Raw genomic sequence first — 44,915 nt, forward strand, 5'->3', positions numbered from 1 at the left:
TGGTGGTTTCGAGACCTCAAAACCACCAACGCCCCGGGCTCTCAGCGGCTCAAGGGCTGAGCGGCACAGCGGCACAGCGGCACAGCGGCACAGCGGCACAGCGGCACAGCGGGACAGCGGGACAGTCGCGCCGGGGTGACCGCACGCCCGTGCGGCCGACCCCCGACCCCTGACCCCCGACCCCTGACCCCTACCCCTGGTGCAGGGGGATCGTCCCGCCGGGGATGGAGTCCAGCAACCGGCGGGTGTACTCCTGCCCCGGGTGGTCGAAGAGGTCGTCGGTCTCGCCGCGCTCCACGATCCTGCCGCTCTGCATCACCAGGGTCTCGTCGGCGATCTGCTTGACCACCGCCAGGTCATGGGTGATGAACAGGTAGGTCAGCCCCATGTCCCGCTGCAGCTGGTTCAGCAGGTCGAGCACCTGGGACTGCACCAGCACGTCGAGGGCGCTCACCGCCTCGTCGAGGATCAGCGCCTCCGGGCCCAGCGCCATGGCGCGGGCGATCGCGACACGCTGCCGCTGACCACCGGACAGTTCACCGGGGAACCGCGACATCATCGACTGCGGCATCGCCACCAGGTCCAGCAGTTCACGGACCCGGGTCTCCCGCTCCTTCTTCGTCCCGATGCCGTGGATCTTCAACGGCTCGGCGATGGTGTTGAACACCGAGTACATCGGGTCCACGGAGCCGTAGGGGTTCTGGAAGACCGGCTGGACGCGCCGGCGGAAGGCGAGTTCCCCCTTCTTGTCCAGGTTCGTGACGTCCGTCCCGTCGAAGGTGACGGTGCCCGAGGAGGGTTTCAGCAGGCCGAGCACCATCTGGGCGACGGTGGACTTGCCGGAACCCGATTCACCGACCAGGGCGAGGGTCCGGCCCCGGCGCAGGAAGAAGTTGATGTCGTCCGCGGCGGTGAAGTCGACCTTGCGCCAGGGCTTGTCACCGGGCACCTTGAAGACCTTCGTCAGGTTCTCCACGGTGATCAGCGGTGCCTCGTCGGCCGCGGCAGGCGACGAGGCCGATGACCCGGACGCGGCAGGCGACGCGCCCGTGGCGGCGACACCGGCCGGTTCCCGCACCTGCACCTCGTCGCGCCGTGCCCCGATGGACGGTGCGGCGGCGACGAGTTTGCGGGTGTAGGGGTGGTGCGGGTCCTGGAGGATCTCCAGTGCCGGGCCGGACTCCACGATGTGCCCCTGGCTCATCACCACGATGCGGTCGGCACGTTCGGCGGCCAGCCCCAGGTCGTGGGTGATCAGCAGGACGGCGGTGCCGAGTTCCTCGGTGAGGCTCTGCAGGTGGTCGAGGATCTGGCGTTGGACGGTCACGTCCAGCGCCGAGGTCGGCTCGTCGGCGATGAGCAGGTCGGGACGGGCCGCCAGCCCACAGGCGATCAGGGCGCGCTGGCGCATGCCGCCGGAGTACTGGTGCGGGTACTGGCTGATCCGGTGTTCTGCGTCGGGGAGCCCGGCTTCGCCGAGGAGCTCCACCGCCCGGGTGTGGGCGGCGGACCCGGTGGCGATCCCGTTGGCCTTCAGGGCCTCCTTGAGGTGGTGGCCGATGGTCCACACGGGGTTGAGGTTGCTCATCGGGTCCTGCGGGACGAGGCCGATGCTGTCGCCGCGCAGTTCGGTGAACCGCTTCGGCGAGGCGTGGGTGATGTCCTCGCCCTTGAACGTGATGGTGCCGTCGGTGACGTGGCCGCCGCCGGGCAGGAGCCCCATCACGCTCATGGCGGTGGTGGACTTCCCCGAGCCGGATTCGCCGACCACGGCGACGGTCTCGCCGGGCCAGATGTCCAGGTCCACCCCGAAGACGGTGGGGGAGGGGTTCTTCCGGGCGCCGAAGGCGATGTCGACGCCGCGCATCGACAGCAGTGGTTGGTCGCTCATCGGGTGCGCTCCTTCGGGTCGAGGGCGTCCTTGAGGGTGTCGCCCAGCAGGATGAATCCCAGCACGGTGATCGCCAGCGCGCCGGCCGGGTAGAACAGGATCTCCGGGGAGAGCCGCAGGACGTCCTGCGCGGCGGAGATGTCGTTGCCCCAGGACACGGTGTTCGGCGGCAGGCCGACGCCGAGGTACGACAGCGTCGCCTCGGCGACGATGTAGATGCCGAGGTTGGTGGTCATCATCACGATGATCGGGGCCAGACAGTTCGGCAGCACGTGGCGGACGAGGATGCCGCCGCGGCTCAGGCCGAGGGCACGGGAGGCCTGCACGTAGTCGTTGTTCTTGGCCTGGAGGACGGCGCCGCGGACCATGCGGGCCATCTGCGGCCAGCCGAACGCGGACAGCACCAGGACCACCGTCCACACGTTGCGCACGTCGAAGAGCTGCATCAGCACGATCGCGGCGAGCAGCAGCGGGACGGCGAAGAAGATGTCGGTCAGGCGCGACAGCAGGGCGTCGGCCCATCCGCCGAGGTAGCCGGCGAGCGAGCCGATGACGACGCCGAGCACGGCGACGACGAGGGTGGTCACCAGGCCGGTGACGACGGACGCCTGGGCACCGTAGATGGTGCGGGCGAAGACGTCGTAGCCCTGCTGGGTGAAGCCGAAGGGGTGGCCGTCGCGGGCGGGCTCGAGGGAGTCCTCCAGGGTCGCGGCGGTGGGGTCGGTCGAGGTGAACAGTCCGGGGAAGACGGTGACGAGCAGGACGGCGAGGATGATCAGCGCCGACAGCCAGAACATGGGGCGGCGGCGGAGGTTACGCCAGGCCGTCCCCCAGAACCCGGCGGGGGCATCCTCGGGGAGAAGCTGGTCGCGGGTCAGGACGTCCTCGGTGACGACGTCGGCGACCCAGCGCTGGTTACGGTCGTGTGTGTCAGGCATATCGGATCCTCGGGTCGAGCAGGGCGTAGAGCAGGTCGATGATGAGGTTGGCCACCACGAAGATCACCACGAGGATCGTGACGACACTGACCACGGTGGGGGCCTCACCGATACTGACGGACTGGAAGATCAGCCCGCCGACCCCGTTGATGTTGAAGATGCCCTCCGTGACGATCGCGCCACCCATGAGTGTCGCGAGGTCGGCGCCGAGGAAGGTGACGACCGGGACCAGCGAGTTGCGCAGCACGTGGTCGCGGACGACGACGCCGCGGGAGAGCCCGCGGGCCGAGGCGGTGCGGACGAAGTCGGCGCGCAGGTTCTGCGCGACCTCGGACCGGGTCAGCCGCAGGACGTAGGCGAAGGAGACCATGCCCAGCACGACGGCGGGCAACAGCAGCTTGCTGAAGGACCCGTCGGAGCCGACCGTCGGTGAGACGATCCCCCACTGGATGCCGAAGAGGAACTGGCCGACGAAGCCGATGACGAACGTCGGCACCGCGATGATGAACAGCGAGACGACGAGCAGGGTCGAGTCGAACCAGGAGCCCTTGCGCAGCCCGGCGATCAGACCGAAGATGATGCCCATCACGGCCTCGATCACCAGGGCCATCAGGGCCAGCCGGATGGTGATGGGGAAGGTCTCGGCGAGCACCTCGGTGACCGCGCGTCCGGAGAAGGTGGTGCCCATGTCACCGGTGAAGAACCCGCCGAGGAACAGCAGGTACTGGACGATGAAGGGCTTGTCCAGGTTGTAGTCCGCCCGGATCTGGTCGAGGACGGCCGGTTCGGCGGCCTTGTCGCCGGCCAGGGCGAGGACGGGGTCGCCCGGCATGAGGAAGACCAGGGCGTAGATGAGGAATGTCGCCCCGAAGAAGACGGGGATGAGCTGGAGGAGTCGTTTGCCGAGGTACCACCACACGGTCACTCACCGTCCTTCGTGATCTCGGTGTAGACCGGCATGCCCTGCCAGTTGGTCTCCACGCCGTGCAGGTCAGGGGCCCAGGCCGTGGTCGCGGCGTAGTACCACAGGGGGATCTGCGGCAGGTCCTCCATCAGGACGGCCTGGGCCCGGTCGTAGAACGGCTGGGCGGTGGTGGAGTCCGGGGCCTCGGACGCCTGGGCGAGTAGGTCGTCGAACTGCTCGTTGGAGTAGTCGCCGTCGTTCGAGCCGCCGCCGGTGCGGTAGTTCGACACCAGGAACGAGGAGATCGACGGGTAGTCGGCGTTCCAGCCGGAGCGGAACGCCGATCCGATGGTGCGGTTGACCACGGCGTCGCGCATCGCCTGGAAGGTGGGGTAGGCCTTGCCGGAGGCCTCGATGTCCAGCACCTGGCGGATGCTGTTGGTCGCGCCCTCGACCCACTGCTGGTGGCCGCCGTCGGCGTTGTAGGCGATCTGGAACGGGTCGCCGCTGTAGGGGCGGATCTCGTTGGCCTGCTCCCAGAGCTCGCGGGCCTTCTCCGGCTGGAAGGTCAGGACTTCCTTGCCGGGGACGTCGGCGATGCCGCCCTCGAGGGTCGGGGCACCGAAGTCCTCTGCGATCTTGCGGCCGCCGAAGTAGAGTTTGTCGATGATCAGCTCCCGGTCGATGGCCATGGATATCGCCGCGCGGCGCAGCCGGCCTTCCTCATCCGTCTGGAAACCGGGGAGGTTCTCGGGGATGGTGAAGTTCTGGATCGCCGCGTAGGGGGCGTCGTCGTTGCTGTCCGGGAAGTCGAGCCGGTAGGTGGGCATCGCCCGAGGGCCGACGTTCTCACGCATGTGGTCGAGTCCGCCGGACTGCAGGTCGGCGTAGGCGGTGGCGACGTCGGAGTAGTGCTTGAAGGCGATACCGGGGTTCTTCGCCTTGTTCTCGCCGGCGTACTCCGGGTTGACCTTTAGCTGAATCGATACATTGTGCTGCCAGGCGTCGTCGCCGTCGAGCATGTAGGGGCCGTTGCCGATCGGATGGTCACCGAAGGTGGCCATGTCGTCGAAGGCGACCTGCGGCAGTGGGGAGAACGCGGTGTAGCCCAGCTGGGTGGGGAAGGATGCGTCCGGTGCGGACAGGTCGATGGTGAACTCGCGGTCGTTGATCTCGGTGAGCCCGGACATCTCCGTGGCGGTGGCGTCCTCGCCCGAGACGTCCTCGTAACCCTCGATGGCGGAGAAGAAGTCGGCGGCGAGCTGGGCGTTGGCGGAGGTCGCGCCGTAGTTCCACGCGTCGATGAAGCTGGCGGAGGTGACCGGTTCGCCGTTGGTGAAGGTCCAGCCGTCCTTCAGGGTCACGTGGAAGCTGGAGGAGTCCCGGCTGGGTTCGATCTCCTCGGCCACGGCGTTGTAGGGCTCGCCCTCGGGGGTGTAGGCCACCAGTCCGGTGTAGATGGCGCGAAGGACCTCACCCCCGTTGATCTCGTTGGTGTTAGTGGTCAGCAGCGGATTCTGTGGTTCGCCGCCGAAGAACGTGATGTAGTCGGCCGGGATGTCGTCCCGGTCCGGTACGCACGCCGTCGTTGAGAGCACGAGGGCGATCCCGGTGAGGGCCGCCGCCAGTGCCCGACGTGGTCGGATTCTCATGGAAGGCACTTTCGTGAGGTGTACAGGAAACGTCGAAAACGCAAAGTTTAGTTGTCCTCCACAGTCTCTCACGGCGAAACGCGGAATCTGCTAAGTGGACTCAGTGGGCCCAGTGTGCTCAGCGTGCCCCAGCAGCCCCCAGCAGGCCCCAGCGGCCCCCAGCGCCCTCTGCCCGGGGGCGCGTGGAGATTGCCGGACGCGGGGGCTAGACTCTGCAGGCCATGCGACCCGACTTGTCCGACTACACCCATTTCTCCGCGGGAAAGGTCCGAGAGATCTACGAGATCGACGAGGACACCCTGCTCATGGTGGCCACTGACCGCATCTCCGCCTTCGACTTCGTGCTGGAGACCCCGATCCCGGACAAGGGGCGGGTGCTCACCGCGATGAGCGACTTCTTCTTCGGACGCATCGACTTCCCGAACCACCTGGCCGGCCCCGCCGACGACGAGCGCATCCCGGAGAAGTCCCTGGGCAGGGCGCAGGTCTGCCGCAAACTCGAGATGCTGCCCTTCGAGTGCGTGGTGCGTGGCTACCTCAGCGGTTCGGGGCTCGCCGAGTACCGGGAGAACGGTTCGGTGTGCGGCGTCCCGCTGCCGGACGGCCTGACCGAGGCGTCGAAGCTGCCGGAGCCGATCTTCACCCCCGCCACGAAGGCGGAGATCGGGGACCACGACGAGAACGTCTCCTTCGACGTCGTCGTCGACGGGCTGGGCCGACAGCGCGCCGAGGAGCTGCGGGACGCGTCGATCAGGATCTACACCCAGGCCGCGGAGATCGCCGCGGAGCACGGCATCATCCTGGCCGACACCAAGTTCGAGTTCGGGCTGGATTCCGACGGCAACCTGGTCCTCGGCGACGAGGTGCTCACCCCCGACTCCTCGCGTTACTGGCCGGCGGACTCCTACGAGGAGGGCCGGGTCCAGCCCAGCTTCGACAAGCAGTACGTCCGTAACTGGTTGACCGGGCCGAAGTCCGGGTGGGACAGGAACGCGGGGACCCCGCCGCCGGAGCTGCCGGGCCCGGTCGTCGAGGCCACCCGCGAGCGCTACGTCGACGCCTACGAGAGGATCTCGGGCCGCCGTTTCGCCGACTGGATCGGCACCTGCTCGGGGCGGTGACGGGGCACGCTACGATCGTGTCCCATGGATCTCAACCCGCCGGTAGCGAAGAAGAAGCCCGTCACCCGTAGTTTCCACGGGCGTGATGTCGTCGACGTCTACGAATGGCTGCGCGACAAGGACAGCCCCGAGGTCCACGCCCACCTCACCGCGGAGAACGCCTACACCGACGCGAGGACCGGGCACCTCAAGCCGTTGGAGGACGCGGTCTTCGACGAGGTGAAGTCGCGGATCCTGGAGACCGACCTGTCGGTCCCGGTGAGGTCCGGGCAGTGGTGGTACTTCTCCCGCACGGAGGAGGGAAAGAGCTACCCCACGATGTGCCGGATCCCCGTCGACCACGACGCTCCCTGGACCCCGCCGGAGATCGTGCCGGGGGAACCCGCCGACGGCGAGCAGGTCATGCTGGACTGCAATGCGCTGGCGGAGGGGGAGGAGTTCTTCAGCCTGGGCGCGGCCAGCCTCACTGTGGACGGCACGCTGCTGGCCTACTCCACCGACACCGTCGGCGACGAGCGCTTCACGCTGCGGATCAAGGACCTGTCCAGTGGTGAGCTGCTGGAGGACGTCCTGGAGGGCGTCGCCTACGGCGCGACGTGGGTCGGCGACGACCACCTCTTCTACCAGCGAGTGGACGACGCCTGGCGTCCCCACGAGATTTGGCGGCACCGCGTCGGCACGCCCGAGAGCGAGGACGTCTGCGTATTCCGTGAGGACGACGAGGCCTACTGGACCGGTGTGGGTGTCACCCGCTCGGAACGCTTCCTGCTGGTGTCGACCGCCTCGAAGACGACCTCGGAGACCTGGTACCTTGACGTGTCGGCGGAGACCGGCGACCCGGAGGGGGAGCTGACCTGCGTCCGTCCCCGGGAGAAGGACGTCCAGTACGACGTCGACCACGTGGTCGTCGGTGGGGTGGACGAGTGGCTGGTGGTCCGTGAGGAGCTCGAGGGCCTGCCTAACGGCGAGGTCGGGCACTGCCCGGTCGGCACGATCGACGGTTTCACGGACCCGTCCTACGAGGTGCTCGTCCCGCACCGCGACGACGTCCGGGTCGAGGGGGTGGACTGCTTCGCCGACCACCTCGTCCTCTCCACGCGGGAGAACGCCATCGAGCAGCTGGCGCTGATGGACCTCTCCGACCACTCCGGTGGGTGGGGACGGTTCGAGCCGATCCGCTTCGACGAGGAGCTCTACTCGGCCGGCACCGTGGGCAACTCGGAGTGGCAGTCGCCGGTGTTGCGCGTCAGCTACACCAGCTACGTCACCCCGGCGCAGGTGTGGGAGATCGACCTGCGCACCGGGGAGCGGGTGCTGCGGCGTGAACAGACCGTGCTCGGCGACTTCGACCGCTCGCGCTACACCGCTTCACGTCGCTGGGTCACCGCGTCCGACGGCGCCAGGATCCCGGTGTCCCTGGTCCACCGCACCGACGTCGACCCGTTGGAGGAGGGTGCCACGCACCCGGTCCTGCTGTACGGCTACGGCTCCTACGAGGCCTGCATGGACCCGTATTTCTCGGTGTTCCGGCTGTCGATGCTGGACCGCGGTGTGGTCTACGCCGTCGCCCACGTCCGGGGCGGCGGGGAGATGGGCCGTACCTGGTACGAGCAGGGCAAGACGCTGCAGAAGATGAACACCTTCACCGACTTCATCGCCGTTGCCGACGACCTCATTGCCGCGGGGATCACCTCGCCGGAGAAGATGGTCGCCGAGGGCGGGTCCGCCGGCGGACTGCTCATGGGTGCGGTGGCGAACATGGCGCCGGACCGGTTCGCCGGCATCGAGGCCGTGGTTCCCTTCGTCGACCCGCTGACCAGCATCCTGATGCCGGAACTGCCGCTGACGGTCACCGAGTGGGAGGAATGGGGCGACCCGTACCACGACCCCGCCGTATACGACTACATGGCGGGCTACGCCCCATACGAGAACGTGACGGCGCAGGCGTACCCGCCGATCCTGGCGATCAGCGGACTCAACGACACCCGGGTGCTCTACGTGGAGCCGACGAAGTGGATCGCGAAGCTGCGGGAAGTCGCCGGTGAGGTCTCGGCCGCGGAACGGGGCAGCGACTTCCTGTTGAAGACCGACATGACCTCCGGGCACGGGGGTGTGTCGGGCCGCTACGAGAAGTGGCGGCAGTCCGCCTTCGAGACCGCCTGGGAGCTGGACCGGATGGGCGCGACGGAGCTGCTGGACTCCCCTGGCAGAGGGTGACGGGTACCCCGCGGTCGGGACCGCCGGAGCGTGGCGGCGACTGCGCTGAGACCGGCGGTTCACGATGTCCGGGCCACCCGGTATGGTTGTGCCTGTTCCCCACCTACCGCTGACAGCTAAGGAAACAAGAGGAAACCCGTGGCACGTGTCGTAGTCAATGTCATGCCCAAGGCCGAGATCCTGGATCCCCAGGGACAAGCCGTCGTCCGTGCGCTCGGGCGCATCGGTGTCTCCGGCGTCGAGGATGTCCGTCAGGGCAAGCGGTTCGAGCTGGAGGTCGATGACTCCGTCTCCGCCGAGGACCTGGAGCGCGTCGCCGCGACGCTGCTCGCCAACACCGTGATCGAGGACTACGAGGTCGTGTCCGCGGAGATCGCCGGATCGGCCGGAGCCTCCGAGTGAGCGCCCGCATCGGGGTCATCACGTTCCCCGGGACGTTGGACGACGTCGACGCCGCCCGCGCCGTGCGCCTCGCCGGCGCCGAGGCCGTCGACCTGTGGCACGCGGACGCCGACCTGAAGGACGTCGACGCCGTCGTCGTCCCCGGCGGGTTCTCCTACGGCGACTACCTGCGTTCCGGGGCCATCGCCGCCCAGGCGCCGGTGGTGCGATCCGTGGTGGAGAGGGCCGCCGCCGGCATGCCGGTCCTCGGCATCTGCAACGGCTTCCAGATCCTCACCGAGTCGGGTCTGCTGCCCGGCGCCCTCACCCGCAACAAGGGGCTCCACTTCCACTGCACCGACGCGGTGCTGGAGGTCGTGAACGCCGACACCGCCTGGACCCGTTCGCTGGAGGCGGGGCAGCGGATCCTCGTCCCGTCGAAGCACGGTGAGGGCCGGTTCCAGGCCTCGGCCGACACCGTCGCCGAGTTGGAGGCGGAGGGCCGGGTCGTCTTCCGTTACACCGACAACTACAACGGGTCGGTCAACGACATCGCCGGGATCAGCTCGGCCGATGGTCGTGTCGTGGGGCTGATGCCGCACCCGGAGCACGCCGTGGAGACCCTGACCGGGCCGTCGCTGGATGGTCTGGAGATGTTCCTGTCCGCCGTCGGCACCGTGGCAGCCTGAGGAGATACGAGAAATGACTGACGAGAACTCCGTGACCGTCGTGAACGACACCGTCGCCCAGGCGGCGGCCACCCCGGAGCTGGACCAGCCGTGGGCCGAGCTCGGTCTGAAGGCCGACGAGTACCAGCGTATCCGCGACATCCTCGGCCGGCGTCCCACCGACGCCGAGCTGGCGATGTACTCGGTGATGTGGTCGGAGCACTGCTCCTACAAGTCCTCCAAGGTGCACCTGCGCTACTTCGGTGAGACCACCACCGACGAGATGAAGTCGAAGATGCTCGCCGGTATCGGGGAGAACGCCGGTGTCATCGACATCGGCGACGGCAACGCCGTGACCTTCAAGGTGGAGTCCCACAACCACCCGTCCTACGTGGAGCCGTACCAGGGTGCCGCGACCGGTGTCGGCGGCATCGTCCGCGACATCATGGCCATGGGCGCCCGTCCCGTCGCCGTGATGGACCAGCTGCGCTTCGGTGCGGCGGACGCCCCGGACACCCAGCGCGTCCTGCCCGGCGTGGTCGCCGGTATCGGCGGGTACGGCAACAGCCTCGGCCTGCCGAACCTCGGCGGAGAGACGGTCTTCGACGCCTCCTACGCCGGTAACCCGCTGGTCAACGCCCTGTGTGTCGGTACGCTCAAGAGCGACGACCTCAAGCTCGCCTTCGCCTCCGGCGTGGGCAACCGGGTGATCCTCTTCGGTTCACGCACCGGGCTGGACGGCATCGGCGGGGTCTCCGTCCTGGCCTCCGACACCTTCGAGGAAGGCGCCGAGCGCAAGCTCCCTGCCGTCCAGGTCGGCGACCCCTTCGCCGAGAAGGTGCTCATCGAGTGCTGCCTGGACCTGTACAACGCCGGCGTGGTCGTCGGTATCCAGGACCTCGGTGGGGCGGGCCTGTCCTGCGCCACCGCCGAACTCGCCGCCGCAGGTGACGGCGGTATGCACGTGAACCTGGACAAGGTGCACCTGCGTGCCGAGGGCATGACCGCCGCGGAGATCCTCTCCTCGGAGTCACAGGAACGCATGATGGCCGTGGTCACCCCCGAGAACGTCGAGGCGTTCATGGCCATCTGCGAGAAGTGGGAGGTCATCGCCTCCGACCTGGGTGAGGTCACCGACGGTGACCACCTGGTCATCGAGCACCGTGGCGAGATCGTGGTCGACGCCGACGCCGCCACCATGGCCGACGAGGGCCCGGTGTACGAGCGCCCCGTCGCCCGCCCGGAGGACCAGGACGCCCTGAACGCCGACCCGGCGCTCGCCCGCCCGGGCTCGGCCGACGAGATCCGTCAGACCGTGCTGGATCTGGCGGCGTCGCCGGCCCTGTGCTCGCGTGCCTTCATCACCGACCAGTACGACCGCTACGTCCGCGGCAACACCGTCCTGGCGAAGGACGCCGACGCGGGCGTGCTGCGTATCGACGAGGAGACCGGCCGCGGTATCGCCGTGTCCACCGACGCCTCCGGCCGGTACACCAGGCTCGACCCGAACACCGGTGCACGCCTGGCGCTCGCCGAGGCCTACCGCAATGTCTCGGTGACCGGCGCGACCCCGGTCGCGGTGTCGAACTGCCTGAACTTCGGGTCCCCGGAGGACGCCGGCGTCATGTGGCAGTTCCGTGAGGCCGTCCACGGTCTCGCCGACGGCTGCGCCGAGCTGGCGGTGCCGGTCACAGGCGGTAACGTGAGTTTCTACAACCAGACCGGTGCCGAGGCCATCCTGCCGACGCCGGTGATCGCCGTGCTCGGCACCATCGACGACGTCGCCACGCGGATCCCGACCCGACCCGGTGCCGGCGACCACGTGCTGCTGCTCGCGGGTGCGGAGACCGCCGACGAGCTCGGCGGGTCGATCTGGCAGCAGGTCGCCCACTCCACCCTGGCCGGCATGCCGCCGACGGTGGACCTGGGCGCCGAGCAGAAGCTCGGGGCGGCGCTCTCGCAGCTGCGGGGCACCGTCGCCTCCGCCCACGACCTCTCCGAAGGTGGCCTGTCGCAGGCGGTCGTGGAGTACGCGGTGCAGTCCGGCGCCTCGGTCTCCGTGGACCCGGTGGCGGGCCTGGCCGACGCCGCGACCACCGGGGACGCGGTCTCCGACGTGTTCACCGCACTGTTCTCCGAGACCGCGACGCGCGTGCTCGTCGCCGTCGACGCCGCGGACGTGGAGAAGGCGGAAGCCGTCTTCGCCGAGCACGGTGTGCCGGTGAACCGCATCGGTGAAAGCGCTTCGGCGCCGCAGGACGCGGCGATCGCCGTGACCACCACCGGCGCGGAGTTCACCCTGCCGGTCGCCGACGCGAAGCAGGCATGGGAAGGCACGCTGCCCTCCCTGTTCAGCCACGCGGTCGGGGCCAACTCCGTGGTGGAGTAGGCCCGTCACAGCGTCCCTGTCGACAGTAGAACGGCCCGCTGCGGGGTGTTTCCCCGCAGCGGGCCGTTTCCGCGTCCGACGTGCTGCGTCTGACCGCGGCAACCGGGCGATCAGTTCATCGGGTACTGGCTCTCGTCGCGCAGCGGCTCCACCAGGGGCATCGGCCGGTACTTGGTGCGCAGCTCGCGCAGCGTGGCGGCGTGCTGCGCCAGACGCTTGTCCTCCGGGGTGGTGGGGGTGAACTGCCGGGCGGCCAGCGGGTTTCCGTCGATGTCGGTGGCGATGTACGTCATCGACGCGTGGATGGCGACCGGCAGGTTACCTGTCCCCTCACGGGGGTCGCCGGCGCGCAGGTGCACCGACACCGACATACTGCGGACGTCCGTACGGATCACGCGGGCCTCGGCCTCGACCAGGTCGCCGATGTGGATCGGACGGTAGAAGCGGAAGCCACCGGCGTATACCGCCACGGTGCGCTCACCGGTCCACGCCGAGGTGCAGGCGGACGCCGCCTCGTCGATCCACTCCATGGCGGTACCGCCGTGGACGTTGCCGCCCCAGTTGACGTCGGTGGGCTTGGCCATGAAGCGGTGCGTCATCCGCGGGGCGGTGGTCGCCGCCGGGTCGGAGGAGTAGCTCTGCTTCAGCATCTCCTCCTCGATGGCCTTGCGCAGCTGCACGCGCGACAACGCCGCCTGCTGGACCCGGATACCCGCCTCGGTCTCCGGCTCGAAGTGGGGGACCGGCTTCGACTTCCGGTTCTCGTCCATGGCCACGAAGATCACCAGGCAGTCGCAGGCCCGGGTGAACACACCCTCGCGCGGGTCCGCCGAGAGCACCTCGTTGACGATGTGCATCGACGACCGTCCGGTGTACACGATGCGTGACCGCACCTCCACGACGTGCCCGGACGGGATCGGGCGCGTGAAGTGGATGTGGCCCACGTACGCCGTCACACAGTAGGACCCCGACCAGCCGACCGCGCAGGCGTAGGCGCCTTTGTCGATCCACTCCAGGACCCGGCCACCGTGGACACCACGGGCACCCTGCATGAGGACGTCGGTCGGAGCCGCCATGAAGCGCAGCGTCGTCTCCGGCTGCAGCTTCCGCCCCTGCTCGTCTGCCCCTGTTACTGCCACAATCTGCCTTTCGTTTCACCGGTGATGTCCCATATCCTACAGTCCGGGCCGGCGTCGTATCACCGAGGTCGTATCATCGGGGTCATGCCAGAGAGGTCGACGAAGACGACGGACCCCGCCGCGGTGCGCTCGGCGATGACCGCGGTGTGGCCGTGGGTGCGTGATCCCGACAACGAGCCGCGCCCGTCCCGTAGCGCCGTCGCCGCCGCCGTGCGGCTCACCGTCGCCCAGCTGGGGCAGGACGCCCCGGGGCACAGCGTGGAGGTCAGGGTGCCGCCGTTCGCGGCGGTGCAGTGCATCGAAGGGTCCGTGCACCGACGCGGGACGCCGCCGAACGTGGTGCAGTGTGACGCGCTGACCTGGCTACGGTTGGCCGGCGGGCTCATCGACCTGGACGGTGCCCTGGCCGCCGGTGCGGAGGTCTCCGGGGCGCACGCCGGGGACGTCAGCCACTGGCTTCCGGTGGTGGGCGGGATCTCGGTAGGGGAATAGGGCACGGTACCAGGTAGGCTGGATGCGGCTTAACGCAGCAGAATCCTGCACGACAATCACCGCGAGTGAAGGCATATTACATTGACTGACCTGACCGATCCCCGCGACAACTCCGGCGGCGCCAGCTACGCCGCCGCCGGCGTCGACATCGAGGCTGGCGACCGTGCCGTCGAGATGTTCGCCCCCCTGGCCAAGAAAGCCACCCGGCCCGAGGTCCGGGGCGGGCTCGGCGGTTTCGCCGGGCTCTTCGCCCTCGGCGAGTACGAGAAGCCCCTGCTGGCGTCGGGGTCCGACGGTGTCGGGACGAAGCTCGCGGTGGCCCAGGCCATGAACAAGCACGACACCATCGGCCGTGACCTGGTGGCCATGGTCGTCGACGACCTGGTGGTCTGCGGCGCCGAGCCGCTGTTCCTCCAGGACTACATCGCCATCGGCAAGGTCGTGCCCGAGCACGTCGCCGAGATCGTCTCGGGCATCGCCGCCGGCTGCATCGACGCCGGCTGCGCCCTGCTCGGCGGGGAGACCGCCGAGCACCCGGGGCTGATGGAGCCCGGTGAGTACGACGTCTCCGCGACCGCGGTCGGTGTCGTCGAGGAAGCGAAGCTGCTCGGGCCGGACCGGGTCCGTCACGGCGACGTCGTCATCGGCATGGCCAGCTCCGGGCTGCACTCCAACGGCTACAGCCTCGCCCGCCACGTCCTCCTGGAGAAGGCCGGTCTGGAACTCGACGGCTACGTCTCCGACTTCGGCCGTACCCTCGGCGAGGAACTGCTGGAACCCACCAAGATCTACGCCCTGGACTGCCTCGCGCTCGCCGCGGAGTGCGACGTCCACACCTACTCCCACGTGACCGGTGGCGGCCTGGCGGCGAACCTGGCCCGGGTCATCCCCGAGGGGCTCGTCGCCGAGCTCAACCGTGGGTCCTGGGAGCCGGCCCCGGTGTTCCGCACCATCGCCCAGCTGGGCAGGGTCGCGCAGGACGAGATGGAGAAGACCTTCAACATGGGCGTCGGCATGGTCGCCGTCGTCGGGGAGGACGACGCCGAGCGCGCCCTCGCCATGCTCACCGCCCGCCACATCGACGCCTGGAAGCTGGGGCATGTCCGGATGGCGGCCGAGGACGGCTCGGAGAACGAGTCGGACGCGCGCGCACAGCTCGTGGGGGAGTACCCGCGGACCTGACGCAGGTGCCGGCCGACGTCAGCGTCGGCCGTGGGGGACGGGGCGGTTTCCAGACCAGGAAACCGCCCCTTCGTCGTCGTGGGGGTACGCGAAAACCGGTGTCCGGGACCGTCCGCGTCGTCTGTTCACGACGTGGACGGCCCCGGCCACCGGTGTTCACTGGGGTGAGGGGACGGAGAAGGCGTCAGCGGCCTTCGTCCTCCTCGGCGCTCCAGTCTTCCCACTCCTCGTAGTCGTCTTCGGTGGAATGCCCACTCTCAGTGGACAGCTCACGCTGAAGACTCTCGAGATCCATGTCTGGAGAGCTGTACTTGAGCTGACGGGCAACCTTGGTTTGCTTTGCCTTGGCACGGCCGCGACCCATGGCCTGACCCCCTCGGGTTGTCAATGGAGCAGCCAGGGATTTGGGCTGCTCTCGCATCTTTCAGTGATTCCGTTCTGTCCCCACAATAGCGGGTGTGGGCGCAGTTGTCAGAACCAGGGGCGCGCGTGGTCGCGTGTCAGGTACGTAAGTGCAGGTGAATGCAGGTCAGACTTTTCCTCTCAACCTGTCGATGGCCGCGCGACCCGGCCGTACGGTGTTGTCGACGACGATGTCGTCCGGGTCCACGGCGGCATCCACACCGTCCACGGTCAGTGGCGGGGTCGCGTTGTCGCCGGACGTCCGGTCCGCCGCGAGTTTCTCGATGACCTGGCGCTTGACCAGGGCCAGGGCCAGCGGCCCTTCGTCGGCGTCCTGGACGGTCAACCCGATCCGTCCCACCGTCCGGCCACCGGCCTGCACCGCCGCGCCGACCTCCGGCAGGGACTGGCCGGACCCGTCCAGCTGCAGTACCACGAGATGGCGGGGAGGCCGACCCAGGTTGTGGACCCGCGAGACCGTCTCCTGGCCGCGGTAGCAGCCCTTGTTCAGGTGCACCGCCGCGGACGTCGGCCCGTCGTCGGCGCGGGCCAGCCGGGTGGCGCCCTGCATGTCCGGGTCGTCCGCACCGGTGCCGCCGATGAAGAAGGGTACCTCGTGCGGGATCACCCGGTCGTCGGTGTCGACGCCGAGCAGCGGGTGACGGTCACGGATCCGCAGGGCGTCCGCGGCCCACCCGCCGACCGGGCGTGCACCGGCGGCGACCAGGGCATCCCACGTGCCGGTCAGCGCGGCGGTGTCCACCCACAGGTCGGTCACCGGGTGCCCGCCGAGGGTTCGTGTGGCCCAGTAGCGGACCTCCGGCGCGGTGACGCCGTCCGGTACCCCGGTGCCGGCCGCCGACGCCGGGGAGGTGGCCGGGTTGACCACGCTGAGCAGCGACAGGTCCGGGGTGGATACCTCGACCTTCGCCCAGAAGACCATGCGTGCCAGGAAGTCCGCCAACGCCGCGGCGTCCGCGTCGCCTGGGGCGTCCAGGAGGAGGACGTCGTCGTCGACGGCGGAGATCCCGAAGGCGTGCTCGACGCGGCCCTGGATGTCCAGGATCAGGCCGCGGGTGGACGTCCCCACCTGTATCGCGTCGACTTTCTGGGAGATCAGGTCGTTCAGCCAGGTGGCCGCGCCCGGCCCCGACACCAGGATCGCGGTGTGGGACCAGCCGTCGATCACCCCGGTGTCCCCGTCGTCGACCTGTGACTGCTCGATGAGCGGCCGTCCGTAGTGCCTCGCCGTGGCTGCCAGGAGTTCCCGGTGCCCGTCGGAGGTCGAACCGTCTTCCGTGCTTGCCCCCGGTACGTGGTCGACCAGGGGACTGTGCGTCTGACTCACACCACCCACCCTAGTACCGATCGGGTCCGGTGTCAGGGGAGAGCCCCTAGACTGGTCGTCATGAGCGACCTGAACCCCAGCCTGAACCCCCGTGACATCGCCGTCGACGTGCATCCCGCCGGCGGCCCGGCCCCGGAGGTCATCGACTCCACGGTCCCGGTGATCCACATCGACGACCTGGCTGCACGACGCGGGGACGGCATCTTCGAGACGTTGATGGTGAGGGGTGGCCGGGTGCGTAACCTCGACCTGCACCGCGACCGTTTCGTGCGGGGGGCGTCCCTGCTGGACCTGCCCGCGCCCGACGTCGACCGGTGGCTGCAGGCCACCGACACCGCGCTCGCGCAGTGGGACGCCGTGGGCGGCGGCGAGGCCTCCCTGCGCTGGATGTACTCCCGGGGACGGGAGTCTACCGGGGAGGTGACCGGCTGGGTGACCGTGACCGCGGAGGCGCCGTCGGTGTTGCGGCAGCGCGAGCAGGGGGTGCGGGTGATGACGGCGCACAGGGGCTTCAGTCTCAGCATCTCCGACGACTCGCCCTGGGCGCTCGTGGGGGCGAAGACGCTGTCGTACGCGATGAACATGGCGGCGCTGCGTCACGCGGCGTCGCAGGGGTTGGACGACGTGATCTTCATCGGCGACGACGACCGCGTGCTCGAGGGGCCGACGTCCACCGTGGTGGCGGTGACGGGCAGGACGCTGTCCACACCCAGCCAGCAGGCCGGGGTGCTCCCGGGCACGACCCAGGCGGCGATGTTCGCCCTGGCCCGTAGCCGCGGGTGGGAGACCGTGCAGCGGCCGTTGACGGTGGCGGACCTGCGGGCCGCCGACGGGGTGTGGCTGGTGTCCTCGGTGCGCATCCACGCCCGGGTCACCGAGTTGGACGGGGTCACACTGCCCCGCCCCGACGTCGCCGCGGAGGTCGAGGCGTTGGCCGTGGAGGCCGCCACGGCGTGAGGGGCGGGCCCCGGGAAAGGGGGTGTCAGCCGATGACGCGGGTCAGCTCGGCGGACATCCACGGTGCCAGCTCGGTGGCGGCACCGTCGGCGGCGTTCTCGACGCGCTCGTCGACCCAGCCGAGGTTGTTGTTCGGCATCAGGCCGTAGATCCGCTTCCCGGGGCCGAAGGCGCGGGGGCCGGTCTCGGAGGCCAGGGTCGAGGCGCTCTCCAGTTCCCACGCACGCTCATTGCGGGGGCGGCCGTACATCACCTCGACCACGCCGGTGCTGTGCACGGTGAGGAACTCGATGTCGTCGTTGTCGCTGATGCGCAGGAAGCCGGTCTCCCGGACGTCCTGGCCGGTGGCCTCGCCGTTGGCGTCGAGCCGCCAGATCCGCGAGTTGTAGCTGATGTAGTTCTCGCCGTCGTGGGCGAAGACGATCTGCTGTCCGAAGGCGTAATCCTCGGCGCCGTCGACCGGGGAGGCGTGACCTTCGCCGCGCCACACGCCGACGAGGGGGAGCAGCGCCAGCAGTCCGTCGTGCAGGTTGGGGCCCTGACGCAGGTTCGCGGTGTCCTCGGCGACGGGGAGGTCACCGAGGGTGGGGATGTTGCGCCCGGCGGTCTGCTTGGCCTGCTCTTCTGCCCGGGCGACGGCGTCGTTGCCTGAAATGGGGTTCTCGCTAGTCATGTCTGACAGCGTACCGGGTCTGCCGGGGGATCAGAGTCCCGCCTGCTCGTCCTCGTCCAGCGGGCGCGACCGCGGGGCGAGGTCGGTGACGCTGACGCGGGTGTAGTTCTGCTCCGCCTCGACGAACAGGGTGCCGCCGGCGGTGTACACCCGTCGCGGCGGGCTGCGGAAGGGGAGGTCCCCGCCGGGGAGCTCCAGGGTGAAGGCGTCGAGGACCTTCTCCGCGACGTCGTCGTCGACGTCTCCGGGCGCGGTGGAGTCCGGGGTGTCGGTGATCTCCGTCGGGGTGAGGTAGACGTCGCCCTGCCACACCCGGAGTCGGACGCCGACCTCGTAGCGTCCGGAGTCCTCCTCCGCCAACCCGGCGGGCGTGCCGGAGAGGTAGGCCTCGGTCTCCCACCCGCCGGTGGGGGAGGAGTCGTCCTGGGAGGTCAGGCCGAGGTCTGCGATGCCCATGCGTTCGCCGAGTTCGACGGTGTCCATCTGGATGCGGGTGAACACCTCCTGGGCGGGGGCGTCGGAGAAGTCACCGGACAACACGGCGTCCCGGCCGAGGGTGATCTTCGTGGCGGAGGAGGAGACGGTCACCCGTCCGAAGCCGGGGATCTCCACGTCGGTGGACTCCACGTGGATCGAGGGCACCTTGTGGGTGAAGACGGCGGCGAGGTAGGGCATGCCGGTCACCTGGACGTGGGGTGGGGTGGCCAGGTGGGACTCCCGGAAGATCCGGTCGGAGATCCGCTTCTCGACCCGCGCGGCCACCAGGCTGTCGGCGACCACGGCCACACCGAGGGTGGCCGTCAGTGCCGCGACGACGATCAGGACGACGGTCGTCACCGTGCGGCGGGGACGGCGTCCGGTGCTCTGCGGGGTGGTCTCGGCGGTGGTCTCGGTCACCGCCCCAGCATACAAAGGCACCGGGGCTGCGACGAATGTGTGGATTGTTACGTCTTCGTTTCGATGCTGTTGCACTGGTCGGTCGCCGCGATTGTGCAGGTCCGGCCGGTGTAATGTGGTGACGGTGCCGGAACGGAGCGTTCCCGGCGAGTGACACCGACGGAAGGACGACGGCCGTGAAACTGACCGTGCTCTCGGACAAGAACGAGGTCTCGGAGGTGCTTCCCTCGCTGGCACTGCTGTCCCACGAGGTGTTGCTCCTCCCGCCGGCCCCGGCGTCCGTGAAGGAGATCGGCGGTGCCGAGGTCGTGATGATCGACGTCACGGGGAGCAACCTGCTGGGCGCCCGCGACCTCTGCCGTTCGGTCGCCGCGGCGTACCCGACGTTGCCGGTGTCCGTCGCCATCGAGGAGACCAGCGTCATCGCCCTGGACGGGTCGTGGGCGGTGGACGACTTCCTGCTGCCCGCCGCGACCCCGACCGAGGTCGACGCACGGCTGCGGATGCTGATGACCCGCCGTCCCGTGCCTGTCGAGGAGGCGGAGGACAGCCAGGTCGCCACGATCGGCGGACTGATCGTGGACGAGGTCACCTACGTCGCCCGTGTCGAGGGGCGCCCCCTGGACCTGACCTACAAGGAGTTCGAGCTGCTGTACTTCCTGGTCAAGCACGCTGGCCGGGTGTTCAGCCGGGAACAGCTGCTGCAGGACGTGTGGGGGTACGACTACTTCGGCGGCACGCGCACCGTCGACGTGCACGTGCGCCGTCTGCGGGCGAAGCTCGGCCACGAGTACGAGAAGGTCATCGCCACGGTGCGTAATGTGGGGTACAAAGCCGTGGAGCTGGACGCCCCCTGAGACGCCCCCTGACATCCCCGAGGAGAGCCGTAATGAACGCCGAGAACACGCCGCTGACCCCCCTGTACCGGGAACTCCACCCGACCACCGGTACCGATGGCGCCGACGGAATCGACGGCGTCCGCGCGCTGCTCGCCGACGTGGAGGCGGCCGACGGGGTGGCGCCGTACAGCGAGGCATTCCTGCGCAGTCTCGACGGGGACGTCGACAGCGGCGCCGACGGCTACCGGCACCTCACCGCGCAGTTCGACGGCCGGGTCGTCGGCGTGCTGTCGGTCAACCCGTCCTACGTCGCCGAGATGGCGGTGCTCCCGGACGTGCGGCGTCGGGGCGTGGCCAGCGGGCTGCTGCGCGAGATGGGGCGGCAGCTCGACACCGAACGGCCGCTGAGTGTGTGGTCCCACGGCGACCTGGACGCGGCGAAGGGGTTCGCCGGTGACCGACGTGCCCGCACCGTGCGTGAACTGCTGAAGATGTCGGTGGACTGCACCGACGCCGACCGCCGGGCGGCGTTGCTCGCCGGACGGGACGAGGCCACCGCCACGGTGCGGGGCGAGGGGCTCGACGTCATGGACTACCCGTCGGCCTGCGAGGCCTTCGGCGCCGACCACGTCGACGCGGAATGGGTCCGGGTCAACAACGAGGCGTTTGCCTGGCACCCGGAACAGGGCGGCTGGGACCTCTCCAGGCTGATCGCCGCGCGCGACGTCGACTGGTTCGACCCGGCCGGGGTGATCCTCCTCTTCGACGGCAGTGAATGCCTGGGGTTCCACTGGACGAAGCGCCCCGCGGGCGACACCCACGGCGAGGTGTACGTGGTGTGCCTGGCCGACGCCGCGCGCGGACGTGGCCTCGGCGGGCCGGTGACGCTGCTGGGGATCGGCCATCTCCTCGACGGCGGCGCCGAGGCGGTGGACCTCTACGTGGAGGGCGACAACGCCCCGGCGGTGGCCACCTACCGGAGGCTCGGCTTCGAGGTCGTGCACCGGGACGTCGTCTACCGTGGCATGATCTGACGGTCTCCGCCCGTCGACCGGGGATATGTTCATCTTCCGTTCACCTTCGGCGGGTCTCGTGTTCACCGGCGGACTCTAGGGTCCTACATGACGTAAGCCCACAACGCATGTTTAAGGATGCCCCACTGTGAAGACCCTGACTACCCGTCGCCGTGCCATGACCGCCGCAGCGGCGACCGTCGCCGCCGGCTCGTTGATCCTCACCGGCTGCTCGAACTCCGGCAGCGGCGACGGTGGAGCCGACACCGAGAGCTCCTACGACCTCACCAACTCCCAGGGTGAACTGCGCGGCGAGGGCGCGAGCTCCCAGCAGAAGGCCATGGAGCAGTTCGGCGTCGCCTACTCCTCCGCCGTCCCGGGAGCCACCCTGGCGTACAACGCCACCGGGTCCGGCGCCGGCCAGAAGCAGTTCATCGCCAACCAGGTGGACTTCGGCGGTTCCGACTCCGCGCTGGACGAGGAGCAGGCCGCGGCCGCCGCCGAGCGCTGTGGCGGCAACGATGCCTGGCACCTGCCGATGGTCGTCGGCCCGGTGGCCGTGGCCTACAACCTCGAGGGCGTCGACGACCTCAACCTGTCGGTCGACACCGTCGCGAAGATCTTCAAGGGCGAGATCCGGAACTGGAACGACGGGGCCATCGCCGCGGAGAACGAGGGTGTGGACCTGCCGGACGAGCCGATCGACGTCCTCTACCGCGCCGAGGAGTCCGGTACCTCCGACAACTTCCAGTCCTTCCTGAAGACGGCCACCGACGGCGAGTGGGAGACCGAGGGCAAGACCTTCCCGACGAACGTCGGTTCCGGTGCCCAGGGCTCGTCCGGCGTCGCCGACCAGGTCAAGGCCACCGACGGTTCCATCACCTACGTGGAGTCCGGCTTCGCCACGGCCAACGACCTGGGCATCGCCAACATCGACTTCGGTGCCGGCCCGACCGAGCTCAACGCCGAGACCGTGAACAAGGCACTGGCCGAGGTGTCGTTCTCCGGGGAGGGCAACAACCTGGTCGTCGACTCCGAGGCGCTGTACGCGATGAAGGAGGAGGGGGCCTACCCGCTGGCACTCACCACCTACGAGATCGTCTGCTCCGCCGGCTACGACGAGGAGACCGCCGGTCAGGTCAAGGACTTCCTGCACACGATCCTGGACAACCAGAACGAGCAGCTCGAGGAAGCCGGCTACATCCCGCTGAGCGGCTCCTTCAAGGAGAAGCTCGAGACCGCCGTCGACGCACTGCAGTAGCTCCTGTCTGCAGACCACCAGCACCAGTGACCGTGAGGTAGCCACTTTTATGTCCCACTCCATCGGTGACACGGACGGTTCGGTGACGGCCCCCGTCCCCGCCACCGGCGTGCCACAAGACCCTGCGCCGTCGACCGGCCCGTCCGGTAACGTGCCGGTGGTGAAGAAACGAGCCACCAAACGCCCCGGCGACCGGATCTTCGAGTCCCTGTCGACCGGCGCCGCCGTGTTCATCACCGTGATCATCGGCGCCATCGGCCTGTTCCTCATCCTCCAGGCGATCCCGGCGCTGTCACGCGAGCGGGACGGGCTCCTCAGCTTCTTCACCTTCGGTGACCGCTGGAACCTGAACTACGCTGCCAACGACGGCGGGTGGATGCAGTTCGGTATCCCGAACCTGTTCTTCACCACGGTCATGGTGTCCGTGCTGGCCCTGATCATCGCGATGCCGGTGGCACTGGGCATCGCCATTTTCCTGTCGAACTACTGCCCGAAGCGGGCCGTGCGTCCGCTGGGGTTCGTCATCGACCTCCTGGCCGCGGTGCCGTCGATCGTCTTCGGTATCTGGGGTATGCAGGTGCTCGGGCCGGCGCTCGGCGGGTTCTACGAGTGGCTCGTCGGGTGGGGTGGCGGCTTCTTCCTCTTCGACTGGCAGCAGGGGACCTCCCCGGCGTTCTCGACGAGCCGGAACATCTTCACCGGTGGCGTCGTGCTCGCCATCATGATCCTGCCGATCATCGCCGCGACCGCGCGGGAGGTCTTCGTGCAGACCCCGCGCGGACAGATCGAGGCCGCACTCGCCCTGGGAGCGACCCGGTGGGAGGTGGTCCGCATGACCGTCCTGCCGTTCGGCAAGTCCGGGTACATCTCCGGCGCGATGCTCGGCCTCGGCCGGGCGCTCGGTGAGACCATGGCGCTGTACATGGTGATCGCCTCCGCCCCGGGCTTCCGGGGCTCGCTGATGGACGGTGGCACGACGTTCGCCACCGCCATCGCCAACGCCGCCCCGGAGTTCAACGACGACCTGAAGGCGGGCGCCTACATCGCCGCCGGACTCGTGCTGTTCATACTGACCTTCCTGGTCAACGCCGCAGCGCGGGCGTTGGTCAACAACCGAAAGTGAGGAGGACGAGAACCATGACCGCCGCAGCCCCGTCCCCCAGCAGTCTCGAACAACGACCACACGCCGCGCTCGCCCCGAGCGGGTTCAGCGACATCTCCACCGGACGCAAGTTCCGCAACAACCTGGCCACCTGGGTGATCTACGCGACCATGGGGATCGCGATCCTCCCGCTGGTCTGGGTCCTCTTCGTGCTCGTCGAGCGCGGTCTGCCGGCTCTCCTGAGCCCCGACTGGTGGGCCTACGACATGTTCGGCCAGCTGTCGAACGTCGCCGGTGGAGGTATCTCCCACGCGATCATCGGTACGCTGACCCAGGCCGCGGTCACCACGGTGATCTCCGTGCCGGTCGGTGTGTTCACCGCCGTCTACCTCGTGGAGTACTCCCGTGGCGGGTGGCTGGGACGCACCACCACCTTCATGGTGGACATCCTCACCGGTGTCCCGTCGATCGTGGCCGCCCTGTTCGTCTACGCGATGTGGATCACCATGTTCGGCTTCGAGCGCTCCGGCTTCGCCGTGTCGCTCGCGCTGGTGCTGCTGATGATCCCGGTGATCGTCCGGAACACCGAGGAGATGCTGCGCATCGTGCCGATGGACCTCCGCGAGGCGGCCTACGCCCTGGGCGTCCCGAAATGGAAGACGATCATGCGGATCGTCCTGCCGACCGCGCTGTCCGGCATCGTCACCGGCATCATGCTCGCCGTGGCCCGCGTGATGGGCGAGTCCGCACCGGTCCTGATCCTGGTCGGCGCGACCCCGGTGATCAACTGGAACGTCTTCGACGGCAACCAGAACTCTCTGCCCCTGTTCATGCTGGAGATGTACAAGCTCCAGGCCAGCGACGAAGTGCTCTCCCGGCTGTGGGGGGCCGCGCTGACCCTCGTCGTCATCATCGGTGCGCTGAACATCGGCGCCCGGATCATCTCCAACAAGTTCTCGATCAAGTCCAGCTGAGAAGAGTAAAGGTTCCCACGACATGGCCAAACGCCTCGACCTCAACAACGTCAACATCTACTACGGCGACTTCCACGCCGTGCAGAACGTGAACCTGGAGGTCCCGCCGCGGTCCGTCACCGCGTTCATCGGCCCGTCCGGTTGCGGGAAATCGACCGTCCTGCGCACGCTCAACCGCATGCACGAGGTCATCCCCGGCGCCTACGTCGAGGGAGACGTCCTGCTCGACGGCGAGAACATCTACGGCCGCAACATCGACCCCGTCGCCGTGCGCAACACGATCGGCATGGTGTTCCAGAAGGCCAACCCGTTCCCGACGATGTCCATCGAGGAGAACGTCGTCGCCGGTCTGAAGCTGTCCGGCGAGAAGAACAAGAAGAAGCTGCGCGAGGTCGCGGAGCGCTCGCTGCGCTCGGCAAACCTGTGGGAGGAGGTCAAGGACCGCCTCGACAAGCCCGGCGGTGGCCTGTCGGGTGGTCAGCAGCAGCGTCTGTGCATCGCACGGGCCATCGCGGTCGAGCCGGAGGTGCTGCTCATGGACGAGCCGTGCTCCGCCCTGGACCCGATCTCCACCCTGGCCGTGGAGGACCTCATCCACGAGCTGAAGGAGGAGTTCACCATCGTCATCGTGACGCACAACATGCAGCAGGCTGCCCGTGTGTCCGACCAGACGGCGTTCTATTCCCTGGAGGCCACCGGGAAGCCGGGGCAGCTGGTGGAGGTCGGTCCCACGAAGAAGATCTTCGAGAACCCGGAGCGCAAGGAGACCGAGGACTACATCTCGGGGCGTTTCGGATAGCTCTTTCCCACCCCCGCGACGGTTCTGTGCCAGAGTGGGGGCACAGTGGAAAGGAGTCGGTGATGGCACCGGTACATATCGTCCTGATGGGGGTGAGCGGCAGCGGTAAAGCTCCGCTCGCCGCAGAACTGCAGAAGCGCACGGGGTTCACGGCGGCCACCGCCGTGGAGCTGCAACCCGACGAGGTCCGGCGGAAGATGCAGTCGGGGGGCTTCCTCACTCCGGAGGAGCGGTTGCCGTGGGCCTACGCCATCCGCGACTGGCTCACCGAGCAGGCGGAACAGGGGAACTCCACCGTGGTGGTGAGTCTGGGGCTGGGACGCCGCGCACGCGATATCTTCCGAGAGGCCGAGGGGTTCGTGTTCTTCGTGCACGTGCACGGGACCGCCGACGTCATCCGGGAACGCTCGCTGAAGCGCACCGGGGCCTACCCCGACGAGGACGTCCTGCAGTCCCAGTACGCTGAGCTGGAACGTCTCCGCGCCGATGAAGCCGGCGTGCGGGTCGACGCCGCGCAGTCACCCGAGGTGCTGGCGGACGCCGCGCTGGCGGCACTGACCGTGGCCCGTCACGCGGACTAGGGGGCCAAGGGGGAGGGTGCCTAGAACGGGTCGGCGCCGTAGCGGCGGCGGATCTCGTCGAACTGCTCGCGCATCGTCTCCTGCTGTTCCTCGGAACGCCGCGACAGCTCGTACTCCTCCGGACGCTTCCCGGTCGCCAGGTACACCACGCGGGTGCCGATGTTCACGGCGTGGTCCGAGTAGCGCTCGAAGAAGCGCGACAGCAGCGTCACGTCCACCGCGGCGGAGACCGGGTACGGCCATTCCTTCTTGCCGGTAATGTGGAACATGTGCTCGTGGAGGTCGTCGACGGCGTCGTCGTCGAGAGCGAGCTCCATCGCCTTCTCGGGGTCGTAGGTGACCAGCACGTCGTGCAGCTTCCCGCCGATGCCGTCGACCAGGCGCGCCATCTCCCGGAAGTAGGGCTGGGTGATCTCCGGCAGCGCCGGTTCCGGGTGACGACGCCGCGCCATCCGTGCGACATGCACGGCGAGGGTGGCCATACGGGCGAGGTCCTCGACGATGTAGGTGCCGGAGACGACCTGTCGCAGGTCACGGGCCACCGGGCCTTCCAGTGCGAGGAGCTCGAAGGACCGTGTCTCGTTGCTCTGACGCAGTTCCTCCACTGCCGCCACGGAGCTGAGGACCTGCTCGGCGACGTCGATGTCCTGGTTGAACAGGGCGTCGCACGCCTGAGACATCATCTGACGGACCTTGTCGGCCATGACTGCGAGTTCATGGGCGAAGGTCCGCATCTGTTCCTGGTACACGGTGCGCATGTGGCCAGTGTACGGGTGGTAGGGCCACTTCGCTCGGTGAACACGGTGTACTTTCGTCCGAGGTATTACCCTCCGTTGGTGGCCGCCCCGTCCGCGTCCGGGTCCTCGGGGACCGCACTGGTGAGGTCCTCGGGGTCGTCCAGCCACCCGTCTGGCAGGGCGACCTTCCCGGGCGAGCCCTGGCGACCGCGGGGACCGTCGGCGTCGACCGCCCGGGCCTTCGAGTCCCACATGGGGTCGAGGACACCGCGCAACGACTCCAGATCGGTGATCTGCGACAACTGGCGGCGGATCTCGCCACCGGCGGGGAATCCGCGCATGTACCAGGCCATGTGCTTGCGCATCTCGCGGACGCCGTAGGTCTCGCCCTCGTGGGCGGACAGTAGCTCGGCGTGGCGCATGATGATGCGGCACACCTCGGCGAGGGTGGGCTCCTCGGGGACGGGGAGCCCCCGGAGGTTCGCCGACAGTTCGGCGAACAGCCACGGACGTCCCAGGCAGCCACGCCCGACGACGACCCCGTCGCAGCCGGTGCGGGCCATCATCGTCGCGGCGTCCGACGCCTTGAATATGTCGCCGTTGCCGAGGACGGGGACGCCGGTGCCGTCCATGTGCTCCACCAGCCGGGCGATCTGCTCCCAGTCGGCGGTGCCCGAGTACCGCTGTGCGGCGGTGCGTCCGTGGCAGGCGACGGCGGCCGCGCCCTCGTCGGCGGCGATGCGTCCGGCGTCGAGGTGCGTGTGGTGGTCGTCGTCGATGCCGACCCGGAACTTCACCGTCACCGGGATGTCGGAACGGCCGGCGTCGGCGACGGCGGTCACGGCCGCGCGCACGATGGAGGCGTACAGGCGCCGTTTGAACGGCAGCGCGGAACCGCCGCCCCGTCGGGTCACCTTGGGCACCGGGCAGCCGAAGTTCATGTCGATGTGGTCGGCGAGGTCCTCCTCGGCGATCATCCGGGCGGCACGGTAGGTGTACTCCGGGTCCGTGGTGTAGAGCTGCAGACTGCGGGGGTCCTCGTCCGGGGCGAAGGTGGTCATGTGCATCGTCTTCGGGTTGCGCTCCACCAGGGCGCGCGCGGTGACCATCTCGCAGACGTAGAGTCCGGCGACGCTGCCCATGCGCTCGCGTTCCTGCTCCCGGCACAACGTCCGGAAGGCGACGTTGGTCACGCCCGCCATCGGCGCCAGGACGACGGGGGAGTCGAGGTCGAAGCGTCCGATGGAGAGTGCTGGTGCTGGTTCGGTGGTCGTCGCGGTGCTCACCCCCTGATTCTCACACCGGGGAGGGGGAGGTGCAAAGCGGTGTGATGTCGACGGCAACTACACTCGGGAGTGTGCGGTCACACCCGCACGTTCCAGTGAACTGCCGTCGTTCCACGCCGGTGTGCTATCAATGGTGGTGGAGCTCACGTTTGGGACAGAAACAAACTGTGATAATTGCAGAGATACTTCCGATACAACGGGACTACATTGAGGAGAAAGAGTGTCTGAGCGCATTGCACACAGCGGACTGAAGTCGAAGGTCATGTCGGCCGAGGAGGCCGCTGAGTTCGTCAACAACGGCGACAAGGTCGGCACCTCGGGATTCACCGGGGCGGGTTACCCCAAGGCCCTCCCCACCGCGATCGCTGAACGCGCCAAGGCCGCCCACGACCGTGGCGACGAGTTCCAGATCGAACTGTTCACCGGCGCCTCCACCGCCGTCGACTGCGACGGTGTCCTCGCCGAGGCCAACGCGATCAGCTACCGCACCCCGTACAACTCCGACCCGGTCCTGCGTGGGCAGATCAACGCCGGTGAGGCGAAGTACTGGGACATCCACCTGTCCCACCTGGGCAAGCAGGTGCAGGAAGGGTTCTTCGGCAAGTTCGACGTCGCCATCATCGAGGCCGTCGCCATCCGTGAGGACGGCACCGTCGTCCCGTCTTCCGCGGTGGGCAACAACATCGAGTTCATCGACGCCGCCGACAAGGTGATCATCGAGGTCAACGAGTGGCAGTCCCGCGACCTCGAGGGCATGCACGACATCTACCGCATCGAGCCGGCCGGGCAGCGCACCCCGATCAACATCACCGCGCCCGGTGACCGCATCGGCGGCACCGCCCTGGAGTTCGACACCAGCAAGGTCGTCGCCGTCGTCGAGACCGACCGTCCCGACCGCAACGCGCCGTTCACCCCGGCGGACGAGACCTCGAAGAAGATCGCCGGGCACTTCCTGGACTTCCTGGAGGGGGAGGTCCGCGCCGGCCGCCTGTCCTACGACCGGTACATCATGCAGTCGGGTGTCGGTAACGTGCCCAACGCCGTGATGGCGGGGCTGCTCGACTCCAAGTTCGAGAACATCACCGCCTACACCGAGGTCATCCAGGACGGCATGGTCGACCTGATCGACGCCGGCAAGATGACCGTCGCCTCGGCCACGTCCTTCTCCCTGTCCCCGGAGTATGCCGAGAAGATGAACGCGGAGGCCGCCCGCTACCGCGAGAGCATCATCCTGCGCCCGCAGCAGGTCTCGAACCACCCCGAGGTCATCCGTCGCCTCGGCCTGATCGCCACCAACGGCATGATCGAGGCCGACATCTACGGCAACATCAACTCCACCAACGTGTCCGGCTCGCGCGTGATGAACGGTATCGGCGGCTCGGGTGACTTCACCCGTAACGCCCAGGTCTCCTCGTTCATCAGCCCGTCGGTGGCCAAGGGCGGAGACATCTCGGCCATCGTGCCGTTCGCCTCCCACATCGACCACCACGAGCACGACGCCATGGTGATCATCACGGAGAACGGCTTCGCCGACCTGCGTGGCCTGGCACCGCGTGACCGTGTGAAGAAGATGGTCGACATCGCCCACGAGTCCTACCGTCCGCTGCTGGAGGAGTACGTCGAGGCTGCCTCGAAGAGCAAGTTCCAGCAGACCCCGCACGACCTGGCGAGGGCTTTCGAGTTCCACACCCGGTTCCTCGAGACCGGTTCGATGCACAAGTAGTGCATGCACTAGACTGAACGACGCACCTCGCCAGGCGGGGTGCGTTTGCGGGCCTTTAGCTCAGTTGGTAGAGCTACGGACTTTTAATCCGCAGGTCGTGGGTTCGAGCCCCACAGGGCCCACAAACAGTACGACCCCCGGTCAGTGATGGCCGGGGGTTTTGTCGGCTCTTCTCGTTTTGGAGTGCGGTGATCCGCTCCCTCAGCTGTCCGTTGATCGCCTCGACCGGCGCGTTGGATGCTCCGATGTACGAAGTGCGCCAGGATGTCATCACGGCGGTGCCACAGTGTCCGCCCGAGTTGCGCAAGCTCCTCCAACCCCCTCGGCAGCCCCGTGCGCAGGGTGTTGATCAGCCGCGTCATCACCTTCTTGCCCTCGGGCCTGCGCGGATGTGAGTACGCGGCGATGACGTCCTGGTAGAACCCCCAGGTGACCTGCAATGCCACGTAGTCATCGTCGGTGTCCCATAGCAGGCCGGGCGTTGCTTCTGCCGGTCGGTGAGATAGTCAGTCTTGGTCAGCAAGGCCCGGAGCTGCTGATCACGCTCAGCCAACCAGGGTCGCAGAACCTCGGCACTGCATCCCGGGCGCATGTCGATCAACGGTGTACGGTCCGTGCTCGTCGATACCGAGGACCCGGACCCCGTCCAGGTGGGTCCGGGCAGCATTGACAGGCTCGGCCTGAGAGCCCGGGGCATTGTCGGTTTCCATGCATCGAAACCACCATTGCCCCGGGCTCTCAGGCGCAGAGGGCTTTCGAGGTCTGGAAGGTTTTCCGGACGAAGGAGGTCTTAGCGCAGGTGACGTGCGGTAGCCGGATGTGTAGGCGAGGCGGCAAACCGACCATGGGCAGGTCGACCAGCTGCCGGGGCAGTGGTCGCCGACGGCGACCGAGGTGGCGTTGATGATGGTGATCGGTCCGGTGTCGGCGACGAGGTTCCCTGAATGGGGCACTTCCAAGGTCTTGGTTCGCCTCAGGTGGTGGCTTCGCAAGCTCCCGCCTTGTACTGGCCATGGCCTCCACATGTTGTGCCGCACCGATCCTGCCCCACCGTCAGCTACGCACGTCGAACCGCGACGAGCCGGCTTGTCGTCGCAGTGCAGGCGGCGCGCTGCCGTCCGGCAGACCCGAACGGGGGTGAAAACGGACATCCGGTGCCTGCTGCAGTGTTAAAGTCGGGTGGTCTCGTGCTGGTGTCGATCTGTGATGCGGAGGTGGTGGGTCGTGGAGCCCAGACCTGTCTTCTTCGTGTCCGACAGCACGGGCATCACCGCGGAGACCCAGGGGAATGCGTTGCTCGCCCAGTTCCCCGGATTCTCGTTCCGCCGGCGCGTACTCCCGTTCGTCGACTCCGTGGACGCCGCGGCCCGCGCGGTCGCGACCATCGCGGGGGAGGACGGCGCCGTGCCCATCGTCTTCGTCACGATCAGGGACGCCGAGGTCGCCGCCGTCGTCTCGACGGCCTCCGGTGAGGTCATCGACCTGCTGGGGGCGCACCTGGCGCACCTGGAGCAGTTCCTCGGTGCCGAACGCACCGGCACGTCCACGGAATACCACCGGGTCGGCGACCTCGGCCGTTACCACGACCGTATCAACGCCGTGGAATACACCATCGAGCACGACGACGCCGCGAGTTTCCGGGGTCTGGACAGCGCAGACCTGATCATCCTCGCGCCGTCGCGCTGCGGGAAGACCCCCACGGCGATGTACCTGGCGCTGCAGCACGGACTGCGGGTCGCCAACTACCCCCTGACCGACGACGACACCCCCGGCCACCTTCCGGACGCTGTCGCTCCTTTCCGCGACAGACTGTTCGGACTGACCACCACGGTGCAGCGACTCAGCCAGGTCCGGGGTGAACGTCGGCCCGGCAGCGACTACGCCAGCGTCCCCCGGTGCCGTACCGAACTCCGCCAGGCGGAGAAGCTCTACCGCTCCCACAGGATCCCCTACGTCGACTCCCACGCCATGAGTGTCGAGGAGATGTCCAGTGTCATCCTCACCCGGATGAACCTGCGGCAGCCGTAGGGGCCCGCCACCCACGGACAATGAACAGGAACACCACCATGGCCACTATCCTCCCCTTCACCGACATCGGCATGGACGACGTCGCCCAGGTCGGCGGCAAGAACGCCTCGCTCGGCGAGATGGTCGTCAACCTCGCCGACGCCGGGGTGCGCGTCCCGGGCGGCTTCGCCACGACGGCCGACGCCTTCCGCGACTTCCTCGCCGTCAACGGTCTCGACAAGCGCATCGAGGGGGTTCTGGAGGCCCTCGACACCGACGACGTCGCCGAACTGTCCCGGCGGGGCGGGCAGATCCGCGGGTGGATTCTCGAGCAGCCTTTCCCGCAGGACCTGGAACGCGACATCCGCGACGCCTACGAGGAGCTCGTCGCCGCCGACCCCCGTCCCGACGAGGTCACCTGGGCGGTGCGCTCCAGCGCGACGGCCGAGGACCTCCCGGACGCCTCCTTCGCCGGGCAGCAGGAGACCTTCCTGAACATCGGCGGCATCGACAACCTCCTCGAGGCGGTGAAGGCCGTCTTCGCCTCGCTCTACAACGACCGGGCGATCTCCTACCGTGTCCACCACGGGTTCGTGCATGCCGACGTGGCGCTGTCCGCAGGCGTCCAACGCATGGTGCGCACCGACATCGGGGCGTCCGGGGTGATGTTCACCGTCGACACCGAGTCCGGTTTCGACCGGGCAGTGTTCATCACCTCCTCCTACGGTCTCGGCGAGGCGGTGGTGCAGGGGGCGGTGAACCCGGACGAGTTCTACGTCCACAAGCCCGCGGTCAAGGCCGGGAAGTCCGGCAGGGACGCCGTCCTCTCCCGCACCGTGGGCGACAAGGCGGTAGCGATGCGGTACGCCGAGGGCACGGGGATCGACTCGGCGACCCGGTGGGAGGACGTCGCCGACGCCGACCGCGCCCGGTTCTCCATCGACGACGACGAGGTCACCGCACTCGCGCGGCACGCCGTGGCCATCGAGGAACACTACGGGCGTCCCATGGACATCGAGTGGGGGCGTGACGGGGTCGACGGCCAGCTCTACATCCTGCAGGCCCGCCCGGAGACGGTGGTCTCCCGACGCGGGCACGACGGCCAGGTCCTGACACGGTTCGAGATCGACCGTGACGCGGCGGACTCGGCGGAGGTTCTGGCGGAAGGCCGGTCGATCGGCCAACGGATCGGGTCGGGCCCGGTGCGCGTGCTGCGCTCCGTCCGCGACATGGACACGATGGCCACCGGGGACGTCCTGGTCGCCGAGATCACCGACCCGGACTGGGAACCGGTGATGAAGCGGGCCTCGGCGATCGTCACCGAGCGTGGGGGACGGACCTGCCACGCCGCGATCATCGCCCGGGAACTGGGCATCCCGGCGATCGTCGGTACCGGCGACGCGACATCGGTGCTGCCGGACGGGGAGGAGGTGACCGTCTCGTGCGCCGAAGGGGACACCGGGAGCGTCTACCGCGGGTCCGTCGCCTTCGAGGAGAAGGAGACCCGCCTGGACGCCATGCCCGGGATCCCGACGAAGCTGATGATGAACGTCGCCACCCCTGACCAGGCGTTCGCGTTCTCCTCGCTGCCCAACGACGGGGTCGGGCTGGCGCGCATGGAGTTCATCGTCAACCGGCAGATCGGGGTGCACCCCAGGGCGCTCCTCGAGCGGGAGTCGCTGCCCGCCGACGTGCGGTCGCAGGTCGACCGGATCACCGCCGCCTACCCGTCCCCCGAGGAGTTCTTCATCCGACGGGTGGCGGAAGGCGTGTCGACGATCGCCGCCGCCTTCCACCCGAAACCCGTGATCGTGCGTCTGTCGGACTTCAAGACCAACGAGTACGCCAACCTCCTCGCCGGCGAGCAGTTCGAGCCACGGGAAGAGAACCCGATGATCGGCTACCGCGGCGCGGCACGCTACGTCTCCGAGGAGTTCCGGGACTGCTTCGCCCTGGAATGCGAGGCGCTGCGCCGGGTCCGCGAGGAGATGGGCCTGGCCAATGTCCGGATCATGGTCCCGTTCGTGCGCACCGTGGAGGAACTGCAGGACGTGCTCCGGGTCATGGCGACCCACGGCCTGGTCCGTGGTTCCGGCGCCAGGGACGCCGACGGGCAGGGGCTGCAGGTCGTGATGATGTGCGAGGTGCCGTCGAACTACCTGCTGGCCGACGAGTTCCTCGACCACGTCGACGGATTCTCGATCGGGTCGAACGACATGACCCAGCTGGTGCTGGGTGTCGACCGGGACTCCGACCTGGTCGCCCACGACTTCGACGAGCGGAACCCGGCGGTCCTGAAGGTCATCGCCTCGGTCATCGGGTCCTGCCTCGCCCGCGGCAAGTACGTCGGAATCTGCGGGCAGGGTCCGTCCGACCACCCCGACCTCGCGGAATGGCTGGTGGAACAGGGCATCGGGTCGATGTCGCTGACACCCGACACGGTGGTGAAGACGTGGCTGACCCTGGCCGGAGCGGCAGCCGACGGAGCGGACACGTAGCACCGCCGTCCGTCCGGTCCAGTCCCGGCACGGGTACAGTGTCCCGGGTAACCCCTCACACGATCCGACCTCTCCAGGAGCCTCCAGTGAAACTCTCCGACCCGACGTCCGATGCTGTCCTGAAGAGGCTGCGGCGCGCCCGCGGCCAGCTGGACGGGGTCATCACGATGATCGAGGACGACCGCGACTGCCGTGACATCGTCACCCAGCTCGCCGCCGTCTCCCGGGCCCTGGACCGCGCCGGGGTCAAGGCCATCTCCGGCGGCATGCGCGACTGCCTCGCCGCCGCCGACGGGGAAGCCCCGGAGGACTGGGAGGACGAGATGGAGAAGCTCTTCCTGTCACTGGCGTGACCCGTGCCAGACCCGTGCCCGGCCCATGCCCGGTAGCCTTGTCCCGGTGATCCGAACGCTGCTGATCGACAACCACGACTCGTTCACCTGGAACCTCGTCCACGACCTCACCGCCGTCAACGGTGCGGCCCCCGTCGTCGTCCCGAATGACTGGGCCAGGTGGGAGTCCGAGGGCGAGGCCCTGCTGGCGTCCGTCGACAACGTGGTCGTCTCCCCGGGGCCGGGGACCCCGCTGCACCCCGCCGACGTCGGCATCGGCCCGGAGGTGGTCCGCGCCGCGGTGTCCCGGGGGCTGCCCGTCCTGGGCATCTGCCTTGGTCACCAGCTCATCGCCCACATGTACGGGGCGACGGTGGGGCCTGCGGCCGAACCGATGCACGGCAGACTGTCGCGCATCGACCACGACGGCAGCGACCTGTTCCACGGCCTGCCCACCACCTTCGAGGTGGTGCGCTACCACTCCCTCGCCGTGTCGGACGTCCCGCCGCAGGTGGAGGTCACCGCACGGAGCACCGACGGCACCGTCATGGGGCTCCGCGTCCCGGGGCAGTCGCTGTGGGGCGTGCAGTTCCACCCGGAGTCGGTGAAGTCCGGCCACGGCCGCGGACTCCTGGCGAACTTCGCCACGGTGACCCGGAGCCACGGGCGGATCCGCACCGTGCACGACACGACGGTGGCACTGCCCGCCGGCGACACCCGGGTCCTCACCGCGGAACTCTTCGACCGGCTCTACGGCGACCCGTCCGCCGCACGGTACGCGGTGTGGCTCGACGGCAACCGCGCCGACGACCCACGGGCCCGGTACAGCGTCATGGGGGCGTCCGACACCGTCGTGACCGCGGACGTCGCCACCGGGACGCTGGAGGTGTCCCGGGACGGTGGACGACACGTCGTCGACGGCGACGTCCTGAGCTGGCTGCAGACCGACCTCGCGCAGTGGAACACCACAGACAGCACAGACAGCACAGACAGCACAGACAGCACAGACACCGCGTCCGGCGCCGCCCGGGACACCGGCTTCCGGCTCGGGTGGGTGGGGTACCTCGGCTACGGGGTGAAACAGGACTGCTCCACGGGGGAGGGGGCGGCGAACCGCCACCTGTCACCGATCCCGGACGCCGGACTGCTGTTCCTCAGCAGGGCCGTCGTCGTCGACCACCACACCGCCGAGGCCCACCTCCTCACACTCGACGGGGAGCAGGGGCGGCCGTGGCAGGACGAGACCGCCGCGGTGATCCGCGGACTGACCGGCCAGACACCGCCGGACGCCGGGCCGGCCGGGGTCACGGTCACACTCCACGACCGCGCCGCGTACACCGGCAAGGTCCGTGAGATCCAGCGGCTGATCGGGGAGGGGGAGACCTACGAGGCCTGCCTGACCACCACCCTGGAGGCGACGCTCGACGCTGCGCCCGACACCCCTCCGGACACCCTCGACCTCTACCGTCGGCTCCGGCGCGACAACCCCGCCCCCTTCGGCGCCTACCTCCGCCTGCCCGGGGCGACGGTGATGTCGACCTCGCCGGAGCGCTTCCTCAGCGTCGACGCCCACGGGCGCGTCGTCTCGTCACCGATCAAGGGGACCCGCCCGGTGGGGGACACCCCGCAGGAGGACGAGGACATCCGTGCCGAACTCCGGGCCAGCGAGAAAGACCGCGCGGAGAACCTCATGATCGTCGACCTCGTCCGGCATGACCTGGGCCGCGTCGCCGCGCCGGGCACCGTGGACGTCCCGGAGCTCTTCGGCGTGGAGAGCTACGCGACGGTCCACCAGCTGGTCAGCACCGTCACCGCGGAGTTGGGCGACGGCGTCGACGGGATCGACGCGGTCCGGGCCGCGTTCCCGCCGGGGTCGATGACCGGCGCGCCGAAGGAACGTACCCTGCGGATCCTCGAGGAGCTGGAGGACGGGCCACGCGGGGTCTACAGCGGAGCGGTGGGGTACTTCTCCCTCGACGGGGCGGTCGACCTGTCGGTGGTGATCCGCACCCTGGTGGCCGAGTACACCGCGGAGGGCTCCTTCAGCAGGTTGAGCTACGGGGTCGGGGGCGCGGTGGTGTCCCAGTCCACCCCGGACGGCGAATACGACGAGACCGTGGTCAAGGCCGCGCCCCTGCTGAGGCTCTGACGGTGCCAGACGGTGCCAGACGGTGCCAGACGGCGCATCTGACGGCACTGCCCCGCCGGGCCTCGACTAGTCTCGGTGGGCATGCACAACGATGGGGAACACGATGACGTGAAGGACCTCCGGGACGCCGTCGCCGCCGTCCGGGCCAGGGTCGACGCCGCCGCGCTGGCGGCGGGGCGGGACCCGGCGGAGGTCAGGCTCCTCCCGGTGAGCAAGACCGTCCCGGTCGAGCGGCTCCGCTCCGCCGTGACGGCCGGGATGCACGAGTTCGCCGAGAACAAGCCGCAGGAGGTCCAGCGCAAGGCCGTGGAGATGGCCGACCTGCCGGTGCGGTGGATCGCCATCGGGCATCTGCAGACCAACAAGGCCAGGATGGTGGCCGAACACGCCCATGAGTTCCAGGCGCTCGACTCGGTACGCCTGGCCGAGGCGCTGCAACGCCGTCTGGAGATGGTGGACCGCTCCCTGGATGTGCTGGTCCAGGTCAACACGTCCGGTGAGGAGTCGAAGACCGGGGCGCGTCCGGACGAGGTCGCGACGGTCCTTGAGACGGCGGCGCGGTGCGACCGGCTGCGTGTCCGCGGTTTCATGACCGTGGCCGCCAACACCACCGACACCGGGGAGGTCCGCCGGTGTTTCTCCGATCTCCGGGGGATCCTCGCCCGCGCGCGTGAGGACGCGGTGGTGGACCCGGAACTGCTCACCGAACTGTCCATGGGGATGTCGGGTGACTTCCGTACCGCGATCGAGGAGGGCGCGACGTGTGTCCGCGTGGGGACGGCCATCTTCGGGGCCCGTGACTACCCGGAGAAATAGTGTCTGACCTGCCTACTGTCGGCCGTGTTGGTGAATCCGTGGTCGGTAGTTTATTCTGAACGGGCTGCCGAACAGGAGCGGACACGGTCACCGTGTGTGCTACTGCTTGAGGTAGGGCTCCCATCGTCTAGTGGCCTAGGACTCCGCCCTTTCACGGCGGCAACACGGGTTCGAATCCCGTTGGGAGTACTGCGAAAGATTCGTCTTCCGTACAACCAGAATATGGCCCTGTGGCGCAGTTGGTTAGCGCGCCGCCCTGTCACGGCGGAGGTCGCGAGTTCAAGTCTCGTCAGGGTCGCAAGATATGCAGCGGGCGTACACCACCACGGTGTACGCCCGCTGCGTCGTTTGTGCATGGGGATGATCTAGGTTGTGGGTATGCGTTACTCCATCCTCGACCGCGCGAACGTCGTCTCCGGGGCCACCGACGGCGAGGCCCTGCGTCGTGTCGTGGACCGCGCCCGGGCGGCCGAGGAGCTCGGCTACCACCGGTTCCTCGTCGCCGAGCACCACGGCGTCCCGGGCATCGCCGGCAGTGCCCCGGCAGTGCTCGCCGCCGCGGTGGGGCAGGCGACGTCGACGGTCCGGGTCGGCACGGCCGGGATCATGGTGCTCGACCATGCGCCGGTCGTCGTCGCCGAGCAGGCGGCGGTGCTGCAGGCACTGTTCCCGGGACGGGTCGACATCGGGCTCGGTGCGTCGGTGGGGTTCACCCCGGCGGTCCGTCGCGCGCTGCGGCAGCCGGAGGACGCCGGGGAGGCCCGTGAGGGGTTCGCCGCGGCGCTCCGGGAGGTCGTGGGCTACCTCAGGGGGCGTTCGGAGGTGACGCTGCGTCCGTGGGTCGACGAGCCCCCTGCGCTGCACCTGCTGACCGGCGGGTCGCGCCGGTCGCTCGACCTGGCCGGGGAACTGGACCTCGGGGTGGTGCTCGGCGGGCCTGAACCGGCCCGTGTCGACGGGGCCGTCGTCTCCTGCCAGGTGGCGGCGGCGGACAGCCGCGAGGAGGCACGGGACCTCGTCCTGCCGGAGGTGTGGGCACAGGTCATGGCGAGGACCACCGGTCGTTTCATGCCGCTGCAGCCGGTCGGTGAGCTGGACGAGGCCGACCTGACCGCCCAGCAGCGTCGTCGCGTGACCCGGGGACTCGAGGCGACGATCCACGGCACACCGGACGAGGTGGCCGCGGAGGTGGCCGCCCTGGCGCGACGGACGGGGGCCTCGGAGCTGTTGGTGACCGGCGGGGCGTCGGACCGGGCCGGGCAGGCGCGCAGCGACGGGATCCTGGCCGGGATTCTCCCGAAGATCGTGCCTTGACCTCGCAATTTGTCTGATTCCCGGGATGCTGTGTACAGTATCCCATCGTGCACAGCGATCGGGTTCAGTCCGGTCACGGTGATGCACGGCCCTGTGGCGCAGTTGGTTAGCGCGCCGCCCTGTCACGGCGGAGGTCGCGAGTTCAAGTCTCGTCAGGGTCGCCAGTCAGTCCGTAGGTCCGCCTCCGGGCTTTCTTGCCCAGATAGCTCAGTTGGTAGAGCGTACGCCTGAAAAGTGTAAGGTCCCTGGTTCGATCCCTGGTCTGGGCACAACAGGAACATCCCCCTCGGCACAGCGGTGCCGAGGGGGATTTCCGTATGTCCGTGCCCGCGCCGCCGGCGGCGGGAACGCCTAGACTCGGTGCCATGAGTACCGAGAACATCTCCGTGACCCACGACATCGACGCCAGCCGCTACGTGCTGCAGGTCGACGGCACCGTCGCCGGTTACGCGGCCTACGTGCAGCTCGGCGGGGTCCGGGACTTCAACCACACGGTCGTCGATCCGGCGTTCCGCGGCCAGGGCCTGTCGGCCCCGTTGATCTCGGCCGCCCTGGACGCCACCCGGGCCGAGGGCTTCGGCGTCCTGCCGAGCTGTTCGGCGGTGGAGGCGTTCATCGCGAAGAACCCGGGGTACGCCGACCTGGTGCAGTAGATCCCGTGCGGTGGGCCCCGGGCGTTCAGATGTTGTTCTGCATGTCGTTGACGTAGCCCGCGGGGTCGACCAGGGGGGTCCGTTCGTCGGCCTTGCGGTGCCGCACCTTCGCCGGCGCGCCGATGAGGATCGAGTCGGCCGGTGCGTCCTTCGTGACGACGGAGTTGGCGCCGATGGCGGAGCGGGCGCCGATGGTGATCGGGCCGAGGACCTTCGCCCCGGCACCGACCATGACACCGTCACCGATGGTGGGGTGCCGCTTGCGCTGGACCAGTTCGGAGCCGCCGAGGGTGACCCCGTGGTACAGCATCACGTCGTCGCCGATCTCCGCGGTCTCGCCGATGACCACACCCATGCCGTGGTCGATGAAGAACCGGCGTCCGACCGTGGCTCCGGGGTGGATCTCGACGCCGGTGAGGAACCGGGTGAACTGGCTGAGGACGCGGGCGGGGCCCTTGGCGCCACGGATCCACAGGCGGTGGGCGATGCGGTGGCTCCAGATCGCGTGGAGACCGGAGTACACCAGTGCGTTCTCGAGGTCACCGCGGGCCGCTGGGTCGTGTGTCCTCGCGTTGTCCAGGTCTTCCTTGATGGTGCGCAGCAGACTCACCGGCGGAGTCCTCCTTCTTGTCGTGCGTCAGCGTTTTCTCGGTACTGCATGGAGAACGGCCTCGGTGCTCGGTCACGTCCGTGCAGGTGCGTGTCACCTGATGATACGGGCGTCTCCGTGCTCCGGGGCCGTGGGTTTTCTCGGGCGGGACAGGCGCTAGTCGCGCAGGTCGTCGAACAGGAGGGTGGAGACGTAGCGCTCACCGAAGTCGGCGACGACCGCGACGATCAGCTTGTCCTCGTTCTCCGGCTTCCTGGCTTCCTCGAGCGCCGCCCAGATGTTCGCGCCGGTGGAGATGCCGACGAGGATGCCTTCCTTGGCGGCGAGTTCGCGGGCGTACTTGACGGAGTCCTCGATGGTGGCGTCGTAGACGTCGTCCAGGATGTCCTTGTTCAGGTTGTCCGGGAAGAAGTTGGTGCCGATGCCCTGGATCTTGTGCGGGCCGAAGGTGCCCTCGGTCAGGAGCGGGGAGTCCTTGGGCTCGACGCCGATCACGCGGACGTTCTCGTTCTGCTCCTTGAGGTACTTGCCGGCACCGGAAACGGTGCCGCCGGTGCCGACGCCGGCGATGAACACGTCGACGGCGCCGTCGGTGTCCTCCCAGATCTCCGGGCCGGTCGTCCGGTAGTGGACCTCGGGGTTGGCGGGGTTGGCGAACTGACGGGCCAGCACGGCGTTCTCAGTGGACTCGACGATCTCGTTCGCCTTGTCGACGGCACCCTGCATGCCGGCGGGCGGGGGCGTGAGGACCAGCTCGGCGCCGAGGGCGCGCAGCATGATGCGACGCTCCAGGGACATGGACTCGGGCATGGTCAGGATGACCTTGTAGCCGCGGGCGGCGCCGACGGTGGCCAGGGCGATACCGGTGTTGCCGGAGGTCGCCTCGACGATCGTCCCACCGGGCTTGAGGGACCCGTCCTTCTCGGCGGCCTCGATGATCGCCACGCCGATGCGGTCCTTGACGGAGTTGCCGGGGTTGGCGGACTCGAGCTTCACGGCGACGGTGCCGGGCAGTCCCTCGGTGAGCCTGTTCAGCTTCACCAGGGGAGTGTTGCCGATCAGGTCAGTGATGTTCTCGTAGATCTTAGCCATGCTGGTGAATGGTCCTTTCGTTTCCCTCAGCCTGACAGACCGATCGGTCTGTCTGTATGTTTCGGCCAGTCTACACAATCTTCAGCCGCTACGCCACGGGACGCGGGGGCGGAGCCGGCCTGTGGAGGCGCCTGCTGTGACACAATCGAGGTATGAGTGAACAGACAGGGCAACAGCCCGAGACAATCATCACGAGCACCGGGGGAGTGGACGGGGCCGTCGCCACGATCACGCTCAACCGGCCCCGGGCGCTCAACGCGCTGAACCAGACGGTCATGGAGGAGGTCATCGCGGCGCTCGAGACCTTCGACGCCGACCCGTGTGTCCGGGCGATCGTCGTCACCGGTTCCGAGAAGGCGTTCGCCGCCGGTGCGGACATCACCCAGATGAAGGACCAGACCTGGCCCGACATCAAGCTCAGGCGGTTCTACGCCATGTGGGAACGTGTCTCCACGGTGCAGACACCGATCATCACCGCGGTCTCCGGGTTCGCGCTCGGCGGCGGATGCGAGCTGGCGATGATGGGCGACATCATCCTGGCCAGCGAGAAGGCGAAGTTCGGGCAGCCGGAGATCACCCTGGGCGTGATCCCGGGTATGGGCGGAACCCAGCGCCTGACCCGCGCGGTCGGGAAGTACAAGGCCATGGACCTGATCCTCACCGGCCGGATGATGGGTGCCGAGGAGGCCGAGCGTGCGGGCCTGGTCTCCCGCGTCCTCCCGGCCGAGGGGTTCCTGGACGAGGTCGCGACCGTCGCCGACACGGTGGCGGCGCAGTCGGCCGTGGCGTTGGCGGCGGCCACCGAGGCGGTCGACGCCGCACTGAACACGCCGCTGCAGGAAGGCCTCCGGCAGGAGCGGGAGGCGTTCTGGGGGATGTTCGCCACCGAGGACCAGAAAGAGGGCATGAGCGCATTCGTCGAGAAGCGCACGCCGGAATGGAAGCACCGCTGAGATGACGAAGACCACTGAACTCACCAGGACGATCGACCTCCCGCTCGAGACGGTCCGCGACATCGTGTCGTCGGAGGATTACCTCCTCACCGTCGACGACGCCTCCACCTCGAAGCTCGTCCTCTCCGAGGCGGAGCGCACCGTGGACGACGACGGGACGGTCCACGCCAGGGTCGTCGCGGCCCAGGAGAAGGAGGACGGGAGCCCTGGCTTCGGCATCGAGCAGATCACGGACATCACGCCGGTCTCCGGGGACGGTTTCGTGGCCACGACGGTGACACCACTGCCCAAGGGGATCGGGAAACTGACGATGGTCATGAACTACACCCGGGCAGGGGAGTCGACTGTCACGGCGCACATCGAGGTCATCGCCGACTGCCGGATTCCCCTGGTGGGCGGGAAGATCGCGAAGAAACTCCTCGAGAGCTCCGACGAGGGCGTCGACAAGGCGGTGGACAGGATCCGCCGGATGGCCGCCGGTTAGGGAGGGAAACGGGGGTGTCCGGCTTTTGTTTACCGGGGGTGGGAAGCAACCCCGGCATCGGGGGCGACCTCATGACCTGCGGGTTTTGGGGGAGTGCTCAGATCTTTCTATACTCAAGATCTGTAAAACCCCGTGTTCCCCCGCACTCGGGTGTGACCTGATCGGGGGTGACAGCCGATCTCTACAGAAAGGTGCGCCGTGGACCAGCAGCGTCACCGGGATGATGACGACGCCATCCGATCAGCACTGTCGTCACTGAAGAACTCGACGGGGATTCCCGTCACGATGTTCGGGTCGTGCCAGCCGGACGGACGCATGGTGATCAACCAGTGGGTGGGGTTGCGGACGCCGGCGCTCAACAACCTCACCATCGACTCGGGCCAGGGGGTCGGCGGCAGGGTGATGGCCACCCGTCGCCCGGTCGGTGTCTCGGATTACGCGCGCGCCAAGTCGATCACCCACGAGTACGACCGTCCCGTCCGGGACGAGGGACTGCACTCCATCGTCGCCGTACCGGTGATCGTCGGAAGGGACATGCGGGGCGTGCTCTACGCCGGGGTCCACTCCCCGGTCCGGATGGGGGACAAGGTCCTGGAGGAGGTCACGATGACCGCCCGGGTGCTGGAGCAGGACCTGGCGGTCAACAACGCGCTGCGTCGCACGGAGGTCGGGACGGCCCGGGAGTCGTCGGCGAAGCCTCCCCGCGCGATGACCGGTGCGGAGTGGGAACAGGTCCGCGCGACCCATTCCCGGCTGCGGATGCTCGCCAACCGCGTCGTCGACGACGACATCCGGCGTGACCTGGAGATCCTCTGCGACCAGATGGTCAGCCCGGTACGGGTGAAACAGACCACGAAGCTCTCCGCCCGTGAGCTCGACGTGCTCGCCTGCGTGGCGTTGGGGCATACCAACGTCGAAGCGGCCGAGGAGATGGGGATCGGTGCCGAGACGGTGAAGAGCTACCTGCGCTCGGTGATGCGCAAGCTCGGGGCGCACACCCGGTACGAGGCGGTCAACGCCGCACGCAGGATCGGCGCCCTTCCCTGATCCCCGGGTAGGATGGGACGGGTGAAAGATCATTTCCTCGTAACTGGCGGTGCCCGTCTCAACGGTTCGGTCCGGGTGGACGGCGCGAAGAACAGCGTCCTGAAACTCATGTCGGCAGCTCTCCTCGCGGAAGGGACGACCGTTCTACGGAACTGCCCCGATATCGCCGACGTCCCCTATATGGCGGAGGTCCTCCGGGGCCTGGGGTGCGAGGTTGAACTGGACGGGGGGACCGTCACGATCCACACGCCGGCCGAGATCTCCTCGGACGCGGACATCGACGCGGTCCGTCAGTTCCGCGCGTCGGTATGCGTGCTCGGACCGCTGACCGCCCGGTGCCATCGGGCGGTGGTCGCGCTGCCGGGGGGAGACGCGATCGGCAGCCGCCCGCTGGACATGCACCAGTCGGGCCTCGAGAAGCTGGGGGCGAAGACCCGGATCGAGCACGGATGTGTGGTCACGGAGGCCGAGCGGCTCACCGGTGCGCGGGTCATGCTGGACTTCCCCTCGGTCGGGGCGACGGAGAACATCCTGACCGCGGCGGTCCTCGCCGAGGGGACGACGGTCCTGGACAACGCCGCGCGGGAACCCGAGATCGTCGACCTGTGCCTGATGCTGCGGGACATGGGTGCCCAGCTGGAGGGCGAGGGGAGCAACACGATCACCGTCACGGGTGTCGACAAGCTCAACCCGGTCGACCACGAGGTCGTCGGCGACAGGATCGTCGCGGGGACGTGGGCCTACGCCGCGGCCATGACACGTGGCGACATCACCGTCGGCGGTATCGACCCGGCACACCTGCACCTCGTGCTCGAGAAGCTGAAGCTCGTCGGTGCGAAGGTGGAGACCTACCCGTCGGGGTTCCGGGTGTCGCAGGAGGAACGCCCCACGGCGGTGGACTACCAGACCCTGCCGTTCCCGGGGTTCCCGACCGACCTCCAGCCGATGGCCATCGCACTGTGCGCGGTGAGCGAGGGCATGAGTGTGATCACCGAGAACATCTTCGAGTCCCGGTTCCGGTTCGTCGACGAGATGACACGCCTCGGGGCGGACATGACCATCGACGGTCACCACGTGAGTATCCGCGGTGTCGAGGAGCTCAGCAGCGCACCGGTCTGGTCGTCGGACATCCGTGCCGGGGCCGGCCTGGTCCTCGCCGGACTGTGTGCCGACGGCGTTACCCAGGTCAACGACGTCTTCCACATCGACCGTGGTTACCCCGGGTTCGTGGAGAAGCTGGTGGACCTCGGGGCGACGGTGACGCGCGAGTCCGCGGGGTCGGGACGCCACTCCAAGGACTGACCTGGTGTTTTGTGTCTGTGGTGGGTGCTGTGTAGATTAATGCGAGTCAGAGCGACCGGCGCTGCACAGTGTGTGGGTTGTTGTTCTGAGTG

General features: G+C 68.5%; 40 protein-coding genes, 5 tRNA genes and 1 pseudogene. 32 read left to right on the forward strand and 14 right to left on the reverse strand.

Annotated features, from left to right (window positions below):
• Positions 1 to 190: 190 nt before the first annotated feature.
• The 4 genes from MUN33_RS10445 to MUN33_RS10460 are packed head-to-tail and all read right to left on the reverse strand — an operon-like array spanning position 191 to position 5,385.
• Entirely contained in the window at positions 191 to 1,891 is a 1,701-nt protein-coding gene (locus MUN33_RS10445) for a dipeptide ABC transporter ATP-binding protein (RefSeq protein WP_244804850.1), read from the reverse strand.
• Positions 1,888 to 2,829 carry an ABC transporter permease gene (locus MUN33_RS10450; protein WP_244804851.1) on the reverse strand — a complete coding sequence of 314 codons (942 nt, stop codon included), beginning with the start codon at positions 2,827 to 2,829 and terminating at the stop codon, positions 1,888 to 1,890. Before MUN33_RS10450 ends, MUN33_RS10445 begins: the two co-directional genes overlap by 4 nt.
• Complete coding sequence (locus tag MUN33_RS10455; RefSeq protein ID WP_244804896.1) at positions 2,822 to 3,748, reverse strand: ABC transporter permease; 927 nt, start codon at positions 3,746 to 3,748, stop codon at positions 2,822 to 2,824. The genes MUN33_RS10450 and MUN33_RS10455 overlap by 8 nt, the downstream gene beginning before the upstream one ends.
• A gap of 2 nt (positions 3,749 to 3,750) precedes the next feature.
• Positions 3,751 to 5,385, reverse strand: a complete 1,635-nt coding sequence (locus MUN33_RS10460) for a peptide ABC transporter substrate-binding protein (RefSeq protein ID WP_244804852.1) — start codon at positions 5,383 to 5,385, stop codon at positions 3,751 to 3,753.
• 221 nt (positions 5,386 to 5,606) lie between these two features.
• Here MUN33_RS10460 and MUN33_RS10465 point away from each other — a divergent pair, with 221 nt between their 5' ends.
• From MUN33_RS10465 to purL, 5 genes are all read left to right on the forward strand, one after another.
• Positions 5,607 to 6,506, forward strand: coding sequence for a phosphoribosylaminoimidazolesuccinocarboxamide synthase (locus MUN33_RS10465; RefSeq protein WP_244804853.1), 900 nt, complete (start codon positions 5,607 to 5,609; stop codon positions 6,504 to 6,506).
• Positions 6,507 to 6,530: 24 nt separating this feature from the next.
• Positions 6,531 to 8,723: a S9 family peptidase gene (locus tag MUN33_RS10470; protein ID WP_244804854.1), complete on the forward strand. Its 2,193-nt coding sequence runs from the start codon at positions 6,531 to 6,533 to the stop codon at positions 8,721 to 8,723.
• 138 nt (positions 8,724 to 8,861) lie between these two features.
• Positions 8,862 to 9,125 carry a phosphoribosylformylglycinamidine synthase subunit PurS gene (purS, locus tag MUN33_RS10475; RefSeq protein WP_244804855.1) on the forward strand — a complete coding sequence of 88 codons (264 nt, stop codon included), beginning with the start codon at positions 8,862 to 8,864 and terminating at the stop codon, positions 9,123 to 9,125.
• Positions 9,122 to 9,793: a phosphoribosylformylglycinamidine synthase subunit PurQ gene (gene purQ, locus MUN33_RS10480; RefSeq protein ID WP_244804856.1), complete on the forward strand. Its 672-nt coding sequence runs from the start codon at positions 9,122 to 9,124 to the stop codon at positions 9,791 to 9,793. The genes purS and purQ overlap by 4 nt, the downstream gene beginning before the upstream one ends.
• A 13-nt stretch (positions 9,794 to 9,806) precedes the next feature.
• Positions 9,807 to 12,161: a phosphoribosylformylglycinamidine synthase subunit PurL gene (purL, locus tag MUN33_RS10485; protein WP_244804857.1), complete on the forward strand. Its 2,355-nt coding sequence runs from the start codon at positions 9,807 to 9,809 to the stop codon at positions 12,159 to 12,161.
• A gap of 110 nt (positions 12,162 to 12,271) precedes the next feature.
• Here the strand turns inward: purL and MUN33_RS10490 are convergent, their stop codons facing one another.
• Positions 12,272 to 13,237, reverse strand: coding sequence for an acyl-CoA thioesterase (locus tag MUN33_RS10490; RefSeq protein ID WP_244804897.1), 966 nt, complete (start codon positions 13,235 to 13,237; stop codon positions 12,272 to 12,274).
• Positions 13,238 to 13,384: 147 nt separating this feature from the next.
• On the opposite strand from MUN33_RS10490, the gene MUN33_RS10495 reads away from it, so the two are divergent.
• The gene (locus MUN33_RS10495; protein ID WP_244804858.1) at positions 13,385 to 13,792 is read left to right on the forward strand and encodes a sterol carrier family protein; all 408 of its coding nucleotides are present in this window, start codon (positions 13,385 to 13,387) and stop codon (positions 13,790 to 13,792) included.
• 81 nt (positions 13,793 to 13,873) lie between these two features.
• A complete protein-coding gene (gene purM, locus MUN33_RS10500) occupies positions 13,874 to 14,974 on the forward strand; it encodes a phosphoribosylformylglycinamidine cyclo-ligase (RefSeq protein WP_439647853.1) in 1,101 nt (366 codons plus the stop codon).
• A 184-nt stretch (positions 14,975 to 15,158) separates the two neighbouring features.
• Here purM and MUN33_RS10505 read toward each other — a convergent pair whose 3' ends face one another.
• Together MUN33_RS10505 and ygfZ are read right to left on the reverse strand one after the other, a co-directional pair.
• The gene (locus tag MUN33_RS10505) at positions 15,159 to 15,338 is read right to left on the reverse strand and encodes a DUF3073 domain-containing protein (protein ID WP_244804859.1); all 180 of its coding nucleotides are present in this window, start codon (positions 15,336 to 15,338) and stop codon (positions 15,159 to 15,161) included.
• A gap of 165 nt (positions 15,339 to 15,503) precedes the next feature.
• Positions 15,504 to 16,724, reverse strand: a complete 1,221-nt coding sequence (ygfZ, locus tag MUN33_RS10510; protein ID WP_369414955.1) for a CAF17-like 4Fe-4S cluster assembly/insertion protein YgfZ — start codon at positions 16,722 to 16,724, stop codon at positions 15,504 to 15,506.
• A 60-nt stretch (positions 16,725 to 16,784) separates the two neighbouring features.
• Here ygfZ and MUN33_RS10515 point away from each other — a divergent pair, with 60 nt between their 5' ends.
• Positions 16,785 to 17,681, forward strand: a complete 897-nt coding sequence (locus MUN33_RS10515) for an aminodeoxychorismate lyase (RefSeq protein ID WP_244804861.1) — start codon at positions 16,785 to 16,787, stop codon at positions 17,679 to 17,681.
• 25 nt (positions 17,682 to 17,706) lie between these two features.
• Here MUN33_RS10515 and MUN33_RS10520 read toward each other — a convergent pair whose 3' ends face one another.
• A complete protein-coding gene (locus tag MUN33_RS10520; protein ID WP_244804862.1) occupies positions 17,707 to 18,354 on the reverse strand; it encodes a heme-binding beta-barrel domain-containing protein in 648 nt (215 codons plus the stop codon).
• 30 nt (positions 18,355 to 18,384) lie between these two features.
• Positions 18,385 to 19,251 carry an LmeA family phospholipid-binding protein gene (locus tag MUN33_RS10525; RefSeq protein WP_244804863.1) on the reverse strand — a complete coding sequence of 289 codons (867 nt, stop codon included), beginning with the start codon at positions 19,249 to 19,251 and terminating at the stop codon, positions 18,385 to 18,387.
• A 176-nt stretch (positions 19,252 to 19,427) separates the two neighbouring features.
• Between MUN33_RS10525 and MUN33_RS10530 the strand changes: the two genes are divergently transcribed.
• The 7 genes from MUN33_RS10530 (at position 19,428) to MUN33_RS10560 (ending at position 25,820) form a co-directional block, all read left to right on the forward strand.
• Positions 19,428 to 20,108, forward strand: coding sequence for a winged helix family transcriptional regulator (locus MUN33_RS10530; protein WP_244804864.1), 681 nt, complete (start codon positions 19,428 to 19,430; stop codon positions 20,106 to 20,108).
• Positions 20,109 to 20,140: 32 nt separating this feature from the next.
• Entirely contained in the window at positions 20,141 to 21,124 is a 984-nt protein-coding gene (gene mshD / locus MUN33_RS10535) for a mycothiol synthase (RefSeq protein ID WP_244804865.1), read from the forward strand.
• A 157-nt stretch (positions 21,125 to 21,281) separates the two neighbouring features.
• Positions 21,282 to 22,364 (forward strand): phosphate ABC transporter substrate-binding protein PstS, encoded by a 1,083-nt coding sequence (pstS, locus tag MUN33_RS10540; RefSeq protein ID WP_244804899.1) that lies wholly within the window; start codon positions 21,282 to 21,284, stop codon positions 22,362 to 22,364.
• 49 nt (positions 22,365 to 22,413) lie between these two features.
• Entirely contained in the window at positions 22,414 to 23,487 is a 1,074-nt protein-coding gene (gene pstC, locus MUN33_RS10545; RefSeq protein ID WP_244804866.1) for a phosphate ABC transporter permease subunit PstC, read from the forward strand.
• 14 nt (positions 23,488 to 23,501) lie between these two features.
• Positions 23,502 to 24,440: a phosphate ABC transporter permease PstA gene (gene pstA / locus MUN33_RS10550; RefSeq protein ID WP_244804867.1), complete on the forward strand. Its 939-nt coding sequence runs from the start codon at positions 23,502 to 23,504 to the stop codon at positions 24,438 to 24,440.
• A gap of 22 nt (positions 24,441 to 24,462) precedes the next feature.
• On the forward strand, positions 24,463 to 25,239 hold the full coding sequence (pstB, locus tag MUN33_RS10555) for a phosphate ABC transporter ATP-binding protein PstB (protein ID WP_244804868.1): 777 nt from the start codon (positions 24,463 to 24,465) through the stop codon (positions 25,237 to 25,239).
• Positions 25,240 to 25,301: 62 nt separating this feature from the next.
• Positions 25,302 to 25,820 (forward strand): gluconokinase, encoded by a 519-nt coding sequence (locus tag MUN33_RS10560; protein WP_244804869.1) that lies wholly within the window; start codon positions 25,302 to 25,304, stop codon positions 25,818 to 25,820.
• Between the two features lie 20 nt (positions 25,821 to 25,840).
• Here the strand turns inward: MUN33_RS10560 and phoU are convergent, their stop codons facing one another.
• Together phoU and dusB are read right to left on the reverse strand one after the other, a co-directional pair.
• Complete coding sequence (gene phoU / locus MUN33_RS10565) at positions 25,841 to 26,578, reverse strand: phosphate signaling complex protein PhoU (protein ID WP_244804870.1); 738 nt, start codon at positions 26,576 to 26,578, stop codon at positions 25,841 to 25,843.
• Between the two features lie 65 nt (positions 26,579 to 26,643).
• Positions 26,644 to 27,843 (reverse strand): tRNA dihydrouridine synthase DusB, encoded by a 1,200-nt coding sequence (dusB, locus tag MUN33_RS10570; RefSeq protein WP_369414957.1) that lies wholly within the window; start codon positions 27,841 to 27,843, stop codon positions 26,644 to 26,646.
• Between the two features lie 220 nt (positions 27,844 to 28,063).
• On the opposite strand from dusB, the gene scpC reads away from it, so the two are divergent.
• Positions 28,064 to 29,566 carry a succinyl-CoA:acetate CoA-transferase ScpC gene (gene scpC / locus MUN33_RS10575; protein ID WP_244804871.1) on the forward strand — a complete coding sequence of 501 codons (1,503 nt, stop codon included), beginning with the start codon at positions 28,064 to 28,066 and terminating at the stop codon, positions 29,564 to 29,566.
• A 49-nt stretch (positions 29,567 to 29,615) separates the two neighbouring features.
• A tRNA-Lys gene (locus tag MUN33_RS10580) sits at positions 29,616 to 29,688 on the forward strand.
• A gap of 80 nt (positions 29,689 to 29,768) precedes the next feature.
• Here MUN33_RS10580 and MUN33_RS14310 read toward each other — a convergent pair.
• Positions 29,769 to 30,591, reverse strand: a pseudogene (locus MUN33_RS14310) (transposase); the annotation flags it as partial.
• Between the two features lie 199 nt (positions 30,592 to 30,790).
• On the opposite strand from MUN33_RS14310, the gene MUN33_RS10590 reads away from it, so the two are divergent.
• The 11 genes from MUN33_RS10590 to MUN33_RS10640 all read left to right on the forward strand — a co-directional run bounded on the left by MUN33_RS10590 (position 30,791) and on the right by MUN33_RS10640 (position 39,335).
• A complete protein-coding gene (locus MUN33_RS10590; RefSeq protein WP_244804872.1) occupies positions 30,791 to 31,594 on the forward strand; it encodes a pyruvate, water dikinase regulatory protein in 804 nt (267 codons plus the stop codon).
• A gap of 38 nt (positions 31,595 to 31,632) precedes the next feature.
• Positions 31,633 to 34,071, forward strand: a complete 2,439-nt coding sequence (ppsA, locus tag MUN33_RS10595; protein ID WP_244804873.1) for a phosphoenolpyruvate synthase — start codon at positions 31,633 to 31,635, stop codon at positions 34,069 to 34,071.
• A gap of 86 nt (positions 34,072 to 34,157) precedes the next feature.
• Positions 34,158 to 34,424: a metal-sensitive transcriptional regulator gene (locus MUN33_RS10600; protein WP_244804874.1), complete on the forward strand. Its 267-nt coding sequence runs from the start codon at positions 34,158 to 34,160 to the stop codon at positions 34,422 to 34,424.
• A 46-nt stretch (positions 34,425 to 34,470) separates the two neighbouring features.
• The gene (pabB, locus tag MUN33_RS10605) at positions 34,471 to 36,552 is read left to right on the forward strand and encodes an aminodeoxychorismate synthase component I (RefSeq protein ID WP_244804875.1); all 2,082 of its coding nucleotides are present in this window, start codon (positions 34,471 to 34,473) and stop codon (positions 36,550 to 36,552) included.
• Positions 36,553 to 36,633: 81 nt separating this feature from the next.
• Entirely contained in the window at positions 36,634 to 37,368 is a 735-nt protein-coding gene (locus tag MUN33_RS10610) for a YggS family pyridoxal phosphate-dependent enzyme (protein WP_244804876.1), read from the forward strand.
• Between the two features lie 116 nt (positions 37,369 to 37,484).
• Positions 37,485 to 37,557, forward strand: a tRNA-Glu gene (locus MUN33_RS10615).
• A gap of 35 nt (positions 37,558 to 37,592) precedes the next feature.
• Positions 37,593 to 37,666, forward strand: a tRNA-Asp gene (locus tag MUN33_RS10620).
• An 80-nt stretch (positions 37,667 to 37,746) separates the two neighbouring features.
• Complete coding sequence (locus MUN33_RS10625; protein ID WP_244804877.1) at positions 37,747 to 38,682, forward strand: MsnO8 family LLM class oxidoreductase; 936 nt, start codon at positions 37,747 to 37,749, stop codon at positions 38,680 to 38,682.
• Positions 38,683 to 38,769: 87 nt separating this feature from the next.
• Positions 38,770 to 38,846, forward strand: a tRNA-Asp gene (locus tag MUN33_RS10630).
• Positions 38,847 to 38,878: 32 nt separating this feature from the next.
• Positions 38,879 to 38,951: transfer RNA gene (locus tag MUN33_RS10635), tRNA-Phe, on the forward strand.
• Positions 38,952 to 39,047: 96 nt separating this feature from the next.
• The gene (locus MUN33_RS10640; RefSeq protein ID WP_244804878.1) at positions 39,048 to 39,335 is read left to right on the forward strand and encodes a GNAT family N-acetyltransferase; all 288 of its coding nucleotides are present in this window, start codon (positions 39,048 to 39,050) and stop codon (positions 39,333 to 39,335) included.
• Between the two features lie 25 nt (positions 39,336 to 39,360).
• Here the strand turns inward: MUN33_RS10640 and epsC are convergent, their stop codons facing one another.
• Both epsC and cysK read right to left on the reverse strand, forming a co-directional pair.
• Positions 39,361 to 39,945, reverse strand: coding sequence for a serine O-acetyltransferase EpsC (gene epsC, locus MUN33_RS10645; protein WP_244804879.1), 585 nt, complete (start codon positions 39,943 to 39,945; stop codon positions 39,361 to 39,363).
• Between the two features lie 156 nt (positions 39,946 to 40,101).
• The gene (gene cysK / locus MUN33_RS10650) at positions 40,102 to 41,037 is read right to left on the reverse strand and encodes a cysteine synthase A (RefSeq protein ID WP_244804880.1); all 936 of its coding nucleotides are present in this window, start codon (positions 41,035 to 41,037) and stop codon (positions 40,102 to 40,104) included.
• A gap of 152 nt (positions 41,038 to 41,189) precedes the next feature.
• On the opposite strand from cysK, the gene MUN33_RS10655 reads away from it, so the two are divergent.
• From MUN33_RS10655 to murA, 4 genes are all read left to right on the forward strand, one after another.
• Positions 41,190 to 41,990, forward strand: coding sequence for an enoyl-CoA hydratase-related protein (locus MUN33_RS10655; RefSeq protein WP_244804881.1), 801 nt, complete (start codon positions 41,190 to 41,192; stop codon positions 41,988 to 41,990).
• A gap of 1 nt (position 41,991) precedes the next feature.
• Positions 41,992 to 42,474, forward strand: a complete 483-nt coding sequence (locus MUN33_RS10660) for a DUF2505 family protein (protein WP_244804882.1) — start codon at positions 41,992 to 41,994, stop codon at positions 42,472 to 42,474.
• Between the two features lie 198 nt (positions 42,475 to 42,672).
• A complete protein-coding gene (gene ramA / locus MUN33_RS10665) occupies positions 42,673 to 43,521 on the forward strand; it encodes an acetate metabolism transcriptional regulator RamA (RefSeq protein WP_244804883.1) in 849 nt (282 codons plus the stop codon).
• Between the two features lie 21 nt (positions 43,522 to 43,542).
• Positions 43,543 to 44,823 (forward strand): UDP-N-acetylglucosamine 1-carboxyvinyltransferase, encoded by a 1,281-nt coding sequence (murA, locus tag MUN33_RS10670; protein WP_244804884.1) that lies wholly within the window; start codon positions 43,543 to 43,545, stop codon positions 44,821 to 44,823.
• Positions 44,824 to 44,915: the final 92 nt, after the last annotated feature.

Source organism: Corynebacterium kalidii (genome assembly GCF_022869005.1).
GTDB lineage: Bacteria > Actinomycetota > Actinomycetes > Mycobacteriales > Mycobacteriaceae > Corynebacterium > Corynebacterium kalidii.

Excerpts from the sequence above, each read along its gene's own strand:
- mshD (WP_244804865.1), top strand. The coding sequence starts at position 20,141 with ATGAACGCCGAGAACACGCCGCTGACCCCCCTGTACCGGGAACTCCAC.
- MUN33_RS10610 (WP_244804876.1), top strand. The coding sequence starts at position 36,634 with ATGCACAACGATGGGGAACACGATGACGTGAAGGACCTCCGGGACGCC.
- purL (WP_244804857.1), top strand. The coding sequence starts at position 9,807 with ATGACTGACGAGAACTCCGTGACCGTCGTGAACGACACCGTCGCCCAG.
- MUN33_RS10470 (WP_244804854.1), top strand. The coding sequence starts at position 6,531 with ATGGATCTCAACCCGCCGGTAGCGAAGAAGAAGCCCGTCACCCGTAGT.
- ppsA (WP_244804873.1), top strand. The coding sequence starts at position 31,633 with ATGGCCACTATCCTCCCCTTCACCGACATCGGCATGGACGACGTCGCC.
- cysK (WP_244804880.1), bottom strand. The coding sequence starts at position 41,037 with ATGGCTAAGATCTACGAGAACATCACTGACCTGATCGGCAACACTCCC.
- pstA (WP_244804867.1), top strand. The coding sequence starts at position 23,502 with ATGACCGCCGCAGCCCCGTCCCCCAGCAGTCTCGAACAACGACCACAC.
- MUN33_RS10450 (WP_244804851.1), bottom strand. The coding sequence starts at position 2,829 with ATGCCTGACACACACGACCGTAACCAGCGCTGGGTCGCCGACGTCGTC.
- phoU (WP_244804870.1), bottom strand. The coding sequence starts at position 26,578 with ATGCGCACCGTGTACCAGGAACAGATGCGGACCTTCGCCCATGAACTC.
- pstB (WP_244804868.1), top strand. The coding sequence starts at position 24,463 with ATGGCCAAACGCCTCGACCTCAACAACGTCAACATCTACTACGGCGAC.
- MUN33_RS10515 (WP_244804861.1), top strand. The coding sequence starts at position 16,785 with ATGAGCGACCTGAACCCCAGCCTGAACCCCCGTGACATCGCCGTCGAC.
- MUN33_RS10560 (WP_244804869.1), top strand. The coding sequence starts at position 25,302 with ATGGCACCGGTACATATCGTCCTGATGGGGGTGAGCGGCAGCGGTAAA.
- pstS (WP_244804899.1), top strand. The coding sequence starts at position 21,282 with ATGACCGCCGCAGCGGCGACCGTCGCCGCCGGCTCGTTGATCCTCACC.
- MUN33_RS10460 (WP_244804852.1), bottom strand. The coding sequence starts at position 5,385 with ATGAGAATCCGACCACGTCGGGCACTGGCGGCGGCCCTCACCGGGATC.
- MUN33_RS10655 (WP_244804881.1), top strand. The coding sequence starts at position 41,190 with ATGAGTGAACAGACAGGGCAACAGCCCGAGACAATCATCACGAGCACC.
- MUN33_RS10495 (WP_244804858.1), top strand. The coding sequence starts at position 13,385 with ATGCCAGAGAGGTCGACGAAGACGACGGACCCCGCCGCGGTGCGCTCG.
- MUN33_RS10505 (WP_244804859.1), bottom strand. The coding sequence starts at position 15,338 with ATGGGTCGCGGCCGTGCCAAGGCAAAGCAAACCAAGGTTGCCCGTCAG.
- MUN33_RS10640 (WP_244804878.1), top strand. The coding sequence starts at position 39,048 with ATGAGTACCGAGAACATCTCCGTGACCCACGACATCGACGCCAGCCGC.
- MUN33_RS10660 (WP_244804882.1), top strand. The coding sequence starts at position 41,992 with ATGACGAAGACCACTGAACTCACCAGGACGATCGACCTCCCGCTCGAG.
- pstC (WP_244804866.1), top strand. The coding sequence starts at position 22,414 with ATGTCCCACTCCATCGGTGACACGGACGGTTCGGTGACGGCCCCCGTC.
- MUN33_RS10625 (WP_244804877.1), top strand. The coding sequence starts at position 37,747 with ATGCGTTACTCCATCCTCGACCGCGCGAACGTCGTCTCCGGGGCCACC.
- MUN33_RS10490 (WP_244804897.1), bottom strand. The coding sequence starts at position 13,237 with ATGGCGGCTCCGACCGACGTCCTCATGCAGGGTGCCCGTGGTGTCCAC.
- MUN33_RS10465 (WP_244804853.1), top strand. The coding sequence starts at position 5,607 with ATGCGACCCGACTTGTCCGACTACACCCATTTCTCCGCGGGAAAGGTC.
- MUN33_RS10445 (WP_244804850.1), bottom strand. The coding sequence starts at position 1,891 with ATGAGCGACCAACCACTGCTGTCGATGCGCGGCGTCGACATCGCCTTC.
- MUN33_RS10520 (WP_244804862.1), bottom strand. The coding sequence starts at position 18,354 with ATGACTAGCGAGAACCCCATTTCAGGCAACGACGCCGTCGCCCGGGCA.